The organism is Burkholderia sp. AU16482, assembly GCF_002223285.1.
Classification (GTDB): Bacteria; Pseudomonadota; Gammaproteobacteria; order Burkholderiales; family Burkholderiaceae; genus Burkholderia; species Burkholderia semiarida.
This window is the reverse complement of record NZ_NKEY01000003.1, coordinates 904501-961531: the sequence shown is the minus strand read 5'-3', so window position 1 is coordinate 961531 and position 57031 is coordinate 904501. Positions and strand designations below refer to the sequence as shown.

The 57031-nt window shown below is 69.2% G+C and carries 53 protein-coding genes (2 of these 53 running past the window's edge); 17 read left to right on the top strand and 36 right to left on the bottom strand.

Annotation, left to right across the window (positions count from 1 at the left end; genetic code table 11):
• From iolC to CFB35_RS06985, 5 genes are all read left to right on the top strand, one after another.
• Nucleotides 1–945 carry the 3' portion of a 5-dehydro-2-deoxygluconokinase gene (iolC, locus tag CFB35_RS07005; protein WP_059575890.1) on the top strand. The gene continues 1008 nt to the left of window position 1, outside the view, so only the last 945 of its 1953 coding nucleotides appear in the window; its start codon lies beyond the left edge, outside the window; its stop codon occupies nt 943–945.
• A 47-nt stretch (nt 946–992) separates the two neighbouring features.
• Nucleotides 993–2876 carry a 3D-(3,5/4)-trihydroxycyclohexane-1,2-dione acylhydrolase (decyclizing) gene (gene iolD / locus CFB35_RS07000; protein ID WP_059575892.1) on the top strand — a complete coding sequence of 628 codons (1884 nt, stop codon included), beginning with the start codon at nt 993–995 and terminating at the stop codon, nt 2874–2876.
• Nucleotides 2877–2938: 62 nt separating this feature from the next.
• On the top strand, nt 2939–3868 hold the full coding sequence (gene iolE / locus CFB35_RS06995) for a myo-inosose-2 dehydratase (RefSeq protein ID WP_059575893.1): 930 nt from the start codon (nt 2939–2941) through the stop codon (nt 3866–3868).
• A 56-nt stretch (nt 3869–3924) separates the two neighbouring features.
• A complete protein-coding gene (gene iolB, locus CFB35_RS06990) occupies nt 3925–4743 on the top strand; it encodes a 5-deoxy-glucuronate isomerase (RefSeq protein WP_059575895.1) in 819 nt (272 codons plus the stop codon).
• A gap of 106 nt (nt 4744–4849) precedes the next feature.
• Complete coding sequence (locus tag CFB35_RS06985; protein ID WP_059575896.1) at nt 4850–5344, top strand: heme-degrading domain-containing protein; 495 nt, start codon at nt 4850–4852, stop codon at nt 5342–5344.
• Between the two features lie 28 nt (nt 5345–5372).
• Here the strand turns inward: CFB35_RS06985 and CFB35_RS06980 are convergent, their stop codons facing one another.
• From CFB35_RS06980 to CFB35_RS06965, 4 genes are all read right to left on the bottom strand, one after another.
• Nucleotides 5373–6824, bottom strand: coding sequence for an MFS transporter (locus CFB35_RS06980; RefSeq protein WP_081066612.1), 1452 nt, complete (start codon nt 6822–6824; stop codon nt 5373–5375).
• Between the two features lie 76 nt (nt 6825–6900).
• Nucleotides 6901–7920, bottom strand: coding sequence for a cyclase family protein (locus CFB35_RS06975; RefSeq protein ID WP_059575899.1), 1020 nt, complete (start codon nt 7918–7920; stop codon nt 6901–6903).
• 52 nt (nt 7921–7972) lie between these two features.
• Nucleotides 7973–9253, bottom strand: coding sequence for a CaiB/BaiF CoA-transferase family protein (locus tag CFB35_RS06970; RefSeq protein ID WP_059575901.1), 1281 nt, complete (start codon nt 9251–9253; stop codon nt 7973–7975).
• 54 nt (nt 9254–9307) lie between these two features.
• A complete protein-coding gene (locus tag CFB35_RS06965) occupies nt 9308–10072 on the bottom strand; it encodes an IclR family transcriptional regulator (RefSeq protein ID WP_059575903.1) in 765 nt (254 codons plus the stop codon).
• A 227-nt stretch (nt 10073–10299) separates the two neighbouring features.
• Here CFB35_RS06965 and CFB35_RS06960 point away from each other — a divergent pair, with 227 nt between their 5' ends.
• The 3 genes from CFB35_RS06960 (at nt 10300) to CFB35_RS06950 (ending at nt 13969) form a co-directional block, all read left to right on the top strand.
• A complete protein-coding gene (locus CFB35_RS06960; protein ID WP_059575905.1) occupies nt 10300–11190 on the top strand; it encodes a CoA ester lyase in 891 nt (296 codons plus the stop codon).
• A gap of 191 nt (nt 11191–11381) precedes the next feature.
• Entirely contained in the window at nt 11382–12458 is a 1077-nt protein-coding gene (locus CFB35_RS06955; RefSeq protein ID WP_059575908.1) for a porin, read from the top strand.
• 44 nt (nt 12459–12502) lie between these two features.
• A complete protein-coding gene (locus CFB35_RS06950; protein WP_059575911.1) occupies nt 12503–13969 on the top strand; it encodes an MmgE/PrpD family protein in 1467 nt (488 codons plus the stop codon).
• 32 nt (nt 13970–14001) lie between these two features.
• Here the strand turns inward: CFB35_RS06950 and CFB35_RS06945 are convergent, their stop codons facing one another.
• The 16 genes from CFB35_RS06945 to CFB35_RS06870 form a co-directional block, all read right to left on the bottom strand.
• Complete coding sequence (locus CFB35_RS06945) at nt 14002–14940, bottom strand: LysR family transcriptional regulator (protein ID WP_059575972.1); 939 nt, start codon at nt 14938–14940, stop codon at nt 14002–14004.
• Nucleotides 14941–15214: 274 nt separating this feature from the next.
• Nucleotides 15215–16234: a cyclase family protein gene (locus CFB35_RS06940; RefSeq protein WP_059575913.1), complete on the bottom strand. Its 1020-nt coding sequence runs from the start codon at nt 16232–16234 to the stop codon at nt 15215–15217.
• Nucleotides 16231–17718 carry an MmgE/PrpD family protein gene (locus tag CFB35_RS06935; protein ID WP_059575915.1) on the bottom strand — a complete coding sequence of 496 codons (1488 nt, stop codon included), beginning with the start codon at nt 17716–17718 and terminating at the stop codon, nt 16231–16233. Before CFB35_RS06935 ends, CFB35_RS06940 begins: the two co-directional genes overlap by 4 nt.
• Nucleotides 17715–18578, bottom strand: coding sequence for a CoA ester lyase (locus tag CFB35_RS06930; RefSeq protein ID WP_089464716.1), 864 nt, complete (start codon nt 18576–18578; stop codon nt 17715–17717). Before CFB35_RS06930 ends, CFB35_RS06935 begins: the two co-directional genes overlap by 4 nt.
• Nucleotides 18575–19813, bottom strand: a complete 1239-nt coding sequence (locus CFB35_RS06925; protein WP_059575918.1) for a CaiB/BaiF CoA-transferase family protein — start codon at nt 19811–19813, stop codon at nt 18575–18577. The genes CFB35_RS06930 and CFB35_RS06925 overlap by 4 nt, the downstream gene beginning before the upstream one ends.
• Nucleotides 19814–19915: 102 nt before the next feature.
• On the bottom strand, nt 19916–21079 hold the full coding sequence (locus CFB35_RS06920) for a zinc-binding dehydrogenase (protein WP_059575974.1): 1164 nt from the start codon (nt 21077–21079) through the stop codon (nt 19916–19918).
• Between the two features lie 58 nt (nt 21080–21137).
• The gene (locus CFB35_RS06915; protein ID WP_059575920.1) at nt 21138–21725 is read right to left on the bottom strand and encodes a hydrolase; all 588 of its coding nucleotides are present in this window, start codon (nt 21723–21725) and stop codon (nt 21138–21140) included.
• Nucleotides 21726–21734: 9 nt separating this feature from the next.
• Entirely contained in the window at nt 21735–23237 is a 1503-nt protein-coding gene (locus CFB35_RS06910) for an MFS transporter (RefSeq protein WP_059575922.1), read from the bottom strand.
• A gap of 470 nt (nt 23238–23707) precedes the next feature.
• Entirely contained in the window at nt 23708–24454 is a 747-nt protein-coding gene (locus tag CFB35_RS06905) for a glucose 1-dehydrogenase (RefSeq protein ID WP_059575924.1), read from the bottom strand.
• A 192-nt stretch (nt 24455–24646) separates the two neighbouring features.
• Nucleotides 24647–25351, bottom strand: a complete 705-nt coding sequence (locus CFB35_RS06900) for an ABC transporter ATP-binding protein (protein ID WP_059575926.1) — start codon at nt 25349–25351, stop codon at nt 24647–24649.
• A complete protein-coding gene (locus CFB35_RS06895; protein WP_059575976.1) occupies nt 25348–26100 on the bottom strand; it encodes an ABC transporter ATP-binding protein in 753 nt (250 codons plus the stop codon). Before CFB35_RS06895 ends, CFB35_RS06900 begins: the two co-directional genes overlap by 4 nt.
• Nucleotides 26097–27326 carry a branched-chain amino acid ABC transporter permease gene (locus CFB35_RS06890; protein WP_059575928.1) on the bottom strand — a complete coding sequence of 410 codons (1230 nt, stop codon included), beginning with the start codon at nt 27324–27326 and terminating at the stop codon, nt 26097–26099. The genes CFB35_RS06895 and CFB35_RS06890 overlap by 4 nt, the downstream gene beginning before the upstream one ends.
• Nucleotides 27319–28254 carry a branched-chain amino acid ABC transporter permease gene (locus tag CFB35_RS06885; protein WP_059575930.1) on the bottom strand — a complete coding sequence of 312 codons (936 nt, stop codon included), beginning with the start codon at nt 28252–28254 and terminating at the stop codon, nt 27319–27321. The genes CFB35_RS06890 and CFB35_RS06885 overlap by 8 nt, the downstream gene beginning before the upstream one ends.
• Nucleotides 28255–28263: 9 nt before the next feature.
• Nucleotides 28264–28701, bottom strand: a complete 438-nt coding sequence (locus tag CFB35_RS06880; protein ID WP_027787751.1) for a thioesterase family protein — start codon at nt 28699–28701, stop codon at nt 28264–28266.
• A 166-nt stretch (nt 28702–28867) separates the two neighbouring features.
• Complete coding sequence (locus CFB35_RS06875; RefSeq protein ID WP_059575932.1) at nt 28868–29404, bottom strand: NUDIX domain-containing protein; 537 nt, start codon at nt 29402–29404, stop codon at nt 28868–28870.
• A gap of 121 nt (nt 29405–29525) precedes the next feature.
• Entirely contained in the window at nt 29526–30797 is a 1272-nt protein-coding gene (locus tag CFB35_RS06870; protein WP_059575934.1) for a YbfB/YjiJ family MFS transporter, read from the bottom strand.
• Nucleotides 30798–30919: 122 nt separating this feature from the next.
• Here CFB35_RS06870 and CFB35_RS06865 point away from each other — a divergent pair, with 122 nt between their 5' ends.
• Complete coding sequence (locus tag CFB35_RS06865) at nt 30920–31834, top strand: LysR family transcriptional regulator (protein WP_059575936.1); 915 nt, start codon at nt 30920–30922, stop codon at nt 31832–31834.
• Nucleotides 31835–31973: 139 nt separating this feature from the next.
• On the opposite strand, the gene alaS is transcribed toward CFB35_RS06865, so the two are convergent.
• Nucleotides 31974–34598 carry an alanine--tRNA ligase gene (gene alaS / locus CFB35_RS06860; RefSeq protein WP_059575939.1) on the bottom strand — a complete coding sequence of 875 codons (2625 nt, stop codon included), beginning with the start codon at nt 34596–34598 and terminating at the stop codon, nt 31974–31976.
• A gap of 282 nt (nt 34599–34880) precedes the next feature.
• On the opposite strand from alaS, the gene CFB35_RS06850 reads away from it, so the two are divergent.
• Nucleotides 34881–36101: a CaiB/BaiF CoA-transferase family protein gene (locus tag CFB35_RS06850; RefSeq protein ID WP_059575941.1), complete on the top strand. Its 1221-nt coding sequence runs from the start codon at nt 34881–34883 to the stop codon at nt 36099–36101.
• A 42-nt stretch (nt 36102–36143) separates the two neighbouring features.
• Here CFB35_RS06850 and CFB35_RS06845 read toward each other — a convergent pair whose 3' ends face one another.
• From CFB35_RS06845 to CFB35_RS06835, 3 genes are all read right to left on the bottom strand, one after another.
• Nucleotides 36144–36725 carry a hypothetical protein gene (locus CFB35_RS06845; protein WP_226093758.1) on the bottom strand — a complete coding sequence of 194 codons (582 nt, stop codon included), beginning with the start codon at nt 36723–36725 and terminating at the stop codon, nt 36144–36146.
• A 287-nt stretch (nt 36726–37012) separates the two neighbouring features.
• Nucleotides 37013–37567 (bottom strand): alpha/beta hydrolase, encoded by a 555-nt coding sequence (locus CFB35_RS06840; protein WP_059575943.1) that lies wholly within the window; start codon nt 37565–37567, stop codon nt 37013–37015.
• 191 nt (nt 37568–37758) lie between these two features.
• Entirely contained in the window at nt 37759–37968 is a 210-nt protein-coding gene (locus CFB35_RS06835) for an ornithine acetyltransferase (protein ID WP_006497729.1), read from the bottom strand.
• A gap of 253 nt (nt 37969–38221) precedes the next feature.
• Here CFB35_RS06835 and CFB35_RS06830 point away from each other — a divergent pair, with 253 nt between their 5' ends.
• The gene (locus tag CFB35_RS06830) at nt 38222–39931 is read left to right on the top strand and encodes a glutamine--tRNA ligase/YqeY domain fusion protein (RefSeq protein WP_059575944.1); all 1710 of its coding nucleotides are present in this window, start codon (nt 38222–38224) and stop codon (nt 39929–39931) included.
• A 117-nt stretch (nt 39932–40048) separates the two neighbouring features.
• On the opposite strand, the gene CFB35_RS06825 is transcribed toward CFB35_RS06830, so the two are convergent.
• The 3 genes from CFB35_RS06825 to CFB35_RS06810 form a co-directional block, all read right to left on the bottom strand.
• Complete coding sequence (locus tag CFB35_RS06825) at nt 40049–40522, bottom strand: NUDIX hydrolase (RefSeq protein ID WP_059575946.1); 474 nt, start codon at nt 40520–40522, stop codon at nt 40049–40051.
• Between the two features lie 8 nt (nt 40523–40530).
• Entirely contained in the window at nt 40531–40917 is a 387-nt protein-coding gene (locus tag CFB35_RS06820) for a hypothetical protein (RefSeq protein ID WP_089464715.1), read from the bottom strand.
• A 424-nt stretch (nt 40918–41341) separates the two neighbouring features.
• Nucleotides 41342–42691, bottom strand: coding sequence for a cytochrome-c peroxidase (locus CFB35_RS06810; RefSeq protein ID WP_059575950.1), 1350 nt, complete (start codon nt 42689–42691; stop codon nt 41342–41344).
• Between the two features lie 222 nt (nt 42692–42913).
• On the opposite strand from CFB35_RS06810, the gene CFB35_RS06805 reads away from it, so the two are divergent.
• The gene (locus CFB35_RS06805) at nt 42914–44500 is read left to right on the top strand and encodes an acid phosphatase (protein WP_059575951.1); all 1587 of its coding nucleotides are present in this window, start codon (nt 42914–42916) and stop codon (nt 44498–44500) included.
• Nucleotides 44501–44620: 120 nt separating this feature from the next.
• On the opposite strand, the gene CFB35_RS06800 is transcribed toward CFB35_RS06805, so the two are convergent.
• Genes CFB35_RS06800 through CFB35_RS06775 form a run of 6 tightly spaced genes read right to left on the bottom strand, consistent with a single transcriptional unit; the run spans nt 44621 to nt 50271 of the window.
• Nucleotides 44621–46099, bottom strand: a complete 1479-nt coding sequence (locus CFB35_RS06800; protein WP_089464972.1) for an alginate export family protein — start codon at nt 46097–46099, stop codon at nt 44621–44623.
• Nucleotides 46096–46794 (bottom strand): YoaK family protein, encoded by a 699-nt coding sequence (locus tag CFB35_RS06795; protein ID WP_089464714.1) that lies wholly within the window; start codon nt 46792–46794, stop codon nt 46096–46098. The genes CFB35_RS06800 and CFB35_RS06795 overlap by 4 nt, the downstream gene beginning before the upstream one ends.
• Nucleotides 46791–47705: a glyoxalase gene (locus CFB35_RS06790; protein ID WP_089464713.1), complete on the bottom strand. Its 915-nt coding sequence runs from the start codon at nt 47703–47705 to the stop codon at nt 46791–46793. Before CFB35_RS06790 ends, CFB35_RS06795 begins: the two co-directional genes overlap by 4 nt.
• A gap of 26 nt (nt 47706–47731) precedes the next feature.
• A complete protein-coding gene (locus CFB35_RS06785; RefSeq protein ID WP_059575958.1) occupies nt 47732–48193 on the bottom strand; it encodes a DoxX family protein in 462 nt (153 codons plus the stop codon).
• Between the two features lies 1 nt (nt 48194).
• Nucleotides 48195–50084, bottom strand: a complete 1890-nt coding sequence (locus CFB35_RS06780; RefSeq protein WP_089464712.1) for an amidohydrolase — start codon at nt 50082–50084, stop codon at nt 48195–48197.
• 19 nt (nt 50085–50103) lie between these two features.
• Nucleotides 50104–50271, bottom strand: coding sequence for a DUF1427 family protein (locus tag CFB35_RS06775; RefSeq protein ID WP_059573780.1), 168 nt, complete (start codon nt 50269–50271; stop codon nt 50104–50106).
• A 101-nt stretch (nt 50272–50372) separates the two neighbouring features.
• Here CFB35_RS06775 and CFB35_RS06770 point away from each other — a divergent pair, with 101 nt between their 5' ends.
• Nucleotides 50373–51296, top strand: coding sequence for a LysR family transcriptional regulator (locus CFB35_RS06770; RefSeq protein ID WP_059573781.1), 924 nt, complete (start codon nt 50373–50375; stop codon nt 51294–51296).
• 63 nt (nt 51297–51359) lie between these two features.
• On the opposite strand, the gene CFB35_RS06765 is transcribed toward CFB35_RS06770, so the two are convergent.
• Nucleotides 51360–52046, bottom strand: coding sequence for a hydrolase (locus CFB35_RS06765; protein ID WP_059573782.1), 687 nt, complete (start codon nt 52044–52046; stop codon nt 51360–51362).
• 277 nt (nt 52047–52323) lie between these two features.
• Between CFB35_RS06765 and CFB35_RS06760 the strand changes: the two genes are divergently transcribed.
• The 4 genes from CFB35_RS06760 to CFB35_RS06745 are packed head-to-tail and all read left to right on the top strand — an operon-like array spanning nt 52324 to nt 55555.
• A complete protein-coding gene (locus CFB35_RS06760) occupies nt 52324–52584 on the top strand; it encodes a DUF1427 family protein (RefSeq protein WP_059573783.1) in 261 nt (86 codons plus the stop codon).
• 25 nt (nt 52585–52609) lie between these two features.
• Nucleotides 52610–54190, top strand: coding sequence for a sodium:proton antiporter (locus tag CFB35_RS06755; protein WP_059573784.1), 1581 nt, complete (start codon nt 52610–52612; stop codon nt 54188–54190).
• Between the two features lie 56 nt (nt 54191–54246).
• Nucleotides 54247–54639: an OsmC family protein gene (locus tag CFB35_RS06750; RefSeq protein ID WP_059573785.1), complete on the top strand. Its 393-nt coding sequence runs from the start codon at nt 54247–54249 to the stop codon at nt 54637–54639.
• Between the two features lie 31 nt (nt 54640–54670).
• A complete protein-coding gene (locus CFB35_RS06745; RefSeq protein ID WP_060011720.1) occupies nt 54671–55555 on the top strand; it encodes a pirin family protein in 885 nt (294 codons plus the stop codon).
• Nucleotides 55556–55610: 55 nt separating this feature from the next.
• On the opposite strand, the gene CFB35_RS06740 is transcribed toward CFB35_RS06745, so the two are convergent.
• Both CFB35_RS06740 and bcsG read right to left on the bottom strand, forming a co-directional pair.
• Nucleotides 55611–55808, bottom strand: coding sequence for a hypothetical protein (locus tag CFB35_RS06740; RefSeq protein ID WP_059573787.1), 198 nt, complete (start codon nt 55806–55808; stop codon nt 55611–55613).
• On the bottom strand, nt 55790–57031 hold the 3' portion of the coding sequence (gene bcsG / locus CFB35_RS06735) for a cellulose biosynthesis protein BcsG (protein WP_089464711.1). Its footprint extends 315 nt past the window's final position; the window shows 1242 of its 1557 coding nt (coding positions 316–1557); its start codon lies off the right edge, out of view; its stop codon occupies nt 55790–55792. The genes CFB35_RS06740 and bcsG overlap by 19 nt, the downstream gene beginning before the upstream one ends.

Genomic DNA, 57031 nt, shown 5'->3' with positions numbered 1-57031 from the left:
GACGGCGGCCGCAATCCGGCTGTCGATGCCGACCGCACGCTCGCGCACCTGCATCGCGTGACGGTGCCGCGCCGCGACTGGGACGACCTGTGCGTGATGGCGTTCGACCATCGCAGCCAGTTCTACGAGCTGGCAGTGCAGGCCGGCGCGGACGAAGCACGGATCAAGACGTTGAAGCGCCTGCTCGTGCGCGCGGTCGAACAGGTCGAGCGCGATCGCGGGATCGCCGGCCACGTCGGCGTGCTGATCGACGGCGGCGCATACGGCAGCGACGCGCTCGCGTCGGCCACGGGGCGCGGCTGGTGGGTCGGCCGCCCGGTCGAGCTGCCCGGCTCGCGGCCGCTGCGTTTCGACGACACGCGCTCGGTCGGCTCGTCGCTCACGCACTGGCCGACCGAACAGGTCGTGAAGTGCCTCGTTCACTATCACCCCGACGACTCCGTCGACCTGCGCGTCGAGCAGGAGCAGCGCGTGCTGGAACTGTGGGAAGCCACGCGCGCGAGCGGCAACGAGCTGCTGCTGGAAATGATTCCGCCGCGCGCGGTCACGCCGGCCGGCACCGAGGACGACGCGGTGCTGCGCACGGTCGCGCGCTTCTACAACCTCGGCGTGAAGCCCGAATGGTGGAAGCTCACGCCGCTCACCGCCGACGGCTGGGCGCGGCTCGCCGCGCTGATCGCCGAGCGCGACCCGTACTGCCGCGGCGCGGTGATTCTCGGCCTGAACCAGCCGCTGCAATACCTGGTCGACAGCTTCCGCTCGGCGACCAACCCGATCGTCAAGGGCTTCATGGTCGGGCGCACGCTGTGGGCCGATGCGTCGCTGAACTGGTTCGCGGGCCGGATCGACGATCAGGCGCTGATCGACGAAGTAGCCGGCAACTTCGCGCAACTGGTCGACGCGTGGCTCGGCCGCCGGGCCACCGCGCGGGCCGCCGCGGCCTGATGCCCCGTGTTCGTGACGACCACCCGACTCCTCTCTATCGACCGACGATGACCACCACCGTAAGACTGACCGTCAGCCAGGCGCTCGTGCGCTACCTGGCCGCCCTGCGCGCCGAAGTCGTCCAGCCCGACGGGCGCACCGAGATCCTGCCGTACTGCGGCGGCGTGTTCGCGATCTTCGGCCACGGCAACGTGGCCGGTCTCGGCGAAGCGCTGCATGCGGAGAAGGACCGGCTGCCGACGTTTCGCGCGCACAACGAGCAAGGGATGGCCAACGCGGCCGTCGCGTTCGCGAAAGCGCATTTCCGCCAGCGAATGATGGCCGCGACGTCGAGCATCGGCCCCGGCGCGACCAACATGCTGACCTCCGCCGCGCTCGCGCACGTCGGCCGCTTGCCGCTGCTGTTGCTGCCCGGCGACGTGTTCGTGTCGCGGCTGCCCGACCCGGTGCTGCAGCAGATCGAGGATTTCGAACAGGGCGACGTCAGCGCGAACGACTGCTTCCGGCCCGTCACGCGCTACTTCGATCGCATCACGTCGCCCGAGCAACTGCTCGTCGCGCTGCCGCGCGCGATCCAGGTGATGACCGATCCCGCGCAGTGCGGGCCCGTATGCCTCGCGCTGCCGCAGGACGTGCAGACCTTCGCGTACGACTGGCCCGAGGATTTCTTCGCGCCGCCGGTGATCCGGATGCGCCGGCCGCCGGCCGACGCGCTCGAGCTCGCCGATGCGCTCGACGTGCTGAAAGCCGCGAAGAAGCCGCTGATCGTCGCCGGCGGCGGCGTGCTGTACAGCCAGGCGTGGGACGCGCTGCGCGCGTTCGTCGACACGCACGGCGTGCCCGTCGCCGAATCGCAGGCCGGCAAGGGCAGCCTCGCGTGGGATCATCCGCTGAACCTCGGCTCGATCGGCGTGACGGGCTCGCCCGCCGCGAACCGCGCGGCCGCGCAGGCCGACGTCGTGTTCGCGGTCGGCACGCGGCTGCAGGATTTCACGACCGGCTCGCACGCGCTCTACGGCGACGCGGCGCTGCTGAGCCTGAACGTGCAGCCGTTCGACGCGGGCAAGAAGCGCGGCCGGCAACTCGTGGCCGATGCGCGCACGGGCCTTGGGCAGCTATCGGCCGCGCTGGCCGGCTGGCGCGCCGATGCGGCGTGGACCGCCGCGAACCGCGACCAGGCCGCCGCATGGAACGCGCGCGTGACCGAGCTGACCACACGGATTCCGAAGGACACGCTGCCGTACGACGCGGAAGTGATCGGCGCGGTGCGCGACTCCGCGGCCGACGCGGGGCGCGACAGCGCGCGCGACGATCTCGTCGTCTGCGCGGCCGGCACGCTGCCGGCCGAACTGCACAAACTGTGGCGCAGCGGCGTGCCGGGCAACTACCACATGGACTATGCGTATTCGTGCATGGGCTACGAAGTCGCGGGCGGCCTCGGCGCGAAGCTCGCGCGCCCCGAGCGCGAAGTGATCGTGATCGTCGGCGACGGCTCGTACATGATGCTCAACGCGGAACTCGCGACGTCGGTGATGCTCGGCCGCAAGCTGATCGTCGTGATCCTCGACAACCGCGGCTACGGCTGCATCGAGCGGCTGCAACGCCATTGCGGCGGCGCGAGCTTCAACAACATGCTCGACGACTGCGTGCCCGAAGGCGGCGAGCGCTCGACGATCGACTTCGCGATGCATGCGCGCGCGATGGGCGCCGAAGCCGTGCACGTGCGCGACGTCGGCGAATTGCGCGATGAAATGAAGCGCGCGCGTGCGGCAACGAAGAGCCAGGTGCTCGTGATCGACACCACGCACCATCGCACGACCGACGACGGCGGCGCGTGGTGGGAAGTCGCGGTGCCGCAGGTATCCGGACGCGCCGGCGTCGAAGCGGCGCACCGCGCGTATCTCGACGCGAAGACGCGCCAGCGACGTTGAGCGCGCCTGCCCCGCGCCTCTGCCGCACCGGTAAAACAACATTCGAACCAAGGAAGCACGTCATGAGCTGGAACGTTCGTATCGGTATCAATCCCCTGTCGTGGATGAACGACGACCTGCCGTCGCTCGGCGGCGAGACGCCGCTCGAAACGGCGCTGAAGGAAGGCGCCGAGATCGGCTATGCGGGCTTCGAGCTCGGCAACAAGTTTCCGAAGACGGGCCCCGAACTGAAGGCGAAGCTCGCCGAATTCGGGCTCGTGTGCGTGTCGGGCTGGTATTCGGGCTTCCTCGCGGAAGTCGCGCCGGGCATGACGGACGCCGATGCGGTGGCGGCGGAGATCGAGCGCTGCCGCGCGCACATGACGAAGCTGCAATTCAACGACGTGAAGGTCGTCGTGTACGGCGAATGCGCGGGCACGATCCAGGGCAGCATCGACACGCCGGTCGCGAAGCGGCCGCGTTTCGTCGACGACGAAGCGTGGCGGCGCTATGCGGCGCGCCTCGACGCGTTCGGCGCGCACCTGCTCGACACGTACGGCATCAAGCTCGCCTACCATCACCACATGGGCGCGTACGTCGAATCGCCGGCCGACGTCGACCGGCTGATGGCGCTGACCGATCCGGCGAAGGTGTTCCTGCTGTTCGACACCGGCCATGCGTATTTCGGCGGCGCGGCCGACCCGGTGGCGCTGCTGAAGAAGCACGTATCGCGCGTGGCGCACGTGCATTGCAAGGACGTGCGGCCGCAAGTCGTGAACCAGGCGCGCAACGACGGCTGGAGCTTCCTGAACGGCGTGATCAACGGCACCTTCACGGTGCCGGGCGACGGCGCGCTCGACTACGACGCGACGCTGCGCACGCTGAAGGACGCCGGCTACGAAGGCTGGCTCGTCGTCGAGGCCGAGCAGGATCCGGCCGTCGCGCCGAGCTATCAGTATGCGAAGAAGGGCTACCACGCGCTGCGCGCGATCGTCGACCGGTTGAGCGCTTGAGCACGCGCGCAAGCGCCTGGGCGGTCGCGCCCTACCCTATTGCGGAGACCCATCTCATGACGATTTCTCCCCTGCTGGTCAAGGCATCCGCCGACCGCGAAATCTGCAACGTCACGCCCGAATCGGCCGGCTGGAAACACGTCGGCTTTCGCGCGCTGCGCCTGAAGGCCGGCGACACCGAGACGCTCGACACCGGCACGCGCGAACTGTGCGTCGTCGTGCTGACGGGCACGGTGCGCGCCGAAGTCGACGGCGAAACCCACGACGCGCTCGGCAGGCGCGACAGCGTGTTCGAGGACGTGTCGCCGGACGCGCTGTACGTGCCGGGCGGCAAGACGGTGACGCTGGTCGCGACGCGCGATGCGGAAGTCGCGCTGTGCACCGCGCCGTACGCGAGCGGCGACAAGCGCGTGCTGCGCCTCGACGGCGAGCGGATGCGCCGCTCGGTGCGCGGGCAAGGCACCAACACGCGCTACGTATGCGACATCCTGATGGGCGACAACCCGGCCGCCGACCGGCTGCTCGTCGTCGAAGTCGTCACGCCGGCCAGCCATTCGAGCAGCTATCCGCCGCACAAGCACGACCGCGACGCCGCGCCCGACGAAACCTCGCTCGAGGAAACCTACTATCACCGGATCGATCCGCCGCAGGGTTTCGCGTTCCAGCGCGTGTACACGGACGACCGCAGCCTCGACGAAGCCTGCGCGGTCGAGAATCACGACGTCGTGATGGTGCCGCGCGGCTATCACCCGGTGGTGGCGCCTCACGGCTACAACCTGTACTACCTGAACGTGATGGCGGGCCCAAGCCGTGCGTGGGCGTTCAAGAACGATCCCGCGCACGAGTGGATGCTGGACGCGGCGCCCCATCGTTGAAGCACTGAAACGCCGAAGCACCGAACGGAAGACGGGCCCGCGCGCGGCCCGTGACGATGCAACGCCCGGCACGCGCGTGCAGCGCCGGCAATGCGACGGAGCCGCCATGGTGACGCCCCCCTTTCGCCTCGAACCCCACGCCTTCGACGACGATGCGTCGAACCCGGCGCTGCCGCACTTCAATGCAGCCGTCGCGCGCCGCATCGGAGAAATCGCGGTCAACCTCGCGACGCGACGCGGGCTGCCGATTGCGGTCGGCATCGTCGGCGGGCACGCGCCGCTGTTCTATTGCGCGCTCGATGGCAGCGACGCGCGCGACGGCGATGCGATCCGCCGCCGGCAGAACACGGTGCTGCGTTTCGGCCAGAGTTCGCTCGCGGTCGGCGCGTGCTTTCGGCGTGCCGGCTGGTCGCTGCGCTCGCAAGGCCTGTCCGACGACGATTACGCGCTCGACGGCGGCGGCGTGCCGTTGCGGCTCGCCGGCGCCGGCATCGTCGGCGCGATGACGATCGCGGGGCTCGGCTCCGAAGACAATCACGCGCTCGTCGTCGAATGCTTGCGGTGGCACGTCGGCGCGACCGCGCTGGCGATGAGCGCATAGCGGCCGTCGCACCAGCGCACGCGGGCCGTCACGAACGGCGCGTCGGCAGCGCGTCGAGCGTGCCGGCCGGCCGGTTCGCCACGGCCGAGTCAGCTTGCTCGTCCGGGATATCGTCGAGCGACCGGTTGTTGGTGCGCGGCCCGAACGCGCCGATCGACAGCATCACGATCAGCATGCTGCCGCCGATCAGCGCGAACACCGCGGACACCCCCGCGCGCTCGAGCAGCAACGCGACGATGAAACTGCTGGCCGCGCCGGTCAGGCGGCCGATCGAATGCACGAAGCCGAGCGCGCGCCCGCGGATCGCGGTCGGAAACAGTTCCGACTGGTACGCGGTGCCGTTGCTCGCGAGCACCGTGCTCGACAGCGTGACGAGCAGGCCGAACGCGATCACGAACGGCGCCTGCGCCGACGTCGCGAACGCACTGCCGAACAGCGCGACGCCGAACGCCGACGCGACGATCAACCACTTGCGCTCGATCCGGTCGGCGAGCAGGCCTGCGACGAGCGGCGACACCGGATACGCGAACGCGATCACGAATGCATAGCCGAGGCTTTTCGCGACGGTCGCGCCCTGCGCGGCGAGCAGCGTCGGCAGCCATTGGCTGAAACCGAAGAAGCCGATGCTCAGGAAGCCGTTGAACGCGATCAGCATCGCGGTGCGGCCGCGGTGCCGCGCATCCCACATCGACGGCGCGCGTGGCGCCGGCTGCACGTCGGCGGCCGGCGGCCGGACCGCCGGCAGCGGCCGCCCCGATTCGCGCGCGACGATCCGTTCGAGTCGCGCCACGATGCGTTCGGCCTCGGCTTCCCGGCCCACGCCGACGAGCCAGCGCGGCGACTCCGGCAGGCGCGCCTGCAGCCACCAGACGACCACCGCGCCACTTCCGCCGAGCAGCACGACCCAGCGCCATCCCGACCAGCCGAGCGGATCGCGCGGGACCCAGAGCCACGATACGAACGCGAGCACCGGCATGGCCAGATACCCGACGGCGAAGCAGACGGCAAATGCACGGCCACGCACCGCCTTCGGCACCAGCTCGGTCAGGAACGCGCCGATCGTGATCAGCTCCGCGCCGACGCCGCAGCCCGCGACGAAGCGGCACGCGAGCACGCCGATCGCGCTCCACTGCACGCACATCGCCAGGCTCGCAACGGTATAGAGCAGCAGCGCGCCGGTAAACAGCGCGCGACGCCCGTAGCGGTCCGCCAGGCGCGACACGAACATCTCGCCGACGAACAGCCCGATGAACGTCGCCGCGCCGAGCGCGCCCTGGTCGGACATGCCGAGCACGCCGCGCGCGCCGGTGTGAAAGATGCCGTCGCGAATCAGCCCGGGCGGCAGATAGGTCATCTGGAACAGGTCGTAGACCTCGAAGAAGCCGCCCACGCTCAGGAACAGCACGAGCTTCCAGATGCTCGCCGTGGCGGGCAGGCGGTCGATGCGCGCGGCGAGCGATGCCGCAACAGAGTCAGACATGGCGTGTCCTCGGTAGTCCGCCCGCGCGCCGCGCGGGACGTCGATCAACGCGCGGCGCGGGCCGCGCGGCAGGCAATCACACGGTGGCGACCGGATTGACCGGCGAGCCGACGAGCCCGCGCAGATGCAGCGGCGGCGCGGTCAGCAGGAAGCGGTTGCGACGGTGTTCGTGCAGCCAGTCCGCCAGCGGCGTCAGGTGCCACAGCTCGCCGAGATGGATGCCGAGCTTGAACAGGCACAGCTCGTGCAGCGGCATCAGCGCGCCGGGCCGCGCGCGCGGCGGCGCGTCGCGCGGGCGCTCCTCGACCGCGTGGTTGTCGGCCGCGAGCGCGGCGAGCCCCGACGCGTCGATCCAGTTCAGCAGACGTTCGTCGGCGCCGTCCAGCACGCAGCATGCTGGCGGCGCACCGGTCTCGCCGCGCGCGTCGGCGGCGAGCAGAAGGTCCGCGAAACCCGTGTGCAAGCAGACGATATCGCCGCGCTCGACGCTCACGCCGTCCGCGCGCAGCACCGCCATCCAGTCGTCGAAACCGATCTTGCGCCGCGCGTCGCCGAAGTGGCGGCGCAGGTCGACCATCACGCCGCGCCCCTGCACGCCGGTGCGCGCCATCACCTCGATGCCGAGCGCGTGCGCGCCGCCTTGCGCGGCGCCCGCTTCCGGCACGCGGATATGCTCGTCCATCCGGTAGCCGTTGTAGAACACGCGGGTCTTTTCGCCGTCGCCGGCCGGATCGAACAGCGAGCCGACGTGCGACAGCGCATCCCATTGCGTCGAGAACTGCGAATGCAGGCAGAACGCGTCGTCGCAGACGACATCCGTTGCGTTCGCAACCTGTTCGTCGGCGCGGTAGCCAAAGTACGGCTTGTCGCCCAGCAGCGCCGGCATGATCGCCGGCGGGCGCCGTCTCGCGTTCAGTCCGCCGCCGCGCGGCACGTCGAGCGGCAGGCTCAGCGAGAACACGCGGCCTTCGCGCACTTCCGCGACGCCGCGCAGCACGGCGTCCGGCGTCAGCCAGTTCAGGCGCCCCTTCTGGTCGTCCGGGCCGAAATCGCCCCAGTTCGAACCGGGCGGTCGGTGGGTCCAACGCGGATTCATGATGCCTCCTCCACTATGCGGTGCATCCGGTCTCTGCCGGTGCGCGGCCCGCTTACTGCGAGCGGATCACGCCCAGCGCGGCGAGCCGTGCGTATTCGTGCTCGCCGAGCAGCGGCTGCAGGATTTCGCGGTTGTGTTCGCCGAGCGCGGGCGCGGGCCGGCGGAAGGCGCCGGGCGTACCCGACAGGCGCGGCGTGACGTTGTGCATCGGCAGGCTGCCGACGTCGTCGTCGGGCAGCTCGACCAGCGCCTCGCGCTCGATCACGTAGCGATCGGCGACGATCTGCGCGATGTCCTGGATCGGCCCGACCGTCACGCCCGCCTCCTCGAAGAACGCGAGATTGGCGTCGAGATCGCGCGCGGCGATGAATTCGCCGACGATCGCATCGAGCGCTTGCGCGTGCCGCACGCGCAGTACGTTGGTCGCATAGCGCGGATCGTCGATCAGATCGGCGCGCCCGATCGCGCGGAACAGCCGCTCGGCCATCGCCTGCGTCGAACTCGACAGGCACAGCCACTTGCCGTCGCGCGTGCGATACGCGTTGCGCGGCGCGGTGTTCGTCGAGCGGCTGCCGGTGCGCGGCTTGATCTCGCCGGTCATCACGTAGTTCGCCGCGGCCGGCCCGAGGATCGACAGCAGCGGCTCGAACAGCGACACGTCGATCACCTGCCCGGCCGCCCGCTGCGCGCCGCGCGCATGCAGCGCGACCAGCACGGCGAGCGCGCCGGACATCCCGGCCGTCATGTCGGCGAGAAACATCGGCGGCAGCACCGGCTCGCGATCGGCGAACCCGTTGATCGCCGCGAAACCCGCATAGCCTTCGGCGAGCGTGCCGAAGCCCGGCTTGTGGCGATACGGCCCGGTCTGTCCCCAGCCGGAGATCCGCGCGATCACGAGTTCCGGGCGGATCGCGAGCAGGTCGTCGGGGCCGAGCCCCATCCGCTCCGCGACGCCCGGCTTGAAGCTTTCGACGAACACGTCCGCGTCGCGCACCAGCCGGCGCACGATGTCGACGCCCTCCGGCGTGCGCAGATCGACGCACACGCTGCGCTTGTTGCGCCCGTACACCTTCCAGTTCGTGCTGATGCCGCCGGCGCCGACCGCGCGCAACGTATCGCCGCGCTCGCTTTCGACCTTCACGACGTCCGCGCCGAAGTCGGCCAACTGCACGCTCAGCATGTTGCCGGCCATCAGGCGCGACAGATCGACCACGCGCACGCCGGACAGCGGCCCGGTGGCGTTGGCATCGAACGATTTCGGATGGATCGGGCCGGTGGACGCGCGACGATGCGCGCCGGCCGCGCGAGCGGCCTGCGGGTCGGGTACGGACATGATGTCTCCTGGTAGTTGTCGGTCAGTCAGGCATGCGCGCGTCGCGCGCCGGCGCTACTCGAGCAATACGCCGAGCCGGTCGGTCGCGGGAAACGCCGCACCCGTCGCGGGCAGATCGCCGCCGAGCGCACGCGTCAATTCCGCGGCGGCGGCCTGCACATGCGGCAGGTAATCGGCCAGCACTTTCTTGTTGAAGCGATAGCGCGGCACGCCGAGCGAAATCGCGCCGCTCAGCACGCGGCCGACACCGAACGCCGGGCACGCGATCGCCGCGCTCTCCGGATCGCGCTCGGCGATCGACACCGCATAGCCCTGCTCGGCCGTCTTCTCGTACTCGCCGCCGCGCGTGCCGGAAAACGCGAGCAGCACGCGCCCCGCCGCGCCGACGTCGAGCGCGAAGCGGTCGCCTTCGCGCAGATGCGTGCTCACCGCGCGCTGCGCCTGGATGCGGAACAGGCAGACACGCTGGTCGCCTTCGCGCACGTAGAACGCGGCGGTCTCGCCGGTCTGCGCCGACAGCGTCGACAGGATCGGCATCACGTATTCGCGCAACTGGAACGACTCGCGATACATCACGCCGAGCTGGAACACGGCCGGCCCCAACACGTAGCGCCCGTCGGGCAGGCGCTTGATGAAGCGGAATTGTTCGAGGGACTCGAACATCCGCAGCAGCGTGCTCATGTTGAGCCCCGTCGCGTCGCTGACCTGCGCGAGCATCAGCCCGCCGGGCGCGCCGGAGAAGGCCAGCAGCGCGGTCAACGCACGATTGACCGCGGCCACGCCGCCTTCCGCCTGATTAGTCGTCTCCACCTTGCTCATGTCCGCCTCGCGCTGTGCCGGGCGGCGCGAACGGCGCGCCCGGGCTCACACAAATTGAAAGTCACTTTCATTATACGCAGGATGGCCGTGACATCAACATGAATCCGCAGCGCTTCCTTCGTTCAACTTCTTTCAACTCCTCATAAATATAGGCGTTAACGATAATCTTGACGAATGGCCCCATCGATCACAAAAATAAAAGTGACTTTCATTTTTATAGAACAACGATGAATCCCACCTCCCAACCGGTCTGGCGCTCGCTGCTCTACGTGCCTGCCCACGTCCCCCGTTTCGTCGAGAAGGCCGCGACCAGCGCGGCCGATGCGCTGATCCTAGACCTGGAAGACAGCGTCCCGTTCGCGTGCAAGCGCGACGCGCGGGACGGCCTCGCCGACGCCGTGCCGAGGCTGCGGGCCGCCGGCCACGACGTGCTGGTCCGCGCCAACGGCCCGCTCGACCTGCTGGTGCCCGACCTGCGTGCGGCCGTGCAGGCGGGCGTGCACGGCGTCGTGCTGCCGAAGGTTCGCGGCGGCTCGCACGTCGAGGCGATCGACGAACTGCTGGCCACGCTCGAGGATGAAGCCGGCGCCGCGCCCGGCGGCACGCGCGTCGTCGCGATCATCGAGACGCCGCGTGCGTTCCAGGCGATGGAGCGGATCGCGCGCGCGTCGCCGCGCGTCGTCGCGATGATGCTCGGCGGCGCCGACTTCGCGCTGAACTGCGAAAGCGGCACCGGCGCCGACGTGCTGCGCGTGCCGAAGCAGTTGCTGATCATCGCCGCGCGCGCGGCCGGCATTTTGCCGCTCGGCCTGCTCGACGGCCTCGACGAACTGCGCGACCTCGATGCGTTCGAGCGCATCGCGCGTGCGTCCGCGGCATTCGGCTATGCGGGCGCGACCTGCATTCATCCGCTGCAGGTCGATGCGCTGAACCGCGCGTTCCGGCCGGACGACGACGCGGTGCGCGACGCGCGCGCCGTGCTCGCCGCGTACGACGACGCGCGCGCCAACGGCCGCGGCGCGCTGCGCATCGACGGCCGGATGGTCGACGCGGCGGGCGTCGCACAGGCCACGCGCGTACTCGCGCGCGACGCGGCCGTGCGGGCCCGCGCACGCTGACCGACGATGCGCACGCCCGACCGCGTGACCCAGCCGCCAGGCATCGCCCGCGTGCGCCGCGCAACGCACGCGAGCGGCCCGGCACGGCACGCGCCGTTCGCCTTCCGCCCCGGATAGCGACGCCGCGCCGCGCGAGCCGACCCGCGCGGCGCCCATGACGAACAACAACCCCAAAACAAGGAGACAGCCCCATGGGCAAGCGAATGTCCGCATTGTGCGGACTGGGCCTCGTATCGGCCGGCGCCTGCGCGCAGACCAGCCTCACGCTGTACGGCGTCGCCGACGTCTACACCGAATTTCTCACCAACCAGGCCGGGCCCGACGGCAAGTCGTCCGCGTCGCTCGCGCGGATGGCGTCGGGCGGCAAGAGCGGATCGCGCTGGGGCCTGAAGGGCGTCGAGGATCTCGGCGGTGGCTGGCAGGCGGCGTTTCGCGTCGAAAGCAGCATCAACCTCGCCAACGGCGCCGGCTCGGGCGGCTTCGACCGCTCCGCGTGGGTCGCGCTGCAACACGAGCGCTGGGGCGCGCTGCGGCTCGGCCGTCAGTACACGACGCTGTTCGACATCATGGAGCGCTATTCGCCGACGGGCGCCTATTCGACGCTGTACGAGCCGGACGGCGCGATCGTCGGCATCAACTATCGCGAGAACAACGTCGTCAAGTATCTGGCGAAGCTCGGCGCGCTGACGCTCGAAACCCACTACGCGTTCGGCGGCACGGCGGGCGCGTTCCAGTCGAACGCCGCGTACGGCGCGGGCTTCGACTACGCGGGCAGCGCGTTCTCGTTCGCCGCGGCGTTCGACGACGTCCACACGCCGCGGCCCGGCGGCTTCGCGCACTTCCGCCGCTACGCCGCTTCCGCGCTCGTGCCGCTCGGGCGCGCGCAACTGCTGGCCGGCGTCGAGCACGCGCACAGCGACATCGCCGCGCCGTCGGTCGTGACGAACTTCACGTTCTGGTGGGCCGGCGTCCGCTATGGCATCACCGATTTTCTGCAAGCGATCGGCGCCGTCTATTACGAACACATCCGCGCGCGGAATCCGGCGAATGCGCAAACGCCGGCATCGCAGCCCGTCAGTCCGCAGCAGGTCACGCTGCAGTTGAACTACTTCGTGTCGAAGACGGTGACGCTGTACCTGGCGGCCGGCTACGCGCACCGTGCCGCGCTCGATTTCGACAACGACAACTACAACTTTCTGCACTACTCGCTCGCGGCCGGCCGCTCCGGCAGCGCGGGCGTCGCGCTCGGCCTGCGCAAGGCGTTCTGACAGCGTCGCCCCTTCCCGCCCCTTAAACATTCGGAGACCGAACCATGAATCGCCGCCACTTTCTTTCCGCGCTGACCGGCGCCGCCGTCGCGCTGCCGTTCGCTCGCGCCCGCGCCGCCGCGACCGCCGACAGGCAGAACGCCGGCGAGCCGGAACTCGCCCGGCAACTCGCCGACTACGCAGCCGGGCTGCAGTATCGCGACCTCGACGAGGCGACCGTCGAAACGATCAAGGCGCATCTGATCGACGCGCTGGGCTGCGCGATCGCCGCGCACGATGAGGCGCCGGTACGGATCGCGCGCGACGCGGCGCTCGCGTCGCCCGGCGGCGTCTCGACCGTGATCGGCACGAACCGCCGCACGCGCGCCGATCTCGCCGCGTTCGCGACCGGCACGGCGCTACGCTACTTCGATTTCAACGATGCGTATGCCGGCAAGGAAACCGGCCATCCGAGCGACAACGTCGCCGCGTGTCTCGCGGTCGCCGAGGCGCGGCACGCGAGCGGCCGCGACCTGATCCTGTCGATCGCGATCGCGTACGAGATCGCATGCCGGCTGATGGACGCCGCCGCGGTCAGCCCGCGCGGCTGGGATCACACCTGCTACAGTCTGCCGGCCGTCGCGCTCGCGGCGGGCAAGCTGATGGGCCTGCACGCGCCGCAACTCATGCAGGCGGTCAACCTGTCGATCAACAGCCATCTCGCGCTGAACCAGACGCGGGTGCAGCAGTTGTCCAACTGGAAGGCGCTCGCCGACGCCGACGCGGCGCGCAACGCGGTGTTTTCGACCGAACTCGCCGGCGCCGGCCTCACCGGCCCCGCGCCGATATTCGAGGGAGCGGCCGGGTTCTTCGCGCAGGTGTCCGGACCGTTCGCGCTCGACATCGCCACGTTCGGCGGGCGCGGCGGCGCGTTCCGGATCGGCCGTTGCTTCGTGAAGTTCTATCCGGCGCAAGGGCTCACGCAAACGGCGATTCCGGCCGCGCTCGCGGTCGCCGCGCAGGTCGGCGACCTGCGGCGCATTCGGCGCATCGAGGTCCGCACGACCGAAGTCGGCTACGTGACGGCCGGCCGCGATCCGGAGAAATGGGCCCCGTCGACCCACGAGACCGCCGACCACAGCCTGCCCTACATCGTCGCGCGGGCGATGCTCGACGGCGACATCACAACCCGCAGCTATACGGGCCCGGCGTTGCGCGACCCGGCCTTGCACGCGCTGATCGGCAAAATCACGGTCGACGCGGACCCGGCGCTGACGGCCCGCTATCCCGCGCATGCGCCGAATCGCGTGACGGCCGTGTGCGACGACGGCGCGACCTATACGAAGCAGGTGGACGATCTGCCGGGCTCACCGACGCAACCGATGCAGCGCGCCGACTACGAAGCGAAGTTCACGAAGAATTGCCAGCGGCACGGAAGCGCGGCGCGAATGCGGGCCGCACTCGATTATCTGTGGCGACTCGACGAGCAGCCCGACGTCGCGACGCTGCCGCCGCTGCTCGTCGTCGGCTGACCGCGAGCGGCCCGCGGCGCACGACATCGCGCTCAGCCCACGCTGCACGCGTCCACCGTGACGTCGTCCACGACGGATTCCGCGGCCGCGAGGATCGCGCGGCGCATCCAGCCGTGCGCGTTGCTGCCGTCGTACCGGCGATGCCAGTACAGCGACCACGTGACGGGTTCCATCGCGAGCGGCAGTTCGCGGATCACGAGACGCGGATCGCCGAGGCTCAGCGCGTGCCGCTCCGACATGATCACGGCGTACGGCAGCGCATCGAGCATGTTCGGCACGACGAGCCAGTGCGGCACGTTGAGCACGATGCGGCGCGTACAGCCCATGTTCGCGAGCAGGTTGTCGATCAGGCTGTGGTCGACCGGGTTGATCGACACGTTGAGGAAGTCGAGCGCGAGGAACCGTTCGAGCGTCAGCGGCTTGTCCGCATCGGGATGGTTGCGGCTCAGCACGCACACCATCCGGTCGTGAAACACGGTTTCCGACGACAGCGAGCCGGAATGCTCGAGGCCCGCGCTGATCGCCATGTCGAGCCGCCCGGCTTCGAGCGCTTCGGCCGTCTTCGCCGCGCTCGGGTGCACGACATCGAGGCTGATATTCGGCGCCGTCGTGCGCATGCGCCGCAGCAAGGCGGGCAGCAAAAGCAGTTCGGTGAGATCCGACATCCGGATCGTAAAATGACGCTCCGACGTAAAAGGGTTGAATTGATAATCCGATTCAAATAATTCTTCGATTTGTTGCATGATTTGCCGCACCGGCGCGATCAACGCCTGCGCGCGCGGCGTCAATTCCATCCCGATCGTGCTGCGCGCGAGGATCTCGTCCTTGAACAGATACCGCAGGCGCGACAGCGCATTGCTGACGGCCGGTTGGGTCAGACCGACCTTCAGCCCGGCCCGCGTCACCTGTTTCTCCGTCAGCAGCGCATCCAGTATGACCAGCAGGTTCAAGTCGATCGAACGTAGATTCATGATTGTGACCATCCACTAAACGGGTTAATCGCCATCCCCGGTTCGCGATTATCGCAATGGGGAAATCCCCTGATATTTAGTGCAATAAATGAGAATAGTCCAATCTTGACGTTTCAATATTTTTTATATACCCCGCGCCATTGATTCTATTTTCGATCTGAACGACCCAATTTTCAGTCATTTTTTCGATAATCGGCTCAATCGACGATCCCGGATCGACGCATGGAAACGGTTCCCCCCGGCCGGGCGCGCGCCGGCGCCCGCGGCCTGCGCGTCAAATGGTCGCGACCGGGTTCACCGGCGCACCGACCAGCCCCCGGATATGCAACGGCGGCGCGGTCAGCAGGAACCGGTTTCGCCGATGCGCGCGCAGCCAGTTCGCGAGCGGCGTCAGGTGCCACAGCTCACCGAGGTGGATGCCGAGCTTGAACAGGCACAGCTCGTGCAGCGGCATCAGCGCCCCCGGCCGCGCGAGCGGCTGCGCATGCTGCGGCCGCTCCTCGATCGCGTGGTTGTCGGCCACGAGCGCCGCGAGCCGCGACTCGTCGATCCACTGCAGCAGCCGGGCGTCGCTGCTGTCCAGCACGCACGCGCTCGCGACGGTCGCGGGCGAACCGTGCTCGTCGTTCAGCAGCAGATCGGCGAAACCGGTGTGAATGCAGACGATGTCGCCCTGCTCGACGTGCACGTCGTCCGCTTCCATCACGCGCATCAGTTGCGCGTAGCCCACTTTCGTGCGGGCGTCGCCGAAGTGATGCCGCAGGTCGATCAGCACGCCGCGCCCCTGCACGCCGGTGCGCGCCATCACCTCGATGCCGAGCGCGCGCGCGCCGCCGGTGGCGTCGCCCTCCTGCGGCACCCGCAGATGCTCGCCCATCCGGAAGCCGTTGTAGAACACGATTTCGGGTACGCCGTCGTCGTCCGCGTCGAATACGCCGCCGACGTGCGCGAGACCGTCCCATTGCGTCGAGAACTGCGAATGCATGCAGAACGAATCGTCGCAGACGACGTCCGTGGCGTTCGCCACCTGTTCGTCGGCGCGATAACCGAAGTACGGCTTGCCGCCGAGCAGCGCCGGCATGATCGCGGGCGGCCGACGGCGCGCGTTCAGCCCGCCGCCGCGCGGCACGTCGAGCGGCAGGCTCAGCGAGAACGACAGGCCTTCGCGCACCTCGGCGACGCCCTGCCGCACCTTGTCCGGCGTCAGCCAGTTCAACCGTCCCTGCTGATCGTCCGGGCCGAAATCGCCCCAGTTCGAGCCCGGCGGCCGCTTCTTCCAGCGTGGTGCGTTCAAGATGGCTCTCCTCCTTTCCGGTTCGGATGCACGTCGGACGTCAACGCCGCCAGCGCATCCAGCGGCGTGTCGTCGACGAGCGCCTGCACCGCGTCGCGCAGCTCGAGCGCACGCGGCGTGCCGATCGTCGAACTCGCGGCGAGCACGAACTTCGCGACGAGTTCCTGTTCGGTCAGCGGCCGCGAACGGGTGCCCTTGCTCGACTCGACGCGCGCCTCGCGCGTCTGCCCGTCGCGCAGCGTCACGCGCAGCACGGCAGGCAGGCTGTGCGGGAACCGCGCGTCGCACCACGGATCGGCGACGCAGCGCACCTTCGCGGCCAGCGCGCGGCGCGCGGGGTCCCGCACGAGCGCATCGTCGAAATCGTCGAACCAGACGCCGAGCCCGCCCCCGCCGAGCAGCGCGGCCGCGATCGTGTACGGCCCCGAGAACGCGGCCGCGTAACCGTTCGGCGGGCTGGCCTTCAATTCGGCAGGCTCGCCGATCGTGCGCAGCGTCGACGTCGCGACCCGCAGTTCGGCCGACACCACGTCGTCGGCCGTCACGCCCTGCGCCTTCAGTTGCAGCGCCGCGTCGATGCCCGGATGCGTGAAGTGGTTGCACGGATACGGCTTGAAGATGATCCGGCTCGTCTCCCAGTCGTCACCGAGGCCGCGCAGCACCGCGTCGACGTCGGCCAGCTCGCCGCACCATGCGTGAAAGAAGCCGAAGCGGCCTTCGAGCGCGGTCGGCGGCGCGGTCACGCCCGCATCCGCCAGTTCCGCCGCGCTCACGCCCGCATGCGCGGCCCAGCCGCAGTGAATCCGCTTCACGGAGCCGCCGGTGCGGTTCGCCTCGAGCAGGCCCGCGCCCATGCTCGCGGCAATCCCGAGCGCCGCGGCGATCCGCGCGGCGTCGAGCCCGAGCAGCATCGCCGCGGCCGCGGCCGCGCCCACTGTCCCGCAGATCGACGTCGCGTGCTGGCCGCGCTCGAAGAACACCGAATTGCCGAGCCGCTCGTTGTAGGCCGCCACGCCGAGCCGGATGCAGATCTCGGTGCCGACCGTGATCGCATCGAGCAGCGCTGCGCCCGATGCACCGCTCGCCTGCGCGGCGGCGAGCGCGGCCGGAATCACCGACGCGCTCGGATGCAGCACCGACAGCATGTGCGAGTCGTCGAAATCCATCGCATGCGCGAGCGTGCCGTTGACGAGCGCGGCGCTCGCGGCCGGCAGCCGGTCGGCCGCGCCGATCACGCTCGCGCGGCCGTGCCCGCCCCAGCGCCGCGCGACCTGCAGCACGGACTGCGCGACGGGTTCGTCGTGCGCGATCAGGCTGTTGCCGACGAGGTCGAGCACGCGGGCGGCGGCCTCCACGCGCAGCGTGCGATCGAGCCCGTCGACGCGCACCGCCGACGCGAAGCGGCCGAGCACGCCGACGATGCCGTCCGGATTCGTGGGCCTGGCGGCGACGGCCGGTGCGGAAAGCGTATCGGGCGCGCTCATGCCGCGACTCCATCGCGCCGCAGGTGGGTCGCCAGCGCCAGCGTCACGCGCGCGTTCGCGATCAGCGGCGGCGCCACCACGCGGCCATCGGGCAGCACGAACACCGACGATTGATCGTCCGCCGCATCGACCGCCTCCAGCACGCGCTCGGCCGCGCGGATTTCCTCGTCCGACGGCGTGAACACCGCGTTGATGACCGGCAGTTGCGACGGATGAATCGCGAAACGGCCGACGAATCCCATCGATTTCGCGCGCAACGTCGATTCCTTCAGGCCGTCGAGATCGCCGAGCGTGTGATAGACCGTCTGGATCGGCCCGTTCAGCCCCGCCGCGCGCGACGCCACCGCGCAGCGCGCGCGGCACACTTCGAGCGTGAAGTTGTCGACGCCGATCCGCAGGTCGGCGCGCAGGTCGCTTTCGCCGAGCCCGATCCGTTCGAGCCGCGGCGACGCGGTCGCGAGCTGATAAGCGGTTTCCACCCCATAGGCGGATTCGATCAGGATCTGGATCCCGGCGTCGCTGCCGAGCGCGTCGAGCCAGCCCGCGACTTCCTGGATATGCGCGGGGAAATCGCATTTCGGCAAACGCAGCGCCTGCAATGCGGGCAACGCGATCGCCTCGACGTCGTCGCGGCACCACGGCGTCCCGATCGGGTTCACGCGTACGTAGGTCGGCTTCGGCGGGCCGCCCGCCAGGATGTCGGCGGCGGCCTTGCGGGCGTCGACCTTGTGGCTCGCCGGCACGGCGTCCTCGAGATCCAGCACGATCGCGTCGGCCTCGCTCGCGTAGGCCTTCTCGACCACCTGCGTCTTGTGCGCGGGCACGTACAGGTAACTGCGGCAGGTTGCACTCGGTTTCAAATCACACCTCGTTCGGTCAGGTCGGCGAGGTCCCGCGATTCCAGGCCCAATGCGCCGAATACTTCATCGTTGTGCGCGCCGCGCGACGGCCCGCCCCAGCGGATCGCGCCGGGGGTGTCGGACAGCCGGAACGGCACGTTGTGCGTGCGGAATGCGCCCAGTTCGGCGTCGGGCACCGATACGATCGAGCCGAGCGCCGCGTACTGCGGATCGCGCAGCACGTCGGCGACGTCGTAGATCGGCGCGACGGCCGCCTCCGCGCGCTCGAACGCGTCGATCACCTCGTCGCGCGTGCGCTGCCCGATCCAGCCGCCGACCGCCGCGTCGAGCTCGTCCGCATGCTTCGCGCGCTCGACGCCGCTCGCGAACCACGGCTGGTCGATCAGGTCCGCGCGGCCGACGAGCCGCATCACGCGCTCGGCGATGCTGTGCGCCGACGTCGACAGCGCGACCCACTTGCCGTCCGACGTGCGATACACGCCGCGCGGCGCGTTGTTCGGCGAGCGGTTGCCGGCGCGCTCGGGCACGCGCCCCGTCTGGTCGTAGCTCGCGACCTGCGCGCCCATCGCCGCGAGCATCGTCTCGATGATCGCGAGATCGACCACCTGTCCGCGTCCGGTGCGTTCGCGCGCCTTCAGCGCCGTCATGATCGCGAACGCGGCGGTGAGCCCCGCCACCGTGTCCGCGAGCGGAAACGACGGCAGCAGCGGCGGCCCGTCCGCCTCGCCGGTGGCGGCCGCCAGCCCGCTCATCGCCTCCGCGAGCGTGCCGAAACCGGGGCGGCGCGCATACGGGCCGAACTGGCCGAACCCCGTCACCCGCACCAGCACGAGCCGCGGATTGATCGCGGACAACACGTCGTAGCCGAGCCCCCAGCGCTCCAGCGTGCCGGGCCGGAAATTCTCGACCACCACGTCGGCCTGCGCGGCCAGCTCGCGAAAGATCCGCTGGCCGTCGGCCGTGCCGAGATTCAGCGTGACCGCCCGCTTGTTGCGCGCGACCACCTTCCACCACAACGGCACGTCGTCGCGACGCGCGCCGTACTTGCGCGCCGGATCGCCCGTCGGGTGTTCCACCTTGATCACGTCGGCGCCGTAGTCGGCGAGCATCGTCGCCGCGAGCGGGCCGGCAAACAGCGTCGCGGCGTCGATCACGCGAATGCCGCCGAGCGGCGCGCGGCTGGAGGTGTCCGACGCCGTGCCGGCGTCGACCTCCCCGGTTTCCACAGAGGCCATGGCGTTCTCCTGCCAGATAGGTTGCACGGCGCGCCATGCACCGCCATCGTTTGCATTACTAATCATCATGCAACGATGCAGGCATGGCGCGCGGCCGGCGGCTCAGACCGCGTTGATCCGATAGATCGGGAAATACGTCTCGATCTTTCCGTTCAGGTAATCGGACGCAAGCTTCGGCACGTCGTCGAAATCGAATATTTCGGTCGGTTCCTGGCCGATCCAGCCGGTCGACTCCTGGAAGTCGCGGATCGTGATGCTGTCGTCGTAGCGCCACGCGTGCGTGTGGATGTGCAGGCGGCGGTTGATGCATTCCGTCGCGCGCAGGTTCCACAGGCGCATCCCGGTTTTCCAGCCGACCGTCGCGACGATGCCGGTGCGGCCCGTCACGCGCATCGTCGCGCGATACAGCGCGCCGCCGAGATTGTCGAGGAAGATCGCGACGCCGCGGCCGCCGCTCAGCTCGGCGATCGTCTCGGCGAAGACGCGCTCCGACTCGCGGTAGCGTGCCTGGTAGTCCGGATCGGCCCGGTAGCGCGCCTCGTCGTACGCGAGATCCGGAAACTTGCGGCGGTCGACCGGCGTGATGCCGAGCTTCGCGAGATCCTCGAGGCGACGGTCGTTGCTCGCGGTCATCGCGACGCGAAAGCCTTCGCGCTTCGCGAGCTGCAGCTCGGCCAGCGTCGTGCCGCCGCCCCAGCCGAACACCAGATAGTCGGCCGGATCGACGTCCGGCAGTTGCGAGCGCCAGCACGTCGACGCGACCTTCCAGTTGTCCCACGCGGTGAAGTAGCGGCCGTAGGTCGCCCATTGCAGCAGCGAGTGGCGGCTGTCGGTCGGCACCGGCACCAGGTTGTCGGCGCGCATCTTGGTGCGTTGCGCCATCACGCCGATCGTGCCGGGCGCGTCGTACGCGTAGACGAGCTCGGCGAATCCGTATTCGTCGCGCTTGCCGAACGGCATCACCATGCAGATCTCGCCGTCCTTCAGCGCGTGGACCGCGCGACCGCGCTCCACGACGCGCACCAGCGCGCCGTTGCCCAGCACGATCTTGTCCTCGCGGCGCTGGCGGCAGATGTCGACCGGGTTGCGCGACAGCGCGTGGTCGAGGTTCGCTTCCCACGATCCGTACAGCGGCTCGACGAGCACCTCGTCGGCTTCGAGCGGGGAAAATTCGAAGGTTTCGCGGCGCAGCTCGCCCGCGACGGGCGGCTGCTGGCGGGTCGGTTCCGGGCCCGCGTAGAGAACCCATGCATCGGTCTTGATCATCGTCATTCCTCGGTAAACGACTGGTATGTGAAAAAGCGCGCCGAACGAATCGCCGGCTTCAGCGCGACTGCGCCTGCTCGAGTGCCGCCTCCACGTCCGCCGCCGCGGCGACCTGCCCGAGCTTCGGGAAGATCTGGGTCAGCGCGAACGTCTGCGCATCGGCCGACGACGTGCTGACCGCATCGCTCACGATCACGACGTTGTAGTTGTTTTCGTATGCCTGGCGCGCGGTCGATTCCACGCCGATGTTGGTCGCGATGCCGGTCAGCACGACGTCGGTGATGCCGCGGCGACGCAGCTGCACGTCCAGGTCGGTGCCGGTGAACGCGCCCCACTGATGCTTCGTCACGACGATGTCGGACGGCGACACGCCGAGCGCCGGCGCGAACGCGCTCCATTCGGGATCGAGATTCGGCGGCTGCGACGGCGCATCCGTCTTCACCTTCAGCGCCACGCCGCCGTCCGGCAGGTAGCTCGTGTGCACGTAGATGACGGGCAGCCCCCGCGCGCGGAAAGCCGCCGCCAGCCCGACCGTCTTCGCGACGACCTGCGCGCCGGTATAAGGCGTGACCGGCAGCGCGACGATGCCGTTCTGCAGATCGATGGCGACGAGCGCGGCGGTGCGATTGAGCGTCGGAATGGACATGTATCACCCTCACTTTTGTTGTGGAACGGAAGAAACGGCGGCGTCGAGGTGCCGGCTCGATACGGCATTGAGCAACAGCAGCACGCTGATCACCGCCAGGACGACGGCAAGCGCGCGCAGGCCGCGGTCGCTCGCCGGATGGCCGAGCGCGAGACCGACGAGCGCGAACGACAGGCTGCCGCCGACGTACTGCGCGGTGCGGTACAGGCCGGACGCCGTACCGATCCGGCCGTGCGGCGTGCTCTGGTAGAGCGTGGCCTGATTGCCGAGATTGTTGAAACCATTAGGAATACCGAACACAACCGACAGCACAACGATCGCCGCGATCGGCAGGCTGCTCGTCAGCTGGCTCATCACGACGCTGCCGATGCAGAGCAGCGCGGAACCGATGACGAGCACGGGGCGCGCGCCGTGGCGGTGCACGATGCGGGTGGCGAGCATCGTCGTGACCGTGCCGATGCCGGCGACCGGCAGCATCACGAGGCCGGCGTCGGCGGCCGACAGTCCCCTCGCCTCCTGCAGCCACATCGGCAGCGCATAGAAGATCGCGTAGAACACCGCATAGGTGCCGACGCAGCGCAGATACGTGCCGAGCAGCGGACGGTTGTCGGCCAGCATCCGGATGTCGATCAGCGGCGCCGCGGCCCGGCGTTCGCGGCCGATCAACAGCGGCGCCAGCACGAGCGTCGCGGCCAGCAGCAGCCAATCGGGTTCGCGCGACACCGATTGCAGGAACAGCAGCAGGCTCGCGAGCGTCAGCACGAACAACGCCACGCCCGGCAGATCCAGTTCCGTCAGCGTGGCGCGCAGCGTGGTGCGCGCCTGTGCGTCGCGATAGGCCGGGTCGGCCGGGATCCACAGCCAGGCGAACACGAAGGCGGCCAGCACGATCGGCACGTTGATCCAGAAGATCGCGCGCCAGCCGGCGAACTGCACCAGCGCACCGCCGAGCGGCGGGCCGAACGCGACGGCCACCTGCGCCGCGATCGAGATCGCGCCGAGCCCGCCCGTCGGCGTCGCGCCGTTCGCATGCCGCTGCGACCACGCGCGGATCATCGCCATGCCGGCCGGATACGCGGCCGACGTGCCGATGCCGAGCGCGACGCGCGAGGCGACCAGCCAGCCGAGCGTCGGCGCGAACGGCGCGAGCGACGACGCGAACAGCACGATCGCAAGGCCGATGCAGAAGATCCGCTTCGCGCCGAAGCGATCGGCGAGGCGCCCCATCGTCGGCTGGCCGGCGGCCGTCGCCAGATACAGCCCCGACACGAGCCACAGCGTATCGATGCGCGCGTGCGCGGCGTCGGCCGGCGCGAACGCCTGCTGGATGCTCACGAGCGCGACCGCGATCATCGACGAATTCAGCGCGTTGAGCAGCGTGCCGAGCACGATCGGGCCCACCAGCTTCGCCGGCAGGCGCAGGCCTGCGTCGCGTCGGTCGCCGCCGCCTTCGGGCGCGCGGCCGGCGGTCGCACGTGGCGCGCGGCCGGATCGATCGTGAGTCGTTTTCATGGCGTCTTCGCGTGATGAATGGGCATCGGTCGGTGAATATCGAACGTGCGTTCACCATACCGCTCCAATCGCCGCGAATGAAATGGATTGTTGCGATGCAAACATTCGCAACTTGAATGGGGAATGTGCGCGGCACGCATGCGAGCGGCATACGACGAGCCGATCGCGCACGGCGGCATGCGCCCGTCAGCCTTGCGTGACAGGCATATGCGCAGCATTTGGGAGGATGGTTTCGGTCGGCGCGGCGCGCAGCGCGCAGCGTCACCGCGCGCGCCGCATGACGGTTTTATGCCGCGCCGCGACACGGGATCAGAGGGGGGACTCTACCGGGATCGCATACGTGCCGTTCGTGCAGCGAATGCGAAGGCTGCGTCGCAATGGACGACACGCCGCGCGATCTGCCGAAGCAGACTCGACGCAGCGTGCGGGGATTTCGCTACCGCCGCGGTCCGGGCGGCGGCACGGTCCGGTCAGCGCAGCCCGCCGCTCGCGACGAGGCGCTCGCCGGTCAGCCAGCGTGCATCGTCCGACGCGAGGAACACGGCGACCGACGCGATGTCGTTCGGCTCGCCGAGGCGGCCGAGCGGCGTCTGGCCGAGCACTTGCGTTTCAAGCTCGGAGCCGATGATGCCCGCGCTGTGCGTGCCCTCGGTCACGACCATCCCCGGGTTGATCGCGTTCACGCGGATCTTGCGCGGCGCGAGCTCGAGCGCGAGCACGCCGGTGATCGCGTCGACCGCGCCCTTCGTGCCGCTGTATACGGCGCTGGCCGGCGGCGTGATGCTGGTCACGACCGAGCTGATGTTGATGATGCTCGCGCCTTCGCCGAGATGCTTGGCGGCCGCCTGCGTCGTCAGCAGTACGCCGAACACGTTCGTGTCGAACTGCCGGCGATAGTGTTCTTCGGTGATCGCTTCGATCGGCGCGAATTCGTACACGCCGGAATTGTTGACGACCACGTCGAGACGGCCATACGTGTCGATCGCGGTATCGACGATGCGTTGCACGTCGGCCGCCTTCGACACGTCGCCGCCGACGGCGACCGCGCGGCCGCCCGCTTCGGTGATCGCGCTCACGACCGCATCCGCGCCCGCCTTGCTGCTCGCGTAGTTGACGACGACCGCCGCGCCTGCGTCGGCCAGTGCCTTCGCGATGGCCGCGCCGATGCCCTTCGATGCGCCCGTGACGATCGCGACCTTGCCTGCCAGCTTGCTCATGATTTCATTCCTCAGTCAGAAGACCTTCGATGGATGGCGCCGGTCGCCGCGACGATGCGTCGATGCATCGATGCATCGATGCGTTGCGATGGCGACCGGCCTGATTGGCAATTTACGTTGCCGCACCGCAGCGATAAAGCGGCTCGACGCGAATTGACTGGCGGAGTTTGCCGAACAATCGACCGGGCGCCGTCAGCCCGCGCTCAGCCATGCGTGGATGACCTCGTCGTCCAGCCCGTCGAGCGCGCCGTCGTAGACGATCCGTCCCCGCCCCATCACCGCGACGCGCCGCGCGAGCCGCGGTGCGAGCTGCAGCCGCTGCTCGATCAGCACGATCGCGACGCCGTCGGCCTGCAGCGCGGCGAGGCACGCGCCGACCTCGCCGACCGCGAGCGGCGCGAGCCCTTCGGCCGGTTCGTCGACGATCAGCACGCGCGGGCCGCCGGCAAGCGCGCGCACCAGCGCGAGCACCTGCTGCTCGCCGCCCGACAGCCGCCCGGCTTTCACGTCCGCGCGCGCGGCCAGCAGCGGAAAACGCTCGAACAGGCGGTCGAGCGCCGTGCGTTCGGCTGCGCCGCTCGCGCCGCGCAAACCGAGCCGCAGGTTGTCGCGCACGCTCAGCAATGGAAACACGTCGCGGCTTTCGGCAACGTAAGCCACGCCGCGCCGCGCGATCTCGAAGGTGCGCGCCCCCGCGCATTCGGCACCGGCGACGCGCACCGAGCCGGCCGTGCGCACAAGCCCCATCACGGCCTTCGCGAGCGTCGAGCGACCCGAGCCGTTGCGGCCGAGCAGCGCGAGCGTCTCGCCCGGCGCCAGCGCGAGATCGACGCCGTCGAGCACGGGCTGCATCCCGTACCACGCGCGCAGCCCGCGAATGTCGAGCACGGCGCTCATGTCGCACCCTCGCCCAGGTACGCGGCACGCACGCGCGCATCGGCGCGGATCGCGTCGGGCGCGCCGGTCGCGACCACCGCGCCGCGCACGAGCACCGTGATGCGCTCGGCGAAACCGAACACCGCGTCCATGTCGTGTTCGATCATCAGCACCGTGCGGCCCTGCGTCGTCGCGCGGATCAACGCGATCATCCGCGCCGCCTGCGCGCGGCTCATGCCGGCCGTCGGCTCGTCGAGCAGCAGCGTCCGCGCGCCGCTCGCGAGCGCGATTCCGAGATCGAGCGCGCGCTGCTCCGCATAGCTCAGTTCGCCGGCCGGCGTGTCGCGCCGCGCGTCGAGGCCGATGTCGTGCAGCACGCGTGCGGCCGCGAGATCGACCGACGCCGATTCGCGCAGCCGGTTCCACCAGCGCCGCCGCTCGGCCGGCGCATGCAGCGCCGCGCAGCGCAGGTTGTCGAATACGCTCAGGCGCGCGAATACGCTCGTCTGCTGGAAACTGCGGCCGATGCCGAGGCGGCTCGCGACGACCGGCCCGCGCCCGCGCAGCTCGACACCGTGCAGCACGACGCGCCCGCGCGTCGGCCGCGTCGCGCCGGCGATCACGCCGAACAGCGTCGACTTGCCCGCGCCGTTCGGCCCGATCAGCGCGTGGCGCTCGCCGGCCGCGATGCTCAGATCGACACCGTCGAGCACGGTCTGCGCGCCGAAGCGCTGCACGACGCCGTGAAGCGTGATCGCGTTGCCGTTCATCGCGCGTCCTCCCGCGCGGCGACCGCCGCGCCGTGCACGAGCCGCGCGCGCCAGCTCCACAGCAGCGTGCCGATGCCGGCAGCCGAAACCACGACGGCCCAGCCGATCGGCGTATCGGCGTCGATGCCCCATGCGCCGAACGCGAGGCGCGCGCCGTCGTCCTGCGCGAAGCGCCATGCATAACCGAGCTCGGCCGCGCAGACGATCGCGACGCTCCAGAACGCGCACGCGGCGACGCCGCACAGCGCGCGCCACCGCTCGACTGCCGGCGCGCCGCGCCGCAGCACCCGCGCGAGCGCCTGTGCAACGCCCGCGATCCCGCCCGGCGCGGCCACGACGATCGCGACGAACAGCACGCCGAGATACAGCGCCCACGCGCGCGACACGCCCGCGACGCCGATACTCAGCGCGGTCAGCACGGCCGCGCCGGCCGCCGGCCCGAAGAATGCGCCGGTGCCGCCGATCACCGCGGCGATCAGCACGGTCGCCGAGCGCGCCATCGACACGCTGTCGGGCGTCGCGATCTCGACGTCGATCAGCGTCAGCGTGCCGGCGATACCCGCGAAGAACGATGCGCAGACAACCATCGCGAGCCGCACGCGACGCGGATCGGTACCGAGCGCCGCGACGCGCGCCGGGTTGTCGCGCACCGCGTTCGCGAGCCGTGCGAGCGGCGTGCGCGTGAGCGCATGCATCGCCCACGCCGACACGACGCACCACGCGGCGATCACCGCATACGCGTGCGCCGGCGCGCCGAAATACCCGTTGCCCCACGGCGCGCCGCCCGCACGGTCGATCGGCACGCCGCCGATCCCGCCGAACCACGCGGGCACGCTCCATGCGGCCGCCGCGACGCATTCGCCGAGCCCGAGCGTGATCATCGCGAACGCGGTGCCGGAACGGCGCGTCGCCAGCAGCCCGGCGACGCACCCGAAGCCCGCGCCGGCCGCGCCGCCGACGAGCGGCAACAGCGGCAGCGGGCCGCCGACGCGATTGAACCAGTGCGCGGCCGCGAACGCGCCGAGGCCCGCGAACGCCGCATGCCCGAACGACAGCAGCCCGGTCGTGCCGAGCTGCAGGTTGTACGACAGCGCGAGCACGACGAGCGCGGCCGTCTGCGCGAGATAGCCGAGCACCGCGCCGTGCGGCCACAGCCACGCGGGCAGCGCGAAGCAGGCGGCGAACAGCGCCCAGCGCGCGCATCTGGCCACTGCGCGGCTACGCATCGGCACGCTCGCCGAACAACCCGCGCGGCCGCGCGACCAGTACCGCGACGAGCAGCAGGTACGGCACGAGCGGCGCCAGTTGCGCGATCGACACGGCGGCCACGCTGTCGGGCAACGCGAGGCCCGTCCATTGCGCGAGGTCGCGCAGCGACGTGTCGCTCGCGGCCGCGAAGGTCTGCGCGAAGCCGACCGCGAGCGACGCGACGAACGCGCCGCCGAGCGAGCCGAGCCCGCCGATCACGACGATCGCGAACACGACCGACCCGACGGTCTCGGCCAGCGCCGGTTCGATCACCGCGAGCGGCGCGCCGATCACGCCGGCCAGCGCCGCGAGCGCGGTGCCCGCGCCGAACAGCGCCGTCATCACGCGCGGCACGTCGTAGCCGAGCGCCTCGACCGCGGCGCGATGCGTGAGCGCCGCGCGCACGACGAGCCCGAGGCGCGACGCGCGCAGCAACACGCCGAGCGCGATCAGCATCGTCGCGGACATCGCCATCATGAACAGCCGGTAACGCGGCAGCGCGAGACCGAACACGTTCGCCGGCGCGCCGTCGAACAGCGGCGGCACGGGCGCCGGCAGCGGCGCGAGGCCCCACGCGAGTTTCGCGCCCTCGCCGATCAGGTACGCGAGCCCGAAGGTCAGCAGCAGTTCGCTCGTATGGCCGCGCGCCTGCACGCGGCGCAGCAGCACGCGCTCGCAGCCGGCGCCGAGCAGCCCGACCGCCAGCGGCGCCAGCACGAGCGCGGGCCAGAAGCCCGCATGGGCCGCGATGCCGTAGCCGACGTACGCACCGAGCATGTAGAAGCTCGCATGCGCGAAGTTGAGTACGCCCTGCACGCTGAAGATCAACGTGAGGCCGGCCGACAGCATGAACAGCAGCAAGCCGTAGCTGAGGCCGTTGAAGGCCTGGAGCGCGAACGCGTGCACCGCGCGTCGTCAGGCGGCGAGCGGTTCGAGCGCGGCGCGCAGCGCGTCGGGCAGCGGCACCGGGCGGCGCGTGCCGCGATCGACGTACACGTGCACGAAATGCCCCTGCGCGGCGGGCGACGCATCGCCTTGCGCGAACAGCCCGACTTCGTAGCGCACGCTCGACGTGCCGAGCTTCACGACGCGCAGGCCCGCATCGACCGATTGCGGGAACACGAGCGGCGCGAAATAGTTGCACTGCGTCTCGACGACCAGCCCGATCGTCTGCCCGTGCTCGACGTCGAGTACGCCCGCGCGGATCAGGTACTCGTTCACGACGGTGTCGAAGTAGCTGTAATAGACGACGTTGTTCACGTGCCCGTAGACGTCGTTGTCCATCCAGCGGGTCGTGATCGGCAGGAAGTGGCGATAGGCGTCGCGCGGACGGGGCTGCGGCTTGTCGGACATGGCGATGGCGCTCAGGACGATGGAAGCGAAGGGAACGATGCGGACGATGGGGACGACTGGAACGACGCGCGGCGGCCGGAGCACGCGGCGCGCCGGCCAGCAACGCAGCGCCGCGTCGCGATCGCGCGCGGCACGGCGAACGGCGCGCTGCGGGCAGCCCGGCCCGTCACTGCCCCGGCCGGTCGACGAATTCGAAATCGAGGCCGCGCGCGCGCATCCAGTCGGCGAGCGCGACGCCCGTGCCGGCGCGCCACGGGCGCAGCAGCGGCGGATCGACGAGCTTGTATTCGAGCAGTTCAGGCGACAGCGATACCGTGCCCGACGCCCGCACGTGGTACGCGATGATCAGCTCGTTCTTGCGGATGAATTCGTACACGCCGACGAGCGATACCTGCTCGGCCTTCAGCGCGGTTTCCTCGAACACCTCGCGCGCGATGCCGTCCTCGGGCGTCTCGCCGTTTTCGAGGAAGCCGGTAATCAGCGCGAACATCCCCTCCGGCCACGCCGCGTTGCGCGCGAGCAGGATCTTGCCGTCGAGTTCGACGATCGCGGCGACGACCGGCAGCGGGTTGTTCCAGTGCACGTAGCCGCAGGTATCGTCGGGGCAGGCCTGGCGAATGCGGCCGCCTTCGTGGTCGGGATCGGCCCGCTCGGTCAGCGGGCTCGCGCAGCGCGGGCAAAAACGGTAGTCGGCGGTGGTCATCGATGGGGCATGGCGAGCGCCGGACGGTAGCCTGCAGGCCGCGTCGGGCACCCGCTCGGCGCGGGAAAGGCTTCATTCTAGCGAGTTTGCCCGCGCCGGATACGATCCGGCCCCGCTGGCGTCAGGATGACCGGCGCCCACGTGCGGCGGTCGCCGCGAAACCGGCCGCACCCGCCAGCAGCGCGGCCGCCGCGACCCACAGCGCGGGCGTAAACGACCCGAAGCGCGCGGCCAGCGGCGCCGCGACGAGCGGCCCGAGGATCTGCCCGACGCCATACGACGCGGTCGCGTAGCCCATCAGTCCGGCCGCGCGCTCGCCGTGCAGGCGCCGCGCCTCGCGCATCGCGAACAGCGTGATCGCGGTGAACGGCAGGCCGAGCAGCGCGCTGCCGATCGAGAAACCGGCCGCGTTCGGCCACACGATCCCGGCCGCGATGCCAAGCGCCTGCGTCGCGCAGCCGGCCGCCAGCAGCAGCCGGTTGTCCCAGTGCCCGGGCAGCCGCGCGGCGGTGATCGCGCCGACGATCAGCGCCGCGCCGAACATCGGCCAGAACAGGTCGGGCCACGGCGAGCCGGCCGGCAGCGCGGCGCGCGCGATCACCGGCAGGAACGTCGCGGTGATGATGTAGCCGAAGCCCGGCGCGCCGTACAGCACGACGAGCCACGCGGCGTCCGCGCGACCGCTTCGCGTGCCGGCCGGCGCCGCCGGGGCGGCGGGTGCGCCAGGCGCCGCATGTGACGCGGCGGCCGGCGGCATGGCCTGCGCGCGCGGGGCCGCGGTCGAAGCCGACGCCGCACCGAACGTGCGCCAGATCGCGACCGACAGCACGGCCGACAACGCCGCGAAGCCCAGCCAGCCCACCGCCGCGCGCTGGCCGGCCAGCGCGCTGCCGATCAGCCCGGTCGCCACGATGCCGACGCCCGGCCCCGCGTAGATCACCCCGCTCCATTCCGGCGCATGCAGCTCGGCCAGGCGCCGCAGCCCCCATTGCGACATGAACACGAACGTCCACGCGCTGACGACGCCCGCGACGAAACGTACGACGAGCCACGCCGGCAACCCGTGGCCGACGCCCATCGCCGCGGTCAGCAGCACGGTCGCCGCGAGCCCGAAGCGCACCATCCGCGCGGGCGCGACGCGCAGCGCCGCGCAACTGACCGCGCCGGCGAAGTAGCCCGCGTAGTTCGCCGACGCGAGCCAGCTGCCAGCCTTCAGCCCGATCGAGCCGTCCGCGAGCATCAGCGGCAACAGCGGCGTGAACGCGAAACGGCCGACGCCGAGCACGACGGCCAGGCCGACCATGCAGGCGAGCGCGGCCGCGCGGGCGCGGCGGTCCGCCTGGTCGGACGAAAACGCGCGGGCGGCGGCGGTCGAAGCATCGAAGCGGGACATGGCGGCATGGGCCGGCACGTCGCGCGCCGGCCGATCGGGAATCGGAATGCATCCATCCTAGCTTGACCAAACGTTCTCGAAAAATGAATAATTGAGAATCGACTCATCCTCTGGAGAGAATCATGGACCTGTCGGCGCTGGCGATCTTCCGGGCGGTCGTGCGCGAGAACGGCGTGACGCGCGCGGCGGCCAAGCTCAATCGCGTGCAGTCGAACGTCACGACACGCATCAAGCAGCTGGAGGAGGAACTCGGCGCGGCGCTGTTCGTGCGCGACGGCCGCCGGCTCGTGCTGACGCCGGCCGGGCATACGCTGCTGCCGTATGCGGAGCGCCTGCTCGCGCTCGCCGACGAGGCGCGCGACGCGGTGCGCGAGGACACGCCGCGCGGGCGGCTGCGGCTCGGCACGATGGAAAGCACGGCCGCGAGCCGGCTGCCGACCATCCTCGCGCGCTACCACCACGCATGGCCCGACGTGTCGCTCGAACTGGTGACGGGCACGACGGGGTGCCTGATCGACCGCGTGCGCGACTTCGAGATCGACGCCGCGCTGTTCGCGCGCCCGCCCGAGCCGGACACGCTGCCCGACACGTTCGAGACAGCGCCGATCTTCCGTGAGGATCTCGTGCTGCTCACGCCGCGCGGCCATCCGCCGGTGCGTACGCCGCGCGACGTGATCCTGCCGACGCTGATCGCGTTCGAGCGCGGCTGCGCGTATCGCAAGTACGTCGAGCAGTGGTATGCGGCGCACGGCGTGAAGCCGGCGCGCGTGCTCGAGCTCGGCTCGTATCACGCGATCGTCGCGTGCGTCGCGGCCGGCGCGGGCATCGCGGTCGCGCCGCGTTCGGTGCTCGATCTGCAACCCGAGACAGGCAACGTCGCCGCGCACACGATTCCCGAACTCGAAGGCATCGACACGCTGCTCGGATGGCGGCGCGGTCATGCGTCGGCGGCGCTCGCCGCGCTGCGCGATGCGCTCACCGACGCCGCGCGGCAGTCCGGCGACGTGGCGCAGCCGAGGCCGACCGTGCCGGCGTGACCCGTGCGCACGCGCGCCGCCTCGAGCGACGCGCATGGGCCGCACAAACAAAACGACCCGACCGGCATCCGCCGATCGGGTCGTTTTTCGATTCACGCGATGCCGTCATTGCGACCGCATCGCGTCGGTCGTGCAACGATCAGAGCCGTTCCTCGATCCAGCCCTTCACGCCGGCCAGCGCGCCCGGCAGGTTCGCCGGCTCGGTGCCGCCCGCCTGCGCCATGTCCGGACGGCCGCCGCCCTTGCCGCCCACTTGCTGCGCGACGAAGTTCACGAGCTCGCCGGCCTTGACCTTCTTGCTCGCGTCCGGCGTGACGCCCGCGATCAGGCTGACCTTGCCGCCTTCGACGGCCGCCAGCACGATCGCCGCGCTCTTCAGCTTGTCCTTGAGCTTGTCGACCGTTTCGCGCAGCGTCTTCGCATCGGCGCCGTCGAGCGTCGCGGCCAGCACGTACACGCCGCCGATTTCGACGGCCTGCTGCGCGAGCTCGTCGCCCTGGCTCGATGCGAGCTTCGACTTCAGCGCGCCCAGCTCCTTCTCGAGCGACTTCACCTGCTCCTGCACCTGCGCGATCCGCTGCGTGAGTTCCGACGGCTGCGCCTTCAGCGCCGCTGCCGCTTCGTTCACGCGCGCGTCGAGCTCCTGCACGTAGCGCACCGCGTTGTCGCCGGTGATCGCCTCGACGCGACGGATGCCGGCCGCGACGCCGCCTTCCATCACGATCTTGAACAGGCCGATGTCGCCGGTGCGGTGCACGTGCGTGCCGCCGCACAGTTCGCGCGAGAAGCCGAGATCGAGCACGCGCACTTCATCGCCGTACTTCTCGCCGAACAGCGCCATCGCGCCGCCCTTCACCGCTTCGTCGTACGGCATCACGCGCACGATGCCCGGCGCGTTGGCCAGGATCTCGTCGTTGACGATCTGCTCGACGCGACGGATTTCGTCGTCAGTCATCGGTGCGTTGTGCGCGAAGTCGAAACGGGTCTTTTCCGCGTCGACGAGCGAACCCTTCTGCTGCACGTGCGCGCCGAGCACTTCGCGCAGCGCCTTGTGCATCAGGTGGGTGGCCGAGTGGTTGCGCTGCGTGCGCGCGCGGCGATGCGCGTCGATTTCCGCGCGCAGCACGTCGCCGACCTTCAGCGTGCCCTGCTCCAGCGTGCCGTGATGGCCGATCACGTCGGCCTGCACCTTCAGCGTGTCGGCCACCGAGAAGCGCGTCGCGGCGTTCGCGAGCACGCCCTGGTCGCCGACCTGGCCGCCCGATTCCGCGTAGAACGGCGTGTGGTCGAGCACGACGACCGCATCCTGGCCGGCCTTCACTTCGTTGACGGCCGAACCGTCGACGTACAGCGCGACGACCTTCGCGTCGTCGAACGCGATTTCCTCGTAACCGTGGAAGGTCGTCTTCGCGCCCGAGTATTCGAGGCCCTGCGTGGCCTTGAACTTGCCGGCCGCACGCGCCTGCTCGCGCTGGCGCGCCATCGCGTCGTCGAATGCCGGCTCGTCGACCGTCATCCCGCGCTCGCGGCACACGTCGGCCGTCAGGTCCAGCGGGAAGCCGTACGTGTCGTGCAGCTTGAATGCGAGCTCGCCGTCGAGCACCTTGCCGCCCTTCGCGTCGACGTCGGCAAGCGCGGCTTCGAGGATCGACATGCCGTGCTCGATCGTCTCGAAGAAGCGCTCTTCTTCCTGACGCAGCACGTCGGTCACGCGCTGCTCGGCTTCCTTCAGCTCCGGATACGCGGTGCCCATCTCGGCGACGAGATCGGCCACCAGCTTGTGGAAGAACGCGCCCTTGCGGCCGAGCTTGTAGCCGTGGCGGATCGCGCGGCGCACGATCCGGCGCAGCACGTAGCCGCGGCCTTCGTTGCCGGGAATCACGCCGTCGACGATCAGGAACGAGCACGCGCGGATGTGATCGGCGATCACCTTCAGCGAGTTGTTCGTCAGGTCGTTGATCTCGGTCACGCGCGCGGCGGCCTTGATCAGGTTCTGGAACAGGTCGATCTCGTAGTTGCTGTGCACGTGCTGCAGCACCGCGGCGAGACGCTCGAGGCCCATGCCGGTGTCGACCGACTGCTTCGGCAGGCGCGTCATGTTGCCCTGCGCGTCGCGGTTGAACTGCATGAACACGAGGTTCCAGATCTCGATGTAGCGGTCGCCGTCTTCCTCAGGCGACCCCGGCGGCCCGCCCCACACGTCCGGGCCGTGGTCGTAGAAGATTTCCGTGCACGGGCCGCACGGGCCGGTGTCGCCCATCGTCCAGAAGTTGTCCGACGCGTAGCGCGCACCCTTGTTGTCGCCGATCCGGATGATCCGCTCGGTCGGCACGCCGACTTCCTTCGCCCAGATGTCGTAGGCTTCGTCGTCTTCCTGGTAGACGGTCACCCACAGCTTGTCCTTCGGCAACTGGTAGACCGTGGTCAGCAGCTCCCACGCGAACTTGATCGCGTCCTGCTTGAAGTAGTCGCCGAACGAGAAGTTGCCGAGCATCTCGAAGAACGTGTGGTGGCGCGCCGTGTAGCCGACGTTCTCGAGGTCGTTGTGCTTGCCGCCCGCGCGCACGCTACGCTGTGCCGTGGTGGCGCGCGAGTACGGACGCGGGTCCGTGCCGAGGAAGACGTCCTTGAACTGGACCATGCCCGAGTTCGTGAACATCAGCGTGGGGTCGTTACCGGGCACGAGGCTCGACGAGCGGACGATCGTGTGGCCCTTCGATTCGAAGAATTTGAGGAATTTCTCGCGGATTTCGGCAGCTTTCATGGCGTGCGGGGACAGTCTGGCAAAGACGGCTTCAAACGCCGGCGCCCCAGGCGGGGCGCGCGGCGGCATGGATTCGGAAACGATCGATTATACGGGATCGGGGCCGGCTTCCGGGCAAAGCGCCGGCGAGGCGGCTCGACCCTCCGGACGACCGGTCGGAGCCTGTTCCCGCTGATAACGGGCTCCAGGCCACCCGCGCGGCCGATTCGCCTTAAGATGCTCGGCATGCCAATCGGCCTTGCCCGACAACGCAGGCCCGCCATGAAAGGAGACGATTCGACGATGGGTGCCCTGAGCCATATCCGCGTGCTGGACCTGACCCGCGTGCTCGCGGGCCCGTGGTGCGCGCAGACCCTTGCCGATTTCGGCGCGGACGTGATCAAGGTCGAGCGCCCGGGCGCCGGCGACGACACGCGCCACTGGGGGCCGCCGTACCTGAAGGACGCGGACGGCGCAGATACCGCCGAGGCCGCGTACTACCTCGCGGCGAACCGCAACAAGCGCTCGGTGACGGTCGACATCGCGACGCCCGAGGGCCAGCAGATCGTGCGCGAGCTTGCCGCGCAGAGCGACGTCGTGCTCGAGAACTACAAGGTCGGCCAGTTGAAGAAATACGGGCTCGACTACGACTCGCTGCGCGCGGTGAAGCCCGATCTCGTCTACTGCTCGGTCACCGGCTTCGGCCAGACCGGCCCGTACGCGCACCGCGCCGGCTACGACTTCATCGTGCAGGGGATCGGCGGCTTCATGAGCATCACCGGCGAACGCGACGGCGAGCCGGGCGGCGGCCCGCAGAAGGCCGGCGTCGCGATCGCCGATCTCGCGACCGGCCTCTATTCGACGATCGCGGTGCTCGCCGCCCTCGCGCACCGCGACCGCACGGGCGAAGGCCAGTACATCGACATGGCGCTGCTCGACGTGCAGGTCGCGCTGCTCGCTAACATGAACACCAACTTCCTCGCGAGCGGCAAGCCGCCGGTGCGCTGGGGCAACGCGCATCCGAACATCGTGCCGTACCAGACGTTCCAGACGAGCGACGGCTGGATCATCGTCGCGGTCGGCAACGACGGGCAGTTCCGCAAGTTCGTCGAGGCGGGCGGGCGGCCCGAGCTGGCGGACGATGCGCGCTTCGCGACGAACCCGTCGCGCGTGCGCCATCGCGACACGCTGGTGCCGATCCTCGCGGAGATGGTGAAGGCGCGCGACAAGGCCGACTGGATCGGCGCGCTCGAAGCGGCCGGCGTGCCGTGCGGGCCGATCAACGATCTCGGCGAGGTGTTCGACAACGAGCAGGTGGTCGCGCGCGGGATGCAGGTGTCGCTGCCGCATCCGTGCGGCGCGGACGTGAAGCTCGTGCGCAACCCGATCCGGATGAGCGCGACGCCGCCCGACGCGCGCACGGCCCCGCCGCTGCTCGGCGCGCAGACGGAAGACGTGCTGCGCGACATGCTCGGCTACGACGACGAGCGGATCGCCGCGTTGAAGGCGAAGCAGGCGATCTGAGCGGCGCGGCGGCGGGCCGGAACGGGAGCGCCCGCCGTCCGGTCAGCGCCGGGCCAGCGTATCGCAGCCGCCGGCCAGCGCCGCAAGCGCCGCGCGCGATGGCGAACGCACAACTGCCGCGTAGCCACCGTGCCCGGCCCACAGACCGTCGACGGCGATGGCGACCGCGTCCGAATCCGCCGCGGCCAGGAAGACGACCGGCGGCGGCGGCTCGGACGCAATGCGATCACGGATATCCAGCCGCCCGATCTGCTGCGGAAATCCGCGCGCGAGGTCGGCCGGGTCGAGCTGCCGTTGCGCGACGATCGTCGAAAAGGACTCGAGGTGCGCGGCCAGATCCGCCGACGCCACGCATTGCCGGGGGGCACGCCCATCCGCATAAGTCACCTGCACCGCGAACCGCGCCGCGGGCTGTGAGCGCTGCGCGGTCAGCGTGAGCGCAGCGGTCGTATAGGTCAGCGACATCACTTCGTCGGGCAGCACGCTGAGCAGGTCGGTGCCGGGATCGATCCGTATGGGGCTGTCGGTCCAGTCGGCGAGGCTGCGCCAGCCGAAACCGGCGAGCAGACCGACCAGCATCGCCAGACACGGGATCGCGAATCGCGTTGCCGATGCGATCTTCACGATACCTGCACCGCGGTTCCCATCGGAGCCCAGTCGAACAGTGCTTCGCGTCGGCCTCGCCTCGAGCCGCTCGACATGGCCCCTCCTTCCAATCGAATTGAACAGGCCGTCACTTTATCGGCCCGGCCGATCAGAAAGTCATGGGGTTGGTCACAACACGCAGTCGGTTGCGCGTCGCGCCCAAGACAATCGGACGCGCAGCAAGGCGCACGTCGCGCCGCGACGCATCGCATGAAATTCGCGCTTGGTTAAAAAATGTGTCCGATTCGGTGAACCACGACCGGCAGTCAGTCCGTCGTCCCCAGCGCCTCGAGCCAGCCGCGCGCTTCCGGCCATTCCCCGAGCCCGCTGTCCGCGTTGATGTGGCCGCGCGGGCCGAGGTCATGGAACGTGCTGCCCCATGCTTTCGCGCAATCGCGTGCGAACGCGAGCGAACCGTACGGATCGTCGCTGCTCGCGACGACGCAGGTCGGAAACGGCACTCGCTCGTGCGGCACCGGGCCGAAGCCATGCGCGTCGGCCGGAAACGCCGGCCCGGCAGGATCGGGCAGCGCGACCAGCAATGCGCCGCGCACTTTCGCGAGCGCGGCCGGCCGCGCGTAGCGGGTCGCCCACCATGCGGTGGTCAGCGTGCCGAGACTATGGGCGGCGATCAGCACGGGCCCGCGCGCGCCTTCGACCGCACGATCGAGCGCGCGACACCAGCCGTTGCGGACCGCGTGGTTCCAGTCCGGCATCGCAATCCGCACGAAACGCGGATCGGCACGCTCCCAACGGCTTTGCCAGTGAAGCGGGCCCGAATTGGCGTAACCCGGCAAGACGAAAACGACGGAGTCGGTCATGGAAGGATTCGTCGACGAATGGAGTCATGTAGTAGCGTCGACGCAGTGTCGCACACCCGCCTCTCCCTGATGGTGCCTGTCAAAATCCAGGGGATGTGCTTGAACCTCGAGCGGGTCGTGACGCGTTCAGGCAGGCGCACGACCGTGGCCGGCGGTCAAGCGCCCGCGTCGCGGGCGCTCGCCGACGTGAATCAGCGTACGCCGGCGCCGACCAGGCCGCCTGCCGCCGCGCCGGCCACCGTGCCGACCGGGCCGCCCGTGATCAGGTAGCCGAGCGCGCCGCCCGCGGCCGCGCCAATCCCGGCGTTACGCTGCGTATGCGTCATCGCGCATGCGCCGAGTTGCGACAGGGCCGCGACGATCACCGCGGTACGAACGAGAAAAGTGGTCTTCTTCATCATGGTTGTTGGCTTCCTTCCACCGCGCAAAATTGCGACCGGCGGCGTTGAATCGGTAAAGCCATCATAGGAAAAGCCGAACGGCGCGGGCAATCCGATTTACGTCGTGTTACAGCCGACACACACTCGATATATTGCGACACGCATCGCGACTGGACCGCGGCCGACCGGCAGGCCGCGCGGGACGGACCCCGGTCAGGTAGAATTACAGGATTAAACCGGCGCGACGCGCCGACACAACCCTGACGCCAACCGCATGAGCACCGAACGCAACGACGCCCCCGCGGCTTCCAATTTCATCCGCAACATCATTGACGACGACAACCGCACCGGCAAATGGGGCGGCCGCGTCGAGACGCGCTTCCCGCCCGAGCCGAACGGCTATCTGCATATCGGTCACGCGAAGAGCATCTGCCTGAACTTCAGCGTCGCGCGCGACTACGGCGGCGTGTGCCACCTGCGCTTCGACGACACGAACCCGGAAAAGGAAAGCGTCGAATACGTCGACTCGATCGTCGACGCGGTGCGCTGGCTCGGCTTCGACTGGCGCAAGGACGCGGTCGATCACCAGTATTTCGCGAGCGACTACTACGACAAGCTGTACGAGTTCGCCGAGCTGCTGATCAAGCGCGGCAAGGCGTACGTCGACAGCCAGAGCGCCGACGAAATGCGCGCGAACCGCGGCTCGCTGACCGAAGGCGGCAAGCCGTCGCCGTTCCGCGAGCGCACGCCGGACGAAAACCTCGACCTGTTCCGCCGGATGAAGGCCGGCGAGTTCAAGGAAGGCGAGCACGTGCTGCGCGCGAAGATCGACATGGCTTCGCCGAACATGAACATGCGCGACCCGGTGATCTACCGGATCCGCTACGCGCACCACTACCGCACCGGCGACGCATGGTGCGTGTATCCGATGTACGACTACACGCACTGCATCTCGGATGCGCTCGAAGGCATCACGCATTCGCTGTGCACGCTCGAATTCGAGGATCACCGCCCGCTGTACGACTGGGTGCTGAACGAACTCGCGGAAGCCGGCGTGTTCACGCGCCCGCTGCCGCAGCAGATCGAGTTCTCGCGGCTGAACCTCACGTACGCGATCACCAGCAAGCGCAAGCTGCTGCAGCTCGTCACCGAAGGCCACGTCGACGGCTGGGACGACCCGCGCATGCCGACGATCGTCGGCGTGCGCCGCCGCGGCTTCACGCCCGAGAGCATTCACCTGTTCTGCGAGCGGATTGGCGTGACGAAGATCGATTCGTGGATCGACATGAGCGTCTTCGAAGGCGCGCTGCGCGACGACCTCGACGACAAGGCCGCGCGCACGGTCGCGGTGCTCGATCCGCTGAAGCTCGTGATCGACAACTATCCGGAAGACCTCGAGGAAGCCTGCACGGCGCCCGTGCATCCGCATCATCCGGACCGCGGCGTGCGCACGTTCCCGATCTCGCGCGAACTGTGGATCGAGCGCGAGGATTTCGTCGAGAACCCGCCGAAGGGCTATTTCCGCCTGTTCCCGGGCAACAAGGTACGCCTGCGCTACGGCTACGTGATCGAATGCACGGGCTTCGACAAGGACGCCGACGGCAACGTGACGGCCGTGCACTGCAACTACTTCCCGGACAGCAAGTCGGGCACGGAAGGCGCGAACAACTACAAGGTCAAGGGCAACATCCACTGGGTCAGCGCGAAGCACGCGCAGCCGGCCGAAGTGCGGATCTACGACCGCCTGTTCAAGGAGCCGCATCCGGACGCGGGCGGCGCGAACTTCCTCGACGCGCTGAACCCCGATTCGAAGAAGATCGTGCAGGCGTACGTCGAGCCGGGCAACGGCGACATCGCGCCGGAAACGCGCGTGCAGTTCGAGCGCCACGGCTACTTCGTTGCGGATCGTGTCGATTCGAAGCCGGGCAAGCCGGTGTTCAACCGGATCGTCGGGTTGCGCGACAGCTGGGGCAAGCCGGCTTGACGGCCTGTTCCGCGCGGCGGCATGCGGATTCGCAAACCGCCGTTGCCTGATCATGAAAAAACCGGCTCCAGGGCCGGTTTTTTCATGTGAGTCGAAGCGAAACGCGGCAGCGTCCGTTCACGCACCCGACAACCGCCGATGCAGCTCCACCAGCGACAGCTTCGTGCGAAACAGCCGCGCGAGACTGCGGCTCGCATACGCATCGATGTCGCCCGGCACGGTCCAGCGATACGCATCCATCTCCGGAATCATCGAGCCGTCGCGGCGGCTCGGAAACAGCGACGTACACGTGCAGTGCGCGGGGTCGATCTCGCCTTCGGCCGCCAGCACCGCGAACAGGTGCAGGTCCTTGTCGTGCCGGTACGCGAAGCGGCCGAGATCGAGCAGTCGCGCGGCGTCCAGCTCGATGCCGGTTTCCTCCAGCAGTTCGCGCAGCGCGGCGTCGGCCGGCGTCTCGCCCGGCTCGCCCTGCCCCTTCGGGATGTCCCAGTGCGTGGTGTCGGTCGCGTGCGCGAGGAACACGCGGCCGGCCGCATCGAGGATCACGACGCCGCACGACACCGTGCGCGGCGCGCCGCCCCGCTTCGTCACGCGCGTGCTCAGCGCTTCTGCAACTGCCACTTGCCCGCGGCCGTCTTGCAGTAGACGGGCTTGAGCGTCATCCTCTGGCCCTTCGCCGTGATTTCGGTCGCGATTTCGCGGCAGGTCTTGCCGTCCGCCTCGGTCGTGCTCGGCGTGAGCTTCGCGTCGATCTGCGTGCCGCGTCCGCTGCTCTGCCACGTCGTGGTTTCGCCGTCCTTGCCTTCGTCGCGCGCCTGCACGACCGCCTTCGAGAGCGACGCGCGGTCGGCCTTGCTGAAATAGCTGATCGGCGTGTCGTTCAGGAAGTTCAGGTTGTTCTGCGCATGGGCGGGCAGCATCGCGGCTGCGCACGCGGCGCCGGCCAGCACGCGCGTGACGACGGAAAGGGATGCACGCATCGACATGTTTTTCTCCTTGGATGTTCGATCGAACGGCGCGGTGCATGCCGGCGAACCGGGGGCCGGCCTTCCGGCGGCCGGCCCTCCGGCACGCGCCTCGCCCGTCAGCGAGCGAGCATAGCATGCGTGCTGCGATGAAGGCCTTCTAGGGTCTGTTTACATACGGAACGCACATGCGTTGCCACGAGAACGGCCGCTCGCGAGGCGTGCGACGCCGCGAATACTGGACGTATTCGCAAGGAGCACAACGCGGCGAGCGGCCGTTCTCGTGGCAACCCCAAATTACAAAATCATTCCAGGGGAATGCCCGAAATCGCCCGCATGGCGGCGTCGCGCGTCACTTGTTTGGCTCGGCCAAACGGCGCTCCTTCCTCCTTGCCCTGCGAGCGATTTCGCGCATTCGCATGTGCGTTCCGTATGTAAACAGACCCTAGGGCTTCGCCGGTGCGCCCGTTTGCTGATATCCGTCAGTCAGCGTGCCGAGGAACGCGATCACGTCCTTGATCTCCGCCGCATTCAGCGCCGGCTGGTCGCCGCGCTTGCGGTCGAACGGCGGCTCGCGGTTGATGTTCGTCCAGTAGCGCTTCGGCAAATCGTCGTAAATCTGCACCTTGCCGTGCACGACCGGATAGAACTTCTCCGGATGGATGTCGCGTTCGACGTAGAAACGCATCACGTCCTCGAGCGAGTGATACACGCCGTTGTGGAAGAACGTCTTGCGCAGCGCGACGTTGCGCAGCGACGGCGTGCGGAACAGCCCGCAGAATTCGTCACGCCCTTTCAGGTCGGTGCGCTCAGGCCCGCACGCGCCGAGATCGTAAAAGCGCGGGTCGCGATTGACGGGCAACGCGCGGTTGCGCGGCACCGCGATCGCGATCAGCCCGAAATCGCTGAACTGCGGCGGGCCGCCTTCGAGCGTGCGCTGGCTGATGTGGCAACTCGCGCAGTTGCCCTTCTTTTCGTCGTTGAACAGCTGCAGCCCGTGCAACTCCGCGGGCGTGAGCCGCGCGTGGCCGGCCAGATACGCGTCGTATTTGCTCGTGTACGGATCGAACAGCGCCGGCTGCTGCTGGAATGCGTCGAGCGCGCGCAGCACCGCATCGAACGTCGCGCGATCGTCGCCGAGCACCTGATCGCCGAACGCCTTGCGGAATGCGTCGGCATACGGCGCGGCGCGCACCGCCTTCGCCACGCGCGCGGGCGAGCTGCTCATCTCGAACGGCGACGTGAGCGGAATGCGCGCCTGCGCATCGCGCGTATCGACGCGGCCATCCCAGGTCAGCCCGCCGGTCGGACCCGCGTCGACGCTTTCGTCGCCTTCGTCCGGCGAATCGTGGAAGTGCTCGCTGAACGGCGGGATGCCGCGCAGGTACTTCAGCGACGGCACCGCGCGAAAGCCGGTGCGGTGCATGTCGTCGCCGCCGAGCTGCACCGACAGCGCATTCGGCGGCCCGAACGCATGCTCGGCGCTGTGGCAGGACGCGCAGGCCAGCTTGCCGGACCCGGACAGCGACGGATCGAAGAACAACTGCTTGCCGAGCGCCGTCATCTGCTTCACGCCCTCGAACACCTGCGCGCGCGTCTGCGGCTGGGTGGCCGGCGCGACCGCCGGGGCGGCCGGGGCCGCCTGAGCCGCCGGTACGACGGACGCGGCCGATGCGGTCGTGCCGGGCCGCGCGTCGCAACCGGCGAACGCCGCGAGCGCGCCGACCACCGCGAGCGTAGCCGCGGCCGAGATCAGCGATCGCGCGGACGCGCAGGATTTCAGAAGGGTGTGCATCGTCGTTGTTCTGGTAGCGGTGGGCAACCGGCCGGAGCTTATGTCAGTTCCGTGACCGTTCAATGACGTTCCACCGACAGTCAATTGAAAGCGCCCCTACACCCTGCTGTCAAATCGGTTCCAGATAATGCGCGCAGCCGGGCGATACCGCGAGGTTCGCGCGCCGGCCCTCCCGCCCCCGGTTCCCACACGCGACCAACGACGAATGAGAGAGAACATCGCATGAAGAAGCACGCCTGGATTCGCTACACGCCGATCGCCCTCGCGGCCGCGCTCGGCCTGACCGCCTGCGGCGGCGACGACGTCACGCAGCAGGGTCTGTCGGCCGTCAAGAACGTCGTCGTGATTTACGCGGAAAACCGCAGCTTCGACAACCTGTACGGCAACTTCCCGGGCGCGAACGGCCTGCAGAACGCGACGGCCGCGAACTCGGTGCAGAAGGATCGCGACGGCTCGACGATGGCGACGCTGCCGAAGATCTGGGGCGGCCTGACCGCGACCGGCATCACGCCGGCGGTGACCGAGGCGATGACGGCGAACCTGCCGAACGCGCCGTTCGCGATCGACGACCCGAAAGGCTTCAACCAGTCGATGAGCATCGCGACGCGCGACATCGTGCACCGCTTCTACCAGGACCAGATGCAGATCAACGGCGGCAAGAACGACATGTACGCCGCATGGACCGACGCGGGCGGCCTGACGATGGGCCACTACACGGCCGATCCGTCGAAGCTGCCGCTGTGGAAGATCGCGCAGCAGTACGTGCTGGCCGACAACTTCTTCATGGGCGCGTTCGGCGGCTCGTTCCTGAACCACCAGTACCTGATCTGCGCGTGCGCACCGTACTACCCGAACGCCGACAAGAGCCCGGCGGCCGGCAAGATCGCCGTGCTCAATGCCGACGGCAAATCGCTGAAGGTGGCGACGAACTCGCCGGCCTCCGCGCTGAGCGGCCCGCCGAAGTTCGTCAACGACGGCGCGCTCACGCCCGACTTCTACGGCATCAATACGATGCAGCCGGCGTATCAGCCGAGCGGCAACAAGGCGGCCGCGGGCGGCGACCCGCTGCTCGCCGACCCGGCCAATCCGTCGACGATGCCGCCGCAGACGGCGACCAACATCGGCGACCTGATGACCAACGCGGGCGTGTCGTGGGCGTGGTATGCGGGCGCATGGGGCCAGGCGCTGCAGGCGAGCCAGAACGGCACGTCGAACGTGATCTACGGCGCCGACCTGTCGACGCCGAACTTCCAGCCGCACCACCAGCCGTTCAACTACTTCGCGAACCAGGCGCCGGGCACCGCGAGCCGCGCGCAGCACCTGCTCGACGGCGGCGCGAACGGCGCCGAGTTCATCAAGGCGATCGATGCGGGCACGCTGCCGCAGGTCACGTTCTACAAGCCGCAAGGCAACCTGAACGAACACCCGGGCTACACGGACGTCACGTCCGGCGACCAGCACATCGCCGACGTGATCGCGCACCTGCAGGCCAGCCCGCAATGGAAGAACATGGTCGTGATCGTCACGTACGACGAAAACGGCGGCTTCTGGGATCATGCGACGCCGCCGAACGCCGACCGCTGGGGCCCGGGCACGCGCATTCCGGCGCTGATCGTGTCGCCGTTCGCGAAGAAGGGCTTCGTCGATCATACGCAGTACGACACGGGCTCGATCCTGCGCTTCATCACGCGCCGCTTCTCGCTGCCGCGCCTCGCGGGCCTGCAGCAGCGCGACGACGCGCTGAAGGCGAACGGTGCGCAGCCGATGGGCGACCTGACGAACGCGCTCGCGCTGTCGCCGAACCTGTAATCGCATCGCGTCCACCGCGAACGGGCCGGTCGCACGGCCGGCCCGGACCCCGGACGAACGAAGGGCAGCCCCGCGGGGCTGCCCTTTTTCATGCCACGGGCGGGTTGCCGCGCGCGGCCGTCACCACCCGTACTTCAGCTCGACACCGACGTAATCCGCGTTGTGCCCGCCCGCCTGCCGGATCGCGTCGCCGACCTGGAAGTGCACGGCCTCGACCGCGCCGATCAGGTTCGCGGCGATCGTCCAGTCCGCGCGCAACTGCACGTACATGCCCGTCCACAGGCCGCCCTTGCCTGCCGTGCCCGGCACGGGGATGTTCGGCTGCTGATAGACGGAGTCGCCGGTCGTCTCGCGCCACTGGAAGCCCAGCGCGCCGAGCAGCGACAGGTTCGCCGCCGGTTTCAGCGTCACGGACGGCTTCACGTGGATCAGGTTCGCGTAACTCGTATAGCCGGCCAGCGTGAAGTAATAGCCGTTCGGAAACAGCGGATTGAACGTGCCGACGCGGCCGTCGCGCGGATGCCGGTCGCCCGATGCCGCATCGACCTGCAGCGCGATGCGCGGCGACCACGGCGCGTCGAGCCTGTAGCCCGCGATCGATCCGACGGCCCACGCGCCGATCGTGGCGTTGCCGACCGTGCCGGTCTGCAGCATCGTTTCGAGATCCCAGTCGAAGCGCCCCTGCGTGCCCGCGTAGCGAACGTCCCATACATCGCGATGCTCGGGGCCGCTCGCATCGAGGAACCGCGCATTGCGGCGGTTGTAGCGCGACCAGTAGCCGGACAGGTCGCCCGGCCCGACCGATTGCCGCTCGAAGCGCACGCCGCTGAACGTGAGATCGCGATTCGACACGTCGTCGAAATCGGACGCGTTGCGGTTCTGCACCGGCTGCGTCGCATAGCCGATGAAGCGCCACTTCCCGTATTCGTAGTCGGCCCACACCGCATCGAACGCGAGCCGCACGTTCGGGCCGTCGCGCGCGGCGATGAAGCGCTGCAGGTCGAACGCCATCTCCTGCCGGCCGACGCGAAACTTGACCGTGCCGCCGCCGAGCGCGCCCGTGTAGGTCGCGAATGCCTGTTCGAGATCGAGCGGATTCCTGTCGACGGGCGACGCCGTGTTCTTGCCGAACGCGCGCGCGTCCTGCAATTGCACGAAGAACTGCCAGTGCGGGCCGAGATGCGCATCGGCATGCACTTCGACGCGCTGGATCACGTACGTATCCGATTGCGCGGAGCCGATGCCGAACAGCGGCGCGTCGTTGGTCTCGAGCCGCTCGCGCAGGTTCACGCCGAGCGACAGATAGGACTGCGGATCGTTGCCGAGCGGGAGGTACTTCAACCCGTCGAGCGGCTTGCGCGGCACGCACGGATTCGCGAGCACCGACCAGTCTTCCTGCCAGCGGTTGAACAGGACGGTCGGGCGTTTGACGGTGCACGTCGATGCAGGCGTCGACGCCGACGACGTAGTCGAGGTCGACGCGGCTGCCGTTTCCGCAACCGCATCGGCGCCCGCGAACAGCAGCCCGGCGACGATCGACAACCGCGCGGCCCGCTCGACGCGGCGGCGGCAGGACCGCGTTCGCCTCCGCTCGATCATGCGCGCTCCGGGGTGGTCGTGCCGGCCGCCCGCGACGCACACAGCGCAAGCACGGCCAGCGCACCCACGGGCGCGAGCAACGCCAGAAACCCGACGTAGCGGAACCCGAGCGCACCGCCCGCCGCACCCAGCGCGAACGCGACGATCGCCGGCAGCATCTTCGCGAAGCGCGCACGCGCGGTGACGCGCACGCTGTCCGCCGTGCCGGGCGACAGGATGTCGACGGCATCCAGGATCGCCTGCGTGACGTTGCCGGTCATCACCGTGTTCGGCACGCCGCCCGCGCGCGCGATCACGCGCGGATGCGCGTTCTGCACGCCCATCGCGAACGTGCCGACGATGCCGGCCAAGAGCGCCGGCAGGCTGTCGGGCTGCGTGACCGGCGTCGCCCACACGCCGGCCGCGCAGAAGCCGAGCAGCAGCACGGCCTGCACCGTGTGCAGCACGCGCATGCCCTGCCACGCGGGCCGCGCGGCCATCGACCGCGCGATCAGGCTCGCCGCGATCACGCCGCACACGAACGCCGGAAACACGCTGAGCTTCAGCACGACGCCCTGGCCGAAGCCCGCGATGCCCGCGCCGATCAGCACGAAGTTGCCGGTCACGTGCGCGGTGAACAGCCCGAACAGCGCAACGAAGCTCAGCGTGTCGACGAAGCCGGCCACCGCGGCAAGGATCGTGTCCTCGTGCTTCATCGCGCCGCGCTCGCGTGAATCTCGGCGACGTAGCCGCCCGGGAACTGCACGAGCGCCGCGTCGCGCCCGTCCGACTTGAACGGCGGCACGAGCACCGTCACGCCCGCGGCTTCGGCCTGCTTCAGCGTCGCGGCGAGATCGGGAACTTCGTAGCCGGTCATCTCGCGCCCGAACGGGTACGGCAGGTGGCCGTCCGTCACCAGCACGGTCATCTTGCCGAAGCCCGACTCGATGCGAATGCGGCGGTACGTATCGTCCGGCCGGCCGATTTCGATACCCGGCGCCTTCAGGTTGTCGGACACCACCTTGCCTTTCGAGAACTTGACGAAATCGTGCACGAACTTGCGCACGCTTTGCGGCGACACGTAGACGCGATTCTCGGGAATGGTCTGCAATGCATCGTAGTGCGGCGCCTGCGTGTGCCAGTACAACTGCATGTTGACGCCGCCCGCCCACGTGATGATCGCGTCGCGGCCGATCGGGTCGGGGAACGTGTCGACGATCACATCGGCGCCGTGCTCGCGCGCCGACTTCACCGCGACGTCCATGTCGGTGACGAGATAGCCGGTGCGCTCCGCGCAGAACGGATACGGGATCGGCGTCTTGAAGCCGAACACCGAGATCGTGCCGACCGGCGTCAGCACGAGCTGCGACATCGTCTGGCTCGGCGTCGGCGTGACCTGGAACACGCCCTGCTTCGACTTCTTGCCGCCGAACGTCGCGACGAAGCTGTCGGTGAAGCGGTCGAAGTCTTCGGGGGCGACGCACACGTGCGTCGTGTCGTACTGCGGACCGACGGCCACCGTGGGTGTGACTGCCGGCGGCACCGGCGGTTTCGCGAACGCCGTCGGCGCGCCGGCAAGACCGCCCGCGAACATCGCGGCGAGCAGCAGGGAACGAATGGACTTCATCAATGGATTTCCTGGTTGTTGCATCGTCATCGAATGGAACGGCCATCATCGGCCGATTGCCGCGCATCGTCGAGCACCGTCGCGAGCACGAGTGCCGCGATCAGCCCGAGATGCTCGAAAAAGCTGTTGAGCGCCATGAAACGCTCGGCGCCTGTCCGGTTCCAGAAATCGTTCGCCACGACCATCGCGACGAGCGTCAGCATACCGAGGCTGCCGGCGCCGAGCCACGTGAAACGGCGAAATACCACGCACAGCGAGCCGGCGATCTCGACCGCGATCGCGAGCGCCGCCCACAGCGCGGCCGGCCGCAGGCCGAAATGCGCCTGCTCCGCGACCGCGCCGTGAAAGTCGAGCGCCTTCGCTGCGCCGCCGAGCAGGTAAGCGGACACCAGTGCGAGCCGCACGAGCGGCGGCACCCACGGCTGCGCGAGCAGCGCGCGGACCCATGCCGGGTTGCCGGCGCCGCCGCGATGGATCGGGGCCGCCATATCAGACCGCCCAGCACGAACAGCCGAACGCGCCCCAGAAACTCTTCGCGTCCGACGTCGGCAACGCGTTCGCCCATGCGCTCGCGTGCGCATGCTGGTGAACGTTGCATTCGTTCGCGCAGCCGCACATCGCAGCGGCCGCCGCGCGCTGCAACGGCGCGCCGGCGCGCTGCGTCGCGCCCCAGCCGCCATAGCCGCCGAACTCGCGCACCGGCGACCAGTCCGGCATCGCCGGCGGGATCGGCGCGTCGTGCGACGCGAACGGCCCCGCGCCCCACACGATCTTCCCGTCGACCACCGTCAGCAACGCGGTCGTGCCGGCGATATCGTCTTCCGCGCACGCGAAGAAATCGCGATCGGGGACCACCAGGTCGGCAAGCTGTCCCACCGCGATGCGCCCTTTCTTGCCTTCCTCGTTCGAGAACCACGTCACGTACTCGGTCCACATCCGCAGCGCGGTTTCGCGATCGAGCAGGTTGCGCTGCGGATACAGGCGCATGCCGCCGACCGTCTTGCCCGTCACGAGCCATGCAAGCGACACCCACGGGTTGTACGACGCGACGCGCGTCGCGTCCGTGCCGGCCGACACCCTGAGCCCCTTGCCGAGCATCTTCGCGACAGGCAGCGTCGCCTCGGCGGCCTGCGCGCCGTAACGCTCGACGAAGTATTCGCCCTGATACGCCATCCGGTGCTGCACCGCGATGCCGCCGCCGAGCGCGGCGATCCGGTCCATCGATTTCTCGGAGATGGTTTCCGCATGATCGAAGAACCAGTTCAGCCCGTCGAGCGGGATGTCTTCGTTGACCTTCTCGAACACGTCCAGCGCGCGGCTGATCGTTTCGTCATAGGTCGCGTGCATGCGCCACGGCCAGCGGTTTTCCGCGAGCACGCGCACGACGCCTTCGAGGTCGTCCTCCATCTGCGCGGGCAAATCCGGCCGCGCGACGCGGAAGTCCTCGAAGTCGGCCGCGGAAAACGCCAGCATCTCGCCCGCGCCGTTATTGCGGAAGTAGTCGGTGCCATCGTGGTACTTGACGCTCTTCGTCCAGTTCACGAAGTCTTCCTTCTCCGCGTTCGGCTTCTGCGTGAACAGGTTGTACGCGATCCGGATCGTCATCTCGCCCGCGTCGTGCAGCTTGCGGATCACTTCGTAATCGTCGGGATAATTCTGCGAGCCGCCGCCCGCGTCGATCACGCCCGTCACGCCGAGCCGGTTCAACTCGCGCATGAAATGGCGCGTCGAGTTGTACTGATACTCGAACGGCAGCTTCGGCCCCTTCGCGAGCGTCGCGTAGAGGATCGTCGCGTTCGGGTTCGCGAGCAGCAGGCCGGTCGGATTGCCCCCGGCATCGCGCAGGATCGTGCCGCCCGGCGGCTCCGGCGTGTCCTTCGTATAGCCGACCACGCGCAGCGCGGCCGCGTTCAGCAGCGCGCGGTCGTACAGGTGCAGGATGAACACGGGCGTATCGGGCGCGACCGCATTGAGCTCATCGATCGTCGGCAGCCGTTTCTCGACGAACTGGTGCTCGGTGAAGCCGCCGACCACACGCACCCATTGCGGCGCGGGCGTCACGGCGACCTGGCGCTTGAGCATCTCCATCGCGACCGCGAGCGACGGCACGCCGTCCCAGCGCAGCTCCATGTTGTAGTTCAGGCCGCCACGAATCACGTGGCAGTGGTTGTCGATCAGGCCCGGCAGCACGCCGCGGCCGCCGAGATCGACCACCTTCGTCGCACGGCCCGCGAGCGGCATCACGTCCGCGTCGCTGCCGACGGCGACGAAGCGGCCGGCGGCAATCGCGACGGCCGTCGCGACGGGGTTCGCGCGATCGAGCGTCGTGATGCGCCCGTTGTGGAGGATGAGATCGGGTTGAGTATCGGTTGCGCTCATGATTTTGTCCTCGATGCGGTCAGAAGCCTAGCCAGTGACGAACCGGCGCGATGGCCTGCGCGCCGACCAGCATGCCGGCGAGGCCCACCAGCGCGATCAGTGGCGGTGCCGGCGAGCGCACCCTGATCACGCTGTACACGACGCCGATCAGCACGCCGGCGCTCAGTGAAAGTAGATAAGATTCCATAACGATTTTTCTCCCGGCCGGATTAGAATGACCCGCATCGCATCGGCCGCATGCTTCGCCGCCCTCGCATTCCCTTCGCTTTCCCGTCATCCCGTCCGACCATGCAACACCTTCCTGATCTCGAAGCCTGGGCCATCTTCGCGCGCGTCGCGGAGACCGGTTCGTTCGCGAAAGCCGCGGAAACGCTCGGCGTATCGCAACCCACCGTATCGAAAGCGATCGCACGCCTCGAAAAGCGCCTCGGCGCGATGCTGCTGTACCGCACGTCGCGCAGGCTGTCGCTCACGCCGACCGGCGAACTGCTGCGCGACCGCGCGATCCGGCTGCTCGCCGATGCGGAACTGATCGAAAACGAAGCATCCGCGCAGGCGCTCGAGCCGCATGGCCTCGTGCGCGTGAATGCGCCGATGTCGTTCGGGCTGCGCCACCTGTCGCCGGTGCTGCCCGCGTTTCTCGAGCGCTATCCGCGCGTCGACATCGATCTCGTGCTGACCGACCACATCGTCGACATCGTGTCCGGCGGCTTCGACGTCGCGATCCGCATCGCCGAGCTCAGCGATTCGACGCTGCGCTCACGCCGCCTCTGCGCGGTGCGCCGGCCGCTCGTCGCGTCGCCCGCGTATCTCGACCGGCGCGGCCGTCCCACGCATCCGCGCGACATCGAACAGCACGTATGCCTGACGTACACGAACCTGCCGACGCCCGAGCACTGGCGCTTCCGTCATCCGGCATCGGGCGAGGATTTCGGTGTGAACGTGCACGGCCGCATTCGCACGAACAACGCGGACGTGATCCTCCCCGCGCTCGTCGGCGGTCATGGTCTCGCGCTGCAGCCCGAGTTCCTGGTATGGGACGAATTGCAGCGCGGCGAGCTCGAGGAAGTGATGAGCGACTGGAAGATCGCGGACATCAACGTGAACCTCGTCACGCCGCCCGGCATGCTGCGCGCCGCACGCGTGACGGTACTGCTCGATTTCCTCGCCGACCATTTCTCGCACGCGCCGTGGGCGCTGCCCGCCGCCTGAACGCGCGACGGCCGACGGCCGGCAATCGCCGCATCCCGTGCGGCGATCGCGGCCGGCGGCCCGTTACTTCGCCGGCACCGGCGGAATCGACTCGTGCGGCGTCGCGGTGCGCTGCGGCGCCTTGTGGAGCATCGTGTACGCGTAGTCCACGCCCATCCCGTATGCGCCAGAATGCTCCTTCGCGATCGCCATCACCGCGTCGTAGCTGTCGCGGCGCGCCCAGTCGCGCTGCCATTCGAGCAGCACCTGCTGCCACGTGACCGGCACCACGCCGGCCTGCACCATGCGCTGCATCGCGATGTCGTGCGCGGCCTGCGACGTGCCGCCCGATGCATCGGCGACCATATAGATCTCGTAGTCGCCTTCGAGCATCGCGCACAGCGCGAACGTCGTATTGCAGACTTCGGTCCACAGCCCCGACACGACCACCTTCTTGCGGCCGTTCGCGGCCAGCGCGTCGCGCACCTTCTGGTCGTCCCACGAGTTCATCGACGTGCGTTCGAGCGTCTTCTGGTTCGGGAACACGTCGAGCAGCTCGGGATAGGTGTGGCCCGAGAAGCTCTCGCTTTCGACCGTCGTGATCGTGGTCGGGATGTTGAAGACCTTCGCGGCCTTCGCGAGCCCGACGACGTTGTTCTTCAGCGTCTGCCGATCGATCGACTGCACGCCGAAGGCCATCTGCGGCTGCTGGTCGATGAAGATCAGCTGGCTGTTCTGCGGCGTCAGTACTTCAAGCTTCGGGTTGCTCATGGCGGATGGGTCCTGTGAACGGAAAAAGGGGGGCCTGCCTCGACCGTGACAACGGGAGGAGCCCGGAATGCATCGGCGCCGGATCGTCGTCATCCGGACCCGAACATTTAAGCCGCAAACGCGCGGCACGAACACCCAAGGAATGGAATCGATCCGATTCCCGAATGGATGGCCGTTCCGGGCCGCCCGCCCTTTTTTTCTTCACGCAAACCCGATACGCTCTCAAGACTTTGACGGCGCCGCTCCGGCGCCGCTCGGCCCTCACGAGGCGCACCCCATGAAACCGTATGTCCTCTCGCTGCTCGCCGGCATCCTCGCCGGCGTCATCTACGGCGCGATCGGCGTGAATTCGCCCGCGCCGCCGATCATCGCGCTTCTCGGCCTGCTCGGCATGCTGGCCGGCGAACAGATCCTGCCCGTCGCGCGCCGGATGCTGTCCGGCCATCGGCTGAACACCGCATGGCGCGACGCGCAGTGCAGCCAGCACATGTTCGGCGCGCTGCCGGGCGGCGCCGCGAACGACCGCAAGCCTTCTTGATCCACCCCATCGCCGCCGGCCGCGCATGACCAACGTCGAGCTGTTCCATTACCTGTTGCTGTTGATCTGCGGCGCGGGCGCGCTCACGTGGCTCGCCGAACGCGTGTCGATTCCGCCGGCCGTCGTGCTGCTGCTCGGCGGCTGCGCGGTCGCCGTCGCCGGCAAGCGCGTGCCCGACATGGACCCGGCGCTGCTGCTCGCGGCCGTGCTGCCGCCGCTCCTGATGTCGAGCGGGTTCTACACCGCCTGGAAGGAATTCCGGCAGGAGCTCGCATCGATCGCGTCGCTCGCGCTCGGGGCCGTGGCCTTCACGACCGTCGCGGTCGCGCTCGCCGTGCATGCGGCGAATCCCGCACTGCCGTGGGCCGCGTGCTTCACGCTCGGCGCGATCGTGTCGCCGCCCGACGCGGTCGCCGCGAAGGCGATCCTGCAGCGCCACCCGCTGCCCGCGCGGCTCGTCGCGGTGCTCGAAGGCGAAAGCCTCGTCAACGACGCGTCGGGCCTGCTGCTGTACCAGATGGCCGTATCGGCCGCGCTCGCCGTGTCGATCACGGCGGCGAGCGCCACCGGCCTGTTCTTCTCGCTCACGCTGATCGGCATCGCGGTCGGCCTCGCGTGCGGCCACGCGATGTGCTGGGTGCTGCCGCGCCTGCGCGACCCGATGCTCGGCATCGTCGTGACCTTCGCGATGGCATGGGGCAGCTACGGAATCGCGGAAGCGGTCGCCGGCTCGGGCGTGCTGTCGGTCGTCACCTGCGGCCTCGTGCTCGGCGTGCGCCAGCATCGCGTGTTCGACGCCGACATGCGGATCAAGGCGAAGGCGACGTGGGAAGCGATCGTGTTCGTGCTCGACGCGCTCGTGTTCATCCTGATCGGCCTCGCGCTGCACGCGATCCTCGCGGGCGTGAACCACGAAGGCGCGGTGCTGATGGCCGGCCTGCGGGTCGCGCTGCCGGCGACGGCCGCCGCGATCGGCGCGCGCATGATGTGGGTGTTCGCCGCGATGTGGCTGCCGGGCCGCCTGCGCGCGCGGCGCGCGGGCCACGCGGCGTGGTCGTGGCGCGAAGCGGTCGTGCTCGGCTGGTCGGGCATGCGCGGCGTCGTGAGCCTCGCGGCCGCGATCGCGCTGCCGGCCAATTTCCCCGGCCGCGACCTGATCCTGTTCAGCACGTTCCTGCTGATCATCGCGACGCTCGTCGTGCAGGGCGGCACGCTCGCGCCGCTGATCCGCGTGCTGAAGCTGCGCCCGGCCGCGCGCCGCACGATGTCCGAGCACGCGGTGCGCGCGCACACGTTCGGCGCGGCGCTCGCCGAACTCGATGCGCGCGAACAACGCGGCGCCGGCCTCGAACGTGCATCGCTGGACCGGCTGCTGACCGAATACCGCAACCGCGTCGCGTTCAACGAGCGCGCACACCGCGACGGCGCGGCGCCCGCCGACGTGCGCGCGCGGATGCTGCGCGTCGAACTGGAGCTGGTCGGCGTGTCGCGCGACGCGCTGCTCGACCTGCATCGCGACGGCCGGGTCGACGACGCGGTGCTGCACCGCATAGAATCGGAGCTGGATTTCGAGGAGCTGCGGCTGCAGCGCCTGCTCGAACCGTAACGTCCGGCCCGCGGCATGCCCGGCCGGCCCGGCCCCTTTCCCCACCTGGAATTGCAATGAGCGAACTCACCGTCGAAGCGAGCATCGGCCCGGTCGATTACCTCGTCCACTTCACCGACGGCGTCCACCAGTGGCGCGCCGACGAACCCGCGTCGCTCGGCGGCGGCGATACAGCGCCGACGCCCGTCGCGCTGCTGCTGTCGAGCCTTGGCGCGTGCACCGCGATCACGCTGAAGATGTATGCGCAACGAAAAGGCTGGCCGCTCGACGAAGTGCACGTGAAGCTCGCGCACGAATCGGGCAGCGCGGGCAGCACGATCGTGCGCCGCATCACGCTCGACGGCGAGCTGACCGACGAACAGCGCGAACGCCTGCTGCAGATCGCGAATGCATGCCCGGTGCACAAGATCCTCACGCACCCGATCGCGATCGACACGGCGATCGCTTGAGTATTCCCGCCCCCGTCACGAGATTCCCGTCATGTCCGCCTCGATCAAGACCCTGCTCACGCCGCGCGAAAGCGACATCGGCAACCTCGTCGTGCGCCGCGTGCTGCCCGCGCGCGCCGCGCGCCTCGTCGGCCCGTTCATCTTCTTCGACGAGATGGGCCCGGCCGTGCTGCCGGCCGGCCACGGCATCGACGTGCTCCCGCATCCGCACATCGGGCTCGCGACCGTCACCTACCTGTTCGACGGCTCGCTGATGCATCACGACAGCCTTGGCTTCCGGCAGAAGATCGTGCCGGGCGACGTGAACTGGATGACCGCCGGCCGCGGCATCGTGCATTCGGAACGCTCGCCCGACGAGGATCGGCCGCGCGAGCAGCCGGTGCACGGAATCCAGACCTGGGTCGCGCTGCCGGTCGAGCATGAAGACACCGCACCCGCGTTCGTTCACCACGCGGCCAACACGCTGCCGTCGTTCACGCGCGACGGCGTGACCGTGCGCGTGATCGCGGGCACCGCGTTCGGGCTCGTGTCGCCGGTCGCCGTATTCTCGCCGACGCTCTATGCGGTTGCGGAGTTCGCGTCGGGCGGTACGCTCACGCTCGATGCGGAACATGAAGAACGCGGCGTGTATCTCGTCGACGGCGACCTCACCGTCGACGGCACGCCGCTCGCCCCGGCGACGATGGCCGTGCTCGAACCCGGCGCGAGCGTGGCGCTCGCCAGCGCGAACGGCGCACGCGTGATGTTGCTCGGCGGTGCGCACCTGCCGGGCGAGCGATTCATCGAATGGAATTTCGTGTCGAGCGAACGCGCGAAGATCGACGCGGCGCGGGCCGCGTGGGCCGATCAGACCTTCGGCAAGGTGCCGGGCGAAGAAAACGAATGGACGCGGCAGCCGGAACGCAAAGCGCAGTAGGCAGCCTGCCCCGACAAGGCGACGACGGCCGGCCATCATGCTGGCCGTCGCGCGTTTACCGCTTCAGCCCCATCAGCTTCGCGAGCACCGGCCAGCGATCGAGCGACGCGTCGAACGCGCGGCGCGCCTGCTCGTCGACGTAGCGCTCGGGATCGAGCGCGGGCAGATGCCGCGCGAGGCCGATCACGTCGTTCGGTTGCGACAGGCGATCGTCGTCGCCTTCGCCGGTAATCGTCACTGTTCGTCGATCCATACGCCATCCGGAGTTTTCACCGCGTAACCCGCGGCCGTCTGCATCGTCACCGTGCCCTCGTTCTCGCCGATCATCCGCGTGCGCGGCAAATCGGCCGCGTATTGCGCAAGCGTCGCGCCCGGCTTGAACGGGCTGTTCGACACGAGGTTCGACAGCAACTGCGCGAGCGCGAGGAAGCTGGTCGGCTGCTCGATCACGGTCGTCGCGCCGTGGTTGCCGGCGAAGCCGACGAGCCGCACACCGACCGGCCCGTGCACGATGCGCGGCGTCGGAATCTCGCGCAGCCCCGCGATCTGGTTCTTGTCGCCGCGCAACGCGGCGCCGTGCTCGGGCACGAACACGATCACCGCGCGGCGGCCCGATTGCGCGATCAGGTCGGCGAGACGGTCGAAGTCGGTCATCAGTTTCGTCGCGCGCTGCGGATACGAGTCGAGGCTCGTCAGCGCGCTGCCGACGACGCGGTTGCCGTCGTGCAGGCTGATCGTGTTGTAGTACAGCGCGACCGGCCCCGGCACCGACGCGCGCTGCGCGTACCAGTTCGCGAGCGTCGCATAGTCGTCCTTGATCCCCGAGCCGTCGAACGCGTGCATCGCGACGGGCGCGGCCGCGTTCGAGATCATCGGCGCATCGGCCACGCCGATGTTGTCGTGGATCACCTGCAGGAAGTTGTCGAAATGGCCGTCGTGGTTCAGCAGCGACTGCACCGTGTAGCCGGCGCCCGCCAGTTGCGAGAACAGGTGGCACTGCTGCGGCGCGGGTTTGTACAGGTCCGCATGCGCCTCCTGCCCGCAGCTCGCGCGCAGCACGCGGATCGCCGCCGGGCCGCTGTAGCTCGCGGCCGTGCTGAAGTTCGTGAACAGGTAGTCGAAGTGGCTCAGCATCGGATGGTTGCGCACCTTCGCCGCATCGAGGTCGTCCCACGACAGCGAACAGACGTGCAGCACGATCACGTCGAACTGCGCGGCCGGATCGCTGCCGAGATGACCGAACGCGACCTGGCGCTGCGATTCCTGCGCGCGGAACGTCGCGAGCGCCGCGTTGTGATCCTCGGGTGCGTCGACGCGCGTGGCGCCCGCCGCGTTCGCCTGCGGCTGGGCCGGCGCGACGACGCGCGCCATCAGCCCGCTGCCGGCCTGCCACAACGGCATGACAACGAGCACGGCCACCACGAACGTCGCGACGCGCAGCCAGCGATTGACGATGAAATAGACGATCAGCACGCC

Bases quoted from the DNA above. Each gene is read 5' to 3' on its own strand.
- CFB35_RS06900 (WP_059575926.1), bottom strand. From the start codon at position 25,351: ATGAGCGCCGTGCTCGACATTCGCGGGCTGCGCGCGTGGTACGGGATG.
- CFB35_RS06795 (WP_089464714.1), bottom strand. From the start codon at position 46,794: ATGAAGCACGAGGACACGATCCTTGCCGCGGTGGCCGGCTTCGTCGAC.
- CFB35_RS06765 (WP_059573782.1), bottom strand. From the start codon at position 52,046: ATGAGCAACCCGAAGCTTGAAGTACTGACGCCGCAGAACAGCCAGCTG.
- iolD (WP_059575892.1), top strand. From the start codon at position 993: ATGACCACCACCGTAAGACTGACCGTCAGCCAGGCGCTCGTGCGCTAC.
- CFB35_RS06835 (WP_006497729.1), bottom strand. From the start codon at position 37,968: ATGATGAAGAAGACCACTTTTCTCGTTCGTACCGCGGTGATCGTCGCG.
- CFB35_RS06980 (WP_081066612.1), bottom strand. From the start codon at position 6,824: ATGTCTGACTCTGTTGCGGCATCGCTCGCCGCGCGCATCGACCGCCTG.
- CFB35_RS06805 (WP_059575951.1), top strand. From the start codon at position 42,914: ATGAAGAAGCACGCCTGGATTCGCTACACGCCGATCGCCCTCGCGGCC.
- iolB (WP_059575895.1), top strand. From the start codon at position 3,925: ATGACGATTTCTCCCCTGCTGGTCAAGGCATCCGCCGACCGCGAAATC.
- CFB35_RS06880 (WP_027787751.1), bottom strand. From the start codon at position 28,701: ATGTCCGACAAGCCGCAGCCCCGTCCGCGCGACGCCTATCGCCACTTC.
- CFB35_RS06890 (WP_059575928.1), bottom strand. From the start codon at position 27,326: ATGCGTAGCCGCGCAGTGGCCAGATGCGCGCGCTGGGCGCTGTTCGCC.
- CFB35_RS06965 (WP_059575903.1), bottom strand. From the start codon at position 10,072: ATGAGCAAGGTGGAGACGACTAATCAGGCGGAAGGCGGCGTGGCCGCG.
- CFB35_RS06935 (WP_059575915.1), bottom strand. From the start codon at position 17,718: ATGAGCGCGCCCGATACGCTTTCCGCACCGGCCGTCGCCGCCAGGCCC.
- CFB35_RS06740 (WP_059573787.1), bottom strand. From the start codon at position 55,808: ATGGATCGACGAACAGTGACGATTACCGGCGAAGGCGACGACGATCGC.
- alaS (WP_059575939.1), bottom strand. From the start codon at position 34,598: ATGAAAGCTGCCGAAATCCGCGAGAAATTCCTCAAATTCTTCGAATCG.
- CFB35_RS06895 (WP_059575976.1), bottom strand. From the start codon at position 26,100: ATGAACGGCAACGCGATCACGCTTCACGGCGTCGTGCAGCGCTTCGGC.
- CFB35_RS06750 (WP_059573785.1), top strand. From the start codon at position 54,247: ATGAGCGAACTCACCGTCGAAGCGAGCATCGGCCCGGTCGATTACCTC.
- CFB35_RS06945 (WP_059575972.1), bottom strand. From the start codon at position 14,940: ATGAATCTACGTTCGATCGACTTGAACCTGCTGGTCATACTGGATGCG.
- CFB35_RS06760 (WP_059573783.1), top strand. From the start codon at position 52,324: ATGAAACCGTATGTCCTCTCGCTGCTCGCCGGCATCCTCGCCGGCGTC.
- CFB35_RS06920 (WP_059575974.1), bottom strand. From the start codon at position 21,079: ATGATCAAGACCGATGCATGGGTTCTCTACGCGGGCCCGGAACCGACC.
- CFB35_RS06950 (WP_059575911.1), top strand. From the start codon at position 12,503: ATGAATCGCCGCCACTTTCTTTCCGCGCTGACCGGCGCCGCCGTCGCG.
- CFB35_RS06870 (WP_059575934.1), bottom strand. From the start codon at position 30,797: ATGTCCCGCTTCGATGCTTCGACCGCCGCCGCCCGCGCGTTTTCGTCC.
- CFB35_RS06955 (WP_059575908.1), top strand. From the start codon at position 11,382: ATGGGCAAGCGAATGTCCGCATTGTGCGGACTGGGCCTCGTATCGGCC.
- CFB35_RS06820 (WP_089464715.1), bottom strand. From the start codon at position 40,917: ATGTCGATGCGTGCATCCCTTTCCGTCGTCACGCGCGTGCTGGCCGGC.
- CFB35_RS06905 (WP_059575924.1), bottom strand. From the start codon at position 24,454: ATGAGCAAGCTGGCAGGCAAGGTCGCGATCGTCACGGGCGCATCGAAG.
- CFB35_RS06775 (WP_059573780.1), bottom strand. From the start codon at position 50,271: ATGGAATCTTATCTACTTTCACTGAGCGCCGGCGTGCTGATCGGCGTC.
- CFB35_RS06770 (WP_059573781.1), top strand. From the start codon at position 50,373: ATGCAACACCTTCCTGATCTCGAAGCCTGGGCCATCTTCGCGCGCGTC.
- CFB35_RS06800 (WP_089464972.1), bottom strand. From the start codon at position 46,099: ATGATCGAGCGGAGGCGAACGCGGTCCTGCCGCCGCCGCGTCGAGCGG.
- CFB35_RS06925 (WP_059575918.1), bottom strand. From the start codon at position 19,813: ATGGCCTCTGTGGAAACCGGGGAGGTCGACGCCGGCACGGCGTCGGAC.
- CFB35_RS06915 (WP_059575920.1), bottom strand. From the start codon at position 21,725: ATGTCCATTCCGACGCTCAATCGCACCGCCGCGCTCGTCGCCATCGAT.
- CFB35_RS06910 (WP_059575922.1), bottom strand. From the start codon at position 23,237: ATGAAAACGACTCACGATCGATCCGGCCGCGCGCCACGTGCGACCGCC.
- CFB35_RS06785 (WP_059575958.1), bottom strand. From the start codon at position 48,193: ATGGCGGCCCCGATCCATCGCGGCGGCGCCGGCAACCCGGCATGGGTC.
- CFB35_RS06850 (WP_059575941.1), top strand. From the start codon at position 34,881: ATGGGTGCCCTGAGCCATATCCGCGTGCTGGACCTGACCCGCGTGCTC.
- iolE (WP_059575893.1), top strand. From the start codon at position 2,939: ATGAGCTGGAACGTTCGTATCGGTATCAATCCCCTGTCGTGGATGAAC.
- CFB35_RS06970 (WP_059575901.1), bottom strand. From the start codon at position 9,253: ATGTCCGTACCCGACCCGCAGGCCGCTCGCGCGGCCGGCGCGCATCGT.
- CFB35_RS06960 (WP_059575905.1), top strand. From the start codon at position 10,300: ATGAATCCCACCTCCCAACCGGTCTGGCGCTCGCTGCTCTACGTGCCT.
- CFB35_RS06780 (WP_089464712.1), bottom strand. From the start codon at position 50,084: ATGAGCGCAACCGATACTCAACCCGATCTCATCCTCCACAACGGGCGC.
- CFB35_RS06810 (WP_059575950.1), bottom strand. From the start codon at position 42,691: ATGCACACCCTTCTGAAATCCTGCGCGTCCGCGCGATCGCTGATCTCG.
- CFB35_RS06875 (WP_059575932.1), bottom strand. From the start codon at position 29,404: ATGACCACCGCCGACTACCGTTTTTGCCCGCGCTGCGCGAGCCCGCTG.
- CFB35_RS06745 (WP_060011720.1), top strand. From the start codon at position 54,671: ATGTCCGCCTCGATCAAGACCCTGCTCACGCCGCGCGAAAGCGACATC.
- CFB35_RS06840 (WP_059575943.1), bottom strand. From the start codon at position 37,567: ATGACCGACTCCGTCGTTTTCGTCTTGCCGGGTTACGCCAATTCGGGC.
- CFB35_RS06755 (WP_059573784.1), top strand. From the start codon at position 52,610: ATGACCAACGTCGAGCTGTTCCATTACCTGTTGCTGTTGATCTGCGGC.
- CFB35_RS06790 (WP_089464713.1), bottom strand. From the start codon at position 47,705: ATGAAGTCCATTCGTTCCCTGCTGCTCGCCGCGATGTTCGCGGGCGGT.
- CFB35_RS06975 (WP_059575899.1), bottom strand. From the start codon at position 7,920: ATGAATCCGCGTTGGACCCACCGACCGCCCGGTTCGAACTGGGGCGAT.
- CFB35_RS06830 (WP_059575944.1), top strand. From the start codon at position 38,222: ATGAGCACCGAACGCAACGACGCCCCCGCGGCTTCCAATTTCATCCGC.
- CFB35_RS06865 (WP_059575936.1), top strand. From the start codon at position 30,920: ATGGACCTGTCGGCGCTGGCGATCTTCCGGGCGGTCGTGCGCGAGAAC.
- CFB35_RS06985 (WP_059575896.1), top strand. From the start codon at position 4,850: ATGGTGACGCCCCCCTTTCGCCTCGAACCCCACGCCTTCGACGACGAT.